The 57,671-nt window shown below is 42.0% G+C and carries 40 protein-coding genes and 1 tRNA gene (1 of these 41 running past the window's edge); 18 read left to right on the top strand and 23 right to left on the bottom strand.

All coding sequences use genetic code 11. The features are described from left to right. The 3 genes in view from N475_RS23145 to N475_RS23135 are tightly spaced (each overlapping or abutting the next) and all read right to left on the bottom strand, a layout consistent with a single transcriptional unit that may run on beyond the window. Positions 1-485: the beginning of an ABC transporter permease gene (locus N475_RS23145; RefSeq protein WP_063359222.1), read on the bottom strand. It extends 724 nt beyond the left edge of the window; 485 of the gene's 1,209 nt are visible here — the first part of the coding sequence; the start codon lies at positions 483-485; its stop codon lies beyond the left edge, outside the window. Further along, positions 478-1,266 (bottom strand): ABC transporter ATP-binding protein, encoded by a 789-nt coding sequence (locus N475_RS23140; protein WP_063359221.1) that lies wholly within the window; start codon positions 1,264-1,266, stop codon positions 478-480. Before N475_RS23140 ends, N475_RS23145 begins: the two co-directional genes overlap by 8 nt. Continuing rightward, the gene (locus N475_RS23135; protein WP_063359220.1) at positions 1,232-2,074 is read right to left on the bottom strand and encodes a DUF3025 domain-containing protein; all 843 of its coding nucleotides are present in this window, start codon (positions 2,072-2,074) and stop codon (positions 1,232-1,234) included. Before N475_RS23135 ends, N475_RS23140 begins: the two co-directional genes overlap by 35 nt. 186 nt (positions 2,075-2,260) lie before the next feature. On the opposite strand from N475_RS23135, the gene N475_RS23130 reads away from it, so the two are divergent. Next, complete coding sequence (locus tag N475_RS23130; RefSeq protein WP_063366033.1) at positions 2,261-3,889, top strand: M28 family metallopeptidase; 1,629 nt, start codon at positions 2,261-2,263, stop codon at positions 3,887-3,889. Between the two features lie 72 nt (positions 3,890-3,961). Beyond that, positions 3,962-5,128, top strand: coding sequence for a putative manganese transporter (locus N475_RS23125; protein ID WP_063359218.1), 1,167 nt, complete (start codon positions 3,962-3,964; stop codon positions 5,126-5,128). An 83-nt stretch (positions 5,129-5,211) separates the two neighbouring features. Here the strand turns inward: N475_RS23125 and N475_RS23120 are convergent, their stop codons facing one another. Both N475_RS23120 and N475_RS23115 read right to left on the bottom strand, forming a co-directional pair. Further along, positions 5,212-5,856 carry a DUF2987 domain-containing protein gene (locus N475_RS23120; protein ID WP_063359217.1) on the bottom strand — a complete coding sequence of 215 codons (645 nt, stop codon included), beginning with the start codon at positions 5,854-5,856 and terminating at the stop codon, positions 5,212-5,214. Further along, positions 5,846-6,670 carry a glucosaminidase domain-containing protein gene (locus N475_RS23115; RefSeq protein ID WP_063359216.1) on the bottom strand — a complete coding sequence of 275 codons (825 nt, stop codon included), beginning with the start codon at positions 6,668-6,670 and terminating at the stop codon, positions 5,846-5,848. The genes N475_RS23120 and N475_RS23115 overlap by 11 nt, the downstream gene beginning before the upstream one ends. A 261-nt stretch (positions 6,671-6,931) precedes the next feature. Between N475_RS23115 and N475_RS23110 the strand changes: the two genes are divergently transcribed. After that, on the top strand, positions 6,932-8,227 hold the full coding sequence (locus tag N475_RS23110) for an anti-phage deoxyguanosine triphosphatase (RefSeq protein ID WP_063359215.1): 1,296 nt from the start codon (positions 6,932-6,934) through the stop codon (positions 8,225-8,227). A gap of 44 nt (positions 8,228-8,271) precedes the next feature. Here the strand turns inward: N475_RS23110 and N475_RS23105 are convergent, their stop codons facing one another. The 6 genes from N475_RS23105 to N475_RS23080 all read right to left on the bottom strand — a co-directional run bounded on the left by N475_RS23105 (position 8,272) and on the right by N475_RS23080 (position 19,513). After that, entirely contained in the window at positions 8,272-8,865 is a 594-nt protein-coding gene (locus N475_RS23105; protein ID WP_063366032.1) for a glycosyltransferase family 29 protein, read from the bottom strand. A 227-nt stretch (positions 8,866-9,092) separates the two neighbouring features. Continuing rightward, the gene (locus tag N475_RS23100; RefSeq protein WP_063366031.1) at positions 9,093-11,483 is read right to left on the bottom strand and encodes a glycoside hydrolase family 15 protein; all 2,391 of its coding nucleotides are present in this window, start codon (positions 11,481-11,483) and stop codon (positions 9,093-9,095) included. A 21-nt stretch (positions 11,484-11,504) separates the two neighbouring features. Further along, positions 11,505-12,995: an MFS transporter gene (locus N475_RS23095; RefSeq protein WP_063366030.1), complete on the bottom strand. Its 1,491-nt coding sequence runs from the start codon at positions 12,993-12,995 to the stop codon at positions 11,505-11,507. 2 nt (positions 12,996-12,997) lie between these two features. Next, complete coding sequence (locus N475_RS23090; RefSeq protein WP_063359211.1) at positions 12,998-14,839, bottom strand: alpha-amylase family glycosyl hydrolase; 1,842 nt, start codon at positions 14,837-14,839, stop codon at positions 12,998-13,000. A 212-nt stretch (positions 14,840-15,051) separates the two neighbouring features. Further along, complete coding sequence (locus N475_RS23085) at positions 15,052-16,554, bottom strand: tryptophan halogenase family protein (protein ID WP_063366029.1); 1,503 nt, start codon at positions 16,552-16,554, stop codon at positions 15,052-15,054. 100 nt (positions 16,555-16,654) lie between these two features. Next, entirely contained in the window at positions 16,655-19,513 is a 2,859-nt protein-coding gene (locus N475_RS23080; protein ID WP_063366028.1) for a TonB-dependent receptor, read from the bottom strand. 652 nt (positions 19,514-20,165) lie between these two features. On the opposite strand from N475_RS23080, the gene N475_RS23075 reads away from it, so the two are divergent. Beyond that, complete coding sequence (locus N475_RS23075; protein ID WP_063359208.1) at positions 20,166-21,788, top strand: alpha-glucosidase family protein; 1,623 nt, start codon at positions 20,166-20,168, stop codon at positions 21,786-21,788. Positions 21,789-21,849: 61 nt separating this feature from the next. Here N475_RS23075 and N475_RS23070 read toward each other — a convergent pair whose 3' ends face one another. The 7 genes from N475_RS23070 to N475_RS23040 form a co-directional block, all read right to left on the bottom strand. Further along, positions 21,850-23,433 (bottom strand): EAL domain-containing protein, encoded by a 1,584-nt coding sequence (locus N475_RS23070; protein ID WP_063359207.1) that lies wholly within the window; start codon positions 23,431-23,433, stop codon positions 21,850-21,852. A 141-nt stretch (positions 23,434-23,574) separates the two neighbouring features. Further along, positions 23,575-23,874, bottom strand: a complete 300-nt coding sequence (ihfA, locus tag N475_RS23065; protein ID WP_010377997.1) for an integration host factor subunit alpha — start codon at positions 23,872-23,874, stop codon at positions 23,575-23,577. A 2-nt stretch (positions 23,875-23,876) separates the two neighbouring features. After that, a complete protein-coding gene (gene pheT / locus N475_RS23060) occupies positions 23,877-26,264 on the bottom strand; it encodes a phenylalanine--tRNA ligase subunit beta (protein WP_063359206.1) in 2,388 nt (795 codons plus the stop codon). A 13-nt stretch (positions 26,265-26,277) separates the two neighbouring features. Then, positions 26,278-27,258 carry a phenylalanine--tRNA ligase subunit alpha gene (gene pheS, locus N475_RS23055; protein ID WP_063359205.1) on the bottom strand — a complete coding sequence of 327 codons (981 nt, stop codon included), beginning with the start codon at positions 27,256-27,258 and terminating at the stop codon, positions 26,278-26,280. Positions 27,259-27,342: 84 nt separating this feature from the next. Further along, a complete protein-coding gene (gene hda / locus N475_RS23050; protein ID WP_063359204.1) occupies positions 27,343-28,047 on the bottom strand; it encodes a DnaA regulatory inactivator Hda in 705 nt (234 codons plus the stop codon). Continuing rightward, positions 28,047-29,105, bottom strand: coding sequence for a DUF2066 domain-containing protein (locus N475_RS23045; RefSeq protein WP_063359203.1), 1,059 nt, complete (start codon positions 29,103-29,105; stop codon positions 28,047-28,049). Before N475_RS23045 ends, hda begins: the two co-directional genes overlap by 1 nt. A gap of 74 nt (positions 29,106-29,179) precedes the next feature. Further along, positions 29,180-30,367 carry a sensor domain-containing diguanylate cyclase gene (locus N475_RS23040; RefSeq protein ID WP_063359202.1) on the bottom strand — a complete coding sequence of 396 codons (1,188 nt, stop codon included), beginning with the start codon at positions 30,365-30,367 and terminating at the stop codon, positions 29,180-29,182. Between the two features lie 160 nt (positions 30,368-30,527). On the opposite strand from N475_RS23040, the gene N475_RS23035 reads away from it, so the two are divergent. From N475_RS23035 to gloA, 4 genes are all read left to right on the top strand, one after another. After that, positions 30,528-32,039 (top strand): ethylbenzene dehydrogenase-related protein, encoded by a 1,512-nt coding sequence (locus tag N475_RS23035; RefSeq protein WP_063359201.1) that lies wholly within the window; start codon positions 30,528-30,530, stop codon positions 32,037-32,039. Continuing rightward, positions 32,036-32,704 carry an Lcl C-terminal domain-containing protein gene (locus tag N475_RS23030; RefSeq protein WP_063359200.1) on the top strand — a complete coding sequence of 223 codons (669 nt, stop codon included), beginning with the start codon at positions 32,036-32,038 and terminating at the stop codon, positions 32,702-32,704. Before N475_RS23035 ends, N475_RS23030 begins: the two co-directional genes overlap by 4 nt. A 14-nt stretch (positions 32,705-32,718) precedes the next feature. Further along, on the top strand, positions 32,719-34,668 hold the full coding sequence (locus tag N475_RS23025) for a pre-peptidase C-terminal domain-containing protein (RefSeq protein WP_063359199.1): 1,950 nt from the start codon (positions 32,719-32,721) through the stop codon (positions 34,666-34,668). A gap of 69 nt (positions 34,669-34,737) precedes the next feature. Further along, positions 34,738-35,178 carry a lactoylglutathione lyase gene (gene gloA, locus N475_RS23020; protein ID WP_063359198.1) on the top strand — a complete coding sequence of 147 codons (441 nt, stop codon included), beginning with the start codon at positions 34,738-34,740 and terminating at the stop codon, positions 35,176-35,178. Between the two features lie 42 nt (positions 35,179-35,220). Here gloA and N475_RS23015 read toward each other — a convergent pair whose 3' ends face one another. The 4 genes from N475_RS23015 to N475_RS23000 form a co-directional block, all read right to left on the bottom strand. Beyond that, on the bottom strand, positions 35,221-35,973 hold the full coding sequence (locus N475_RS23015; protein WP_063359197.1) for a type 2 periplasmic-binding domain-containing protein: 753 nt from the start codon (positions 35,971-35,973) through the stop codon (positions 35,221-35,223). 82 nt (positions 35,974-36,055) lie between these two features. Next, positions 36,056-38,842, bottom strand: a complete 2,787-nt coding sequence (locus N475_RS23010; RefSeq protein WP_063359196.1) for a collagenase — start codon at positions 38,840-38,842, stop codon at positions 36,056-36,058. 325 nt (positions 38,843-39,167) lie between these two features. Then, complete coding sequence (locus N475_RS23005) at positions 39,168-39,473, bottom strand: hypothetical protein (RefSeq protein WP_155732619.1); 306 nt, start codon at positions 39,471-39,473, stop codon at positions 39,168-39,170. Positions 39,474-39,642: 169 nt separating this feature from the next. Further along, positions 39,643-41,118: an amidohydrolase family protein gene (locus N475_RS23000; RefSeq protein WP_063366026.1), complete on the bottom strand. Its 1,476-nt coding sequence runs from the start codon at positions 41,116-41,118 to the stop codon at positions 39,643-39,645. Positions 41,119-41,421: 303 nt separating this feature from the next. Here N475_RS23000 and N475_RS22995 point away from each other — a divergent pair, with 303 nt between their 5' ends. The 5 genes from N475_RS22995 to N475_RS22975 all read left to right on the top strand — a co-directional run bounded on the left by N475_RS22995 (position 41,422) and on the right by N475_RS22975 (position 48,053). Further along, positions 41,422-42,144, top strand: coding sequence for a metal-dependent hydrolase (locus tag N475_RS22995; protein ID WP_063359193.1), 723 nt, complete (start codon positions 41,422-41,424; stop codon positions 42,142-42,144). 178 nt (positions 42,145-42,322) lie between these two features. Further along, entirely contained in the window at positions 42,323-43,744 is a 1,422-nt protein-coding gene (locus N475_RS22990; RefSeq protein ID WP_063359192.1) for an alanine/glycine:cation symporter family protein, read from the top strand. Between the two features lie 227 nt (positions 43,745-43,971). Then, a complete protein-coding gene (locus tag N475_RS22985; protein ID WP_063359191.1) occupies positions 43,972-44,970 on the top strand; it encodes a CobW family GTP-binding protein in 999 nt (332 codons plus the stop codon). 129 nt (positions 44,971-45,099) lie between these two features. After that, entirely contained in the window at positions 45,100-47,556 is a 2,457-nt protein-coding gene (locus N475_RS22980) for a M1 family metallopeptidase (protein ID WP_063359190.1), read from the top strand. Beyond that, a complete protein-coding gene (locus tag N475_RS22975; protein WP_063359189.1) occupies positions 47,556-48,053 on the top strand; it encodes a DUF6702 family protein in 498 nt (165 codons plus the stop codon). Before N475_RS22980 ends, N475_RS22975 begins: the two co-directional genes overlap by 1 nt. A 50-nt stretch (positions 48,054-48,103) precedes the next feature. Here the strand turns inward: N475_RS22975 and N475_RS22970 are convergent, their stop codons facing one another. Next, a complete protein-coding gene (locus N475_RS22970; RefSeq protein WP_063366025.1) occupies positions 48,104-49,489 on the bottom strand; it encodes a fibrinogen-like YCDxxxxGGGW domain-containing protein in 1,386 nt (461 codons plus the stop codon). 349 nt (positions 49,490-49,838) lie between these two features. Here N475_RS22970 and N475_RS22965 point away from each other — a divergent pair. The 5 genes from N475_RS22965 (at position 49,839) to N475_RS22945 (ending at position 57,424) form a co-directional block, all read left to right on the top strand. Continuing rightward, positions 49,839-49,915, top strand: a tRNA-Pro gene (locus N475_RS22965). A 745-nt stretch (positions 49,916-50,660) separates the two neighbouring features. Then, positions 50,661-52,739 carry a hypothetical protein gene (locus N475_RS22960; protein ID WP_063359187.1) on the top strand — a complete coding sequence of 693 codons (2,079 nt, stop codon included), beginning with the start codon at positions 50,661-50,663 and terminating at the stop codon, positions 52,737-52,739. A gap of 586 nt (positions 52,740-53,325) precedes the next feature. After that, complete coding sequence (locus N475_RS22955; protein WP_063359186.1) at positions 53,326-54,765, top strand: hypothetical protein; 1,440 nt, start codon at positions 53,326-53,328, stop codon at positions 54,763-54,765. Positions 54,766-54,792: 27 nt separating this feature from the next. Then, the gene (locus N475_RS22950; protein WP_063359185.1) at positions 54,793-55,866 is read left to right on the top strand and encodes a caspase family protein; all 1,074 of its coding nucleotides are present in this window, start codon (positions 54,793-54,795) and stop codon (positions 55,864-55,866) included. Then, positions 55,856-57,424, top strand: a complete 1,569-nt coding sequence (locus tag N475_RS22945) for a hypothetical protein (protein WP_063359184.1) — start codon at positions 55,856-55,858, stop codon at positions 57,422-57,424. Before N475_RS22950 ends, N475_RS22945 begins: the two co-directional genes overlap by 11 nt. Positions 57,425-57,671: the final 247 nt, after the last annotated feature.

Genomic DNA, 57,671 nt, shown 5'->3' with positions numbered 1-57,671 from the left:
TGAGGCACGCCGAGCGCCTTTAGAGAAGTAGCGCGTATTTGCGCTGCAAATTTGTAGATAAGCGTTTCAAGGCGTTTGTAAACAAAATTTATCGACTGAGCATCGTTAAATACAATCTGCCACCTTGATTGCTCCGTAAGTGGCTGGCCAAGCTCAAATTGATTGGGGATCACAACACCCACATCTATTTTTCCTGCACGTACAGCGTCAACAAGTGCCTGTTCAGACTCAAAACGCTCTTCACCTTCATAGGGTTTAAAACTCTTATGATAAAAGAGCCTCTCCTCAAACTCAGGGGCTAAGTGAGCATTAGCAATATAATAAGTATGCACTTTTTGTTCTGCTTCTAGCGTCGTTTTAGAAGCAAGAAGGGCCAATAAAGCAAACAAAACCGGAAAAATAACAATGGGTAATGCAATCACGAAAAAAAGCGTTTTTCTATCTCTTAGTAACTCTTTAACTTCTTTTAAAAACACCTCAAACATGTGCACGCCCTTGGTTTATTATATTTAAAAACGCGTCATTCAACTCTTCGCTCTGACCTGCTGATTTAAACTGTTCTATGCTGCCGTCAAAACAACTTACGCCTTGGTCGATTAGGCAGATGCGGTCACATAGCAGCGCAATTTCGTCTAGATGATGAGTAGAAAACACTACGGGTGTTTTGTTTGATTTAAGCTCCCTGATAAATTGAATAATGGTTTGTTTTGTCATGATATCTAAGCCCGTGGTTGGTTCATCTAAAATCACCACATCTGGCTCATGAACTACCGCCCGTGCGATATTCGTTTTTTGTTTCATGCCTGTGGACAAGTGCTCGGCACGCTTGCCCAAAAAACTTTCCATATCTAATCTGGCATAGAGTGATTCACACCGCGATTTTAGAGCCCTCCCTTTTAAGCCATGTAACTTGGCAAAGTACTCAACATTTTCTTTTGCTGTTAAACGTCCATACAAGCCAGTTGTTCCAGACAAAAAACCAATGGCTTTTCTGCCCGCCAATGGAGACTTGATGATATCGTGACCAGCGATATGAATACTTCCAGCATCGGGAGTGAGTGCAGTTGACAACATTCGTAGAGTCGTTGTTTTCCCCGCACCATTTGGGCCTAATAAACCAAGCACTTCATTACCTTCACACGTAAAAGAGACCTCTTCAACGGAGTTGAAATAGCCATCTCTTTGGCGTGGATCTCGACTTGAGTTGCTCGAAGCTGCTTCTTTTGTCAGTTTAAAGCGTTTTTTCAGCCCGTTGACTGCTATCATTTGAGTTCCTTCTTTTTGGCCTGAAATAATCCTGATTGGCGTAAAATGCCTCATTTTGACTGTCAGAATGCCACTGTGGAATACCTAACAAAGGAAGAGGTGACATTTTTGTATTGTCATCAAGCACGTTTTGTTCTTGTATCAATTGAACGAGCTTGTTGTCTAAATACGCGTACTGTTTAGTCAAAGGTAAATCATAAAACGGCTCTTCAACGACGATACACAGTAACTTGCCCGTCAATCCAATAAATGGATTGGTCAGCATTTCATAATTAGCATGGCCAAATACAAACGGTATTAGGCTGTTATGCCATAGATTACGGTGTTCATAAAATACCTCTGTCCATTTATGTTCGCGTAGCTTGTCTCGCCACTGTAATTGAGGAATGGCTAGCACCAAGCCGCACTCATCAAATAACGTTAAAGCATTGCGTTTACGACTGCGCTGCTTGAGACCATGCAATTTAATTTCTTCGGTATGCAATTGGTTTAGTAAACTCTTAGTTTTCGGGAACAAGCACCAAATCATCGCACCAAAAAAGTCATGCCAATTATCTTCTCGAGTAGGCACCTGCCCTGTCTGCGCGATAATTTCTTCATAGTAACGCGTTTCATTTTCTAATAATGCATTTGGCGTGAACACAATTTTTTTACCTGCGCTGTTACTGTGTGACAGCTGAGAGTTTAGCCAATCAAAACTTGGCCAGGTTGCAAATCTCTGTAGATTAAATAGTGCTTGTAAATGGCCAAACGGAGCATCATTAAATAAATGACTATGCCAATTTTCCGGGGCAGTAAACTTTTTCATGCTTGTATAAATTATTACTCTAACCTTATTGCGCACTATTTTACTCTATCACCCCCACTGAGCAAAAGTTAAATAACGTCAGTGGTTTTTTACAGCAATCCCTGCACTGTATCGGCTTAAGTCGAATTAATCTTGCTTTTGTGGTATTACTTAGGTGAGAAGTAAAAGCAAAATAAAAGAAAGGTCATGAAACTAAAATTAACTCTAAGTGCTTTGTCGCTTGCTATTTTAGCTGGTTGTGCGACAACTAAAAGCAACACGCCTGAAGATATTTCCAACGCTTACAACAGTATCAATGCCCAACAGCTTGGCGAGCACATCAAAACCCTTGCCTCTGATGAGTTTGAAGGTCGTGCACCATCTAGTAAAGGTGAGGAGCTCACTCTTGCTTATCTAACGAAGCATTTTAAAGCGTTAGGTTATGAACCAGGTAATGGCAACAGCTTTTTACAAGAAGTACCTCTTGTCTCAATCGAAGCCGACCCAAATATGACACTTAAAATTGGTGAGCGTAACTACCCGTATAAAAAGGGCATGGTTATGGGCACTAGCCGCATCAGCCCTCAACAATCTCTCAAAGATTCAGAGCTAGTGTTTGTTGGCTATGGTGTCAATGCACCTGAATACGGTTGGAATGACTACGAAGGGTTAGACGTAAAAGGCAAAACAGTAGTTATGCTTGTAAACGATCCAGGTTATGCGACTAAAGATCCAGCCGTATTTAACGGTAATACAATGACTTACTACGGTCGTTGGACTTACAAGTATGAAGAAGCAAGCCGCCAAGGTGCTGCAAGTGCGATCATTATCCACGAAACGGCTCCAGCCTCATACCCATGGGAAGTCGTAGAAAACTCTTGGAGTGGTGAACAGTTTGGCTTTCAAAAAGAAAACAACAATATGGACCGCGTTGCTGTTGAAGGCTGGATAAGTGTTGATGTAGCGAAAGAACTGTTTGCAGATGCTGGCCTAAACTTTGAAGAAGCGAAAAAGAAAGCAGCTGAAGGCGCATACAATGTTGATATGGGTGACTTAACAGCGTCTGTTGACGTTAAAAGTACTATTAAGAAGTCAGTATCTTACAACTTCATCGCAACTTTACCAGGCGCAACAAAGTCAGATGAGCACATCATCTACTCAGCCCACTGGGACCATTTAGGTATGGACCCGAACCGTAAAGGCGACAAAATTTATAATGGTGCACACGATAACGCGACCGGCACTGGCGGCATCATCGAAGTTGCCGAAGCATTTGCAAAATTACCACAGCGTCCAGACCGCTCTATCACATTCTTAGCAGTGACGGCAGAAGAACAAGGCCTACTTGGTTCAAAATTCTATGCTGAAACGCCTGTGATTCCAGCGAATCAAACTGTTGCCAATATCAACCTAGATGCACTTAACCTGTTAGGTAAAGTAAAAGATATCAGTGTTGTTGGCCTTGGTAAATCTTCGCTAGACGGCGTATTAAAAGAAGTGGCTGACGAACAAAATCGTGCCATCTCCAACGAGTCAAATCCATCAGCAGGTATTTACTACCGCTCGGATCACTTTGCGTTTGCTAATATGGGTATTCCTGCAATGTACGCCGGTGGAGGACATGAACCGTTTGATGATGCCACTGCAAAATATAGAAAACGCATGAGCTTGGTACTACGTGGCTGTTACCACCAGCCTTGTGATCGCTATAGAAAAGAATGGGACTTGAGTGGCGCAGTGCAAGATCTTCAGCTATTTTTCAAAGCTGGTTATCTAATTTCACAAGAAGAAGCTTGGCCAACTTGGAGTAAAACCTCTGAGTTCCAGAGAAAATAAATATAAATGATATTGATTTTCATTTAATTTAAATCTAAAGTGCAACTGTTATTAGGTTACCGGTTGCACTTTATGCTCTCTTACTCTCGCTCGTATCCGCTTAAAGCGGCCTCTCAATTTGCAATGTTACTCGCTAATAAGCGATTGATATTGCCAGTGCTTCTGATAGCAGCGCTGTTTTATGACCCCTTACGTGAAATAGCACTTGGCACATTGGCTGATGCATTTTTTCAGGTCAGTGTATTTGTTGCAGGTACTTTGGCTATTTATTATTTCCTTGTCGAAAAAATGCCGCAACTTGAGCTCGGTTACCTAAACAAAAAATCGCCTTCTCTTGAAGTGACCATGGCTGCAATATTGGGCGCATTACCAGGGTGTGGTGGCGCAATTATTGTCGTAACTCAGTTTACTAAAGGACAAGCTAGCTTTGCTTCTGTTGTCGCAGTACTTACTGCTACGATGGGTGATGCCGCCTTTTTACTCTTAGCCAAAAAGCCACTCGAGGGAATGGTCATTATTTTACTTGGAGTCGGTGTGGGCGTTGCCAGTGGTCTGCTCGTAAATTTGTTCCATAAAGCAGATTATTGCCGACCTGACGTTAATAACAAAGAAGTACAAGATTGCGAGCCGCCAACTTTCGCCGTTAGAATGAGTGAGCCAGTTTGGAAGGTGTTATTATTTCCTTGTATTGCGATATCACTGTTAATGGCTTTCAACCTTGATCTGGGCCAATTCGAAAAGCCCGTTGAACTACTCGGTGCAGCCATGGCTATTTTTGCTGTCGTTATCTGGGCGCTGTCTTCAAAAGGGCAAACTTATAAACAGATCACAGCTGAAGAAGAAGAGGTTAAGCCCCCTTCTCGACTCGCCAAAATCTTACAAGATACCCACTTTGTTACCGCTTGGGTTGTTGCAAGCTTTATGATTTATGAACTCTCTGTTGCCCTTTTTGGCCTCGATTTAGCAGCTTGGTTCACAGAGTACGCGATATATGCGCCACTTATCGCAATTATGATAGGCTTACTCCCTGGCTGCGGCCCACAAATAGTTGTCACCAGTTTGTATATTCAAGGCGTATTACCTTTTAGCGCACTGGCGGCTAACGCAGTGTCTAATGATGGTGATGCTCTGTTTCCAGCAATAGCACTGGCTCCCAAAGCTGCATTACTTGCCACTGCTTACTCCGCGATCCCAGCCTTGTTTGTAGGATATGGCATTTATTACTGGAACCTGCCCTAGCACCACGATAAAGTGTACCCCATAAAAAAAGCGACCTTCGGTCGCTTTTTTTATCTTTAGTCACCTCTCATTGGGATCGTAATTTATTTTACTATCCAAGGCTTGGCGCTGACCACTTCAGACATTACATTAAATTTACCATTATCGTCTTGCCAACTTGTTGGTACTTCAAAACGACAGCGGTTATTGTCACAGTGAACATGAGGCTCTGACATGCTCACTTTACCAGTAAATTCCAAAGTGACGCCTTTTTGCTCTGGCAACATAAAGGACAGTAGCTTACCGATAAAAACTCCAGACAAGTCGCTTAATAGCGACTCAAACTCATTATGGAGCTGATAAAGCTTCTTCTTGGTTAATTCAGCATTCGTGAAATGGGCAGACTCAATTTGAATTTTAATCTCACAATAACTTGCTGAGGCTGGTGTAACCACAACAACGGCTTTGTCTTTGTCTAACTTTTCATTGACTGGCAGCATTAGCTGGGCATCGGCCGTATATTGAAGCGGTAGCGTCGTTTGTTCAGTAACTATTTTACCGCTGGCGATTTCACAAGGGCGCTTACTTTCACCTTCGACTAAATAGAAGTTAACCCGAGCATATTCATAATCTCCTTTTTGAACCACTTTTAAACGATCATAAAAGCCTTCATAAGAAGCAACAAATTCCTCAGCTGAACTGCTAAAACTCGTCGCTATAAACAATAGCGACAATACTTTATTCTTCATCAAAATAAGCCTTGTTGTGTCTTATCATATCATTGAGTTCTTCAATGTAATCTTCGCCGCGCTCAGAGTAAGACATCAAACCTGGAGTCAGTTCAGTGGCCGTGATTTCCTTTTTCTCAGCTCTTAAATTAGCTCTCACCGCCCTTAGATCACGGTAGGCATCATGGGTATTAATATTTCTAAAATAAGACGTTACTGATGCACGAACTGATTTAAACGCGGCTACCTCATGGGCAGCTTCGTCAGCACGACGCTTTGGGATCATGCCGCAACCTGCTCGATAACACCATTGCCCGAAAAAGTTTAAACCAATACGTGCAAAACGCGATGTGCCCCATGCAGACTCATTAGCAGCCTGCATTAACGCAAGCTCTTTAGGTATAATGTCGACTCTATCGAGGGCTAATTTTAGACTTTCTTTGCTGATCTCTTTTTGATCTATCTTATATAGATCAAAGATTTTTAAAACTCTTTCACTTTGTACATCGGTCAAGCTCTCGTCAAATTGCAACATCATTAAGGCAATTTCTATACTCGCGCGCTGTTGCAGAATCACTTTATTTTCCGCCTCTACGTGCGGTTTAATAAAGTCGAAGAAGCGCTTTTTCTTGGTAGCAATATCTCTAATGGCAGCAAAGTCAGGCAAAACGACATCATGTAACGGCTTTTCTGGTTGAATGACTTCTGGCTGTTCAACGATCACTTCTGGAATGACTTCGGGTTCTGGTTGTTCTGGTGGCTCGGTAATAAATGGGTAAACAATTGCGTATAAGGAAACGGCAATCAATAAAAACTTAATCAAGTTAGAACGCATGATTCTCCTCTCACTAGTACCTACAAAACGAGAATCTGAATTTTCCTTTGTCAGATAATGACTCGTTGTACTTAGTTCATCTCATAAAATGGCCGGTGATTATAGCAATAATAGTCGTTAAACGCGAATTTCACCCATTTTGTCGCTAAAATAGGCGATTTTTTCAATGGAGCCAAGTAATTACAATTTTATTTTAAGCTCGCTATACTAGAGAAAATAAGCACTGACGCTTACTGTTCAACAATAACTATAGAGATAGGTATGACGCAAACAGCTTGGCAAGATCGCCTGCTAAACCAAATAAAAAACAGACCTAATGATAACCGCTCTCCTTGGCAAATTGATCGTTCTAGGATAATCCATGCAGCCGCCTTTAGGCGATTGCAGTCAAAAACACAGATAATGAGTATTGGTGTAAACGACTTTTATAGAACTCGGTTGACCCATTCTTTGGAAGTGTCTCAGATTGGTACCGGTCTATTACGTCACCTAAAATTGCAAAACCCTGAATTTAACTACTTTCCGTCTGCTAGCTTGATAGAAACTATTTGTCTAGCCCATGACATTGGCCACCCACCTTTTGGCCACGGAGGCGAAATAGCACTGAACTACCTAATGCGTGATCATGGTGGCTTTGAAGGAAATGCGCAAACACTGCGGATTGTAACCAAGTTGGAGCCATACTCTAATGGTTATGGTATGAACCTGACCCGAAGAACGTTGTTGGGATTTATAAAGTATCCCGCCTACATAGAGCAACTTTGGCACCATAAGCCACCAGAACAACAGAATCAACGCTTTATCTACACTAAAAAATGGCTGCCAGCTAAAGGCGTCTATAATTGTGATAAAGGCGTTTTTGAATGGATTCTCGACCCTTTGTGTGACAACGATAAAGATTTGTTTACCTCTTATAAAAATCATGATGAGTACAAATCTAAAACTCGATTTAAATCGCTAGACAGTGCCATTATGGAATACGCAGATGATATTGCTTACGCGGTGCATGACTTAGAAGATGCCATTGCTACAGGTACCTTGTCAGAGAGAGACTGGTATAACTATGCCATGCCAGCTTTCAAAAAAATTGACTCACCATGGCTGGATGAAAACCTATCGAGTATTACTCATCGCTTATTTTCAGATGATGAACCACTTAGAAAAGATGCCATTGGAGAGCTGGTTAATATCTTTATCATCAATTGCTCACTTGTCGAACGAGAAGAGACATTCTCAGAACCGTTACTTAAGAATACAGTAAAGCTAGAACAAGAATTTGAAGAAATTTTAAAGGTACTAAAGCAGTTTGTATTCCAGCGCTTGATAAGAGAGCCCAAAATGCAGCAAATAGAATTTAGTGGTCAAAACATGTTGATTGACTTATTTGAAGCGTTTTCAAGCGACCCGATGAGGCTCCTTCCCTACACCGCTCAGTCTAACTATCAAGCGGCCGAAGATGAGCAAGCCAGAATGCGAGTCTTAGCAGATTATTTGTCAGGTATGACTGATGAGTATGCAAGGCGTTGCCATGCTCGACTGTTTGGAAATAACACCTGAGACTAATACAAAGAAGCTCCTAGTATTTTATCAAAACTAGGAGCCTAACTTGCATCGAGCCATGATAACTTGCCTTGCCTTACCAGCTCATTTACTTTTTTCTTTTCTAAGCCCCATGGATGCCTTTTCCACCCTTGAAACCCAAAACCAGCGATGGTTACTTTTTGATAGTTTTTAATAAAATAGATAATCGCGAGCATTCCAGAACTTGGGCAAACAGGCTTATATTCTGGCCTTCCTAATTGAAGCAAATCAGCTAATACTGATCGTCGATATGGTTCCTCTAATCGAGTCACAATGTTTTTATTCTCAATATGGCTGATAATTTCAACTGAATAGTCGATTTTCCCCTTTCTTTTAATTAGTTTAAATAGGTTTTGTTTAACGCGATTTGGAGCTGGCTCCGTCAATATAACTTGTTGCAAGCTGTTCGTATCGATACTAGGAAAATCAGATGCTATTTTTTTAGCCTGTTTACCGCGGCTAGAAAGCCATAAATCAGTACATTTTGCACCCAAGTGTGTTGGTAAACCTGCGCAAAAATTAAAGCGTACAACTCTATCGAAATCATCAATTTGATGACGGACATCCTTATTTATTGGTCCATTGCCTAAAATAAGCACCTTTTCATTTTGCATTTAAAGCGGCCCTTTGTTAATTACAAAACCAAATATTTTGTAAAAGCTGTTAAAAAATAATTTTTATAACTATTTCTTGTGGTGGAAATAAGAGCCGAGGATTATATTTTCATAAACTGAATAAAAAATTAATATAGAGATAAATATTTAAATTGGATAATATGGACTTGATAAGTAATGGTAGGTAAAGGCAGTGCTTATTTATTGCACTGCCTATATATAAAAGGTTAGTTTAAACTTTTATTGATAATTGGATAGTGGTCCCATACATGTTTATCAGCTAACGAACGAACTAGCTTCACATACTCTGCATGCGTCCATGCAAGTGGCGTTGCCGAGTTTGTTCCTTTACCTAACTCATAGCCAAACGGGTTTACACCAACACCATCCCAAACCTGCTCAGGTAGCATAAGCCCTTCATTGGCAAAGTACTCCATACCACGGACGTAGGTGTGCTTAATATGATTTATCGTTTGCTCATCTAGCCCTTTGGTAGCTGCCGCTGCTGCAATCTCGTAATGCCCTTTTTCGCCCGTAAAGAATGGCCATACTCGCCCGCGTTGACCTGCCGTGTTTTGGCCACCCTCAGCGTAGTTAGTGCCTTTCACTTCATCTTCACCATATCCGTCATTGCCATAACGACGAAAGCCTGGGTAGGTATTTGGGTCACCTGCAAAGGTAAAGCTATATTTCACTCTTAAATTTTCAGGTAAAGACTCATCTTCGTACTCAGGTAACGTATTGATAATACTCGGAGCGTCGGCATCGCGCACACCATAACGTACTAGCTCCAAAAATCCACCGTCGATGATTTGGCGCTTATCCAAACCGGCACGACCGTTGTTGTCGCCAAGCTTAGTTGCCGAATTTGGATTTTCGTCACGAGCGATTCGGAAGAAGTATTGACCGTCAGCATCTTTGCCTTGCAAGTTACCTTCTGTGGTATACATCAGCGCTTCAACTTTAGCATTATATTGCTTTGCCGTGTTTAGATAACGAGTCACACCTTCGTTATCTCCCGCAAGCTTCGCGATGTCACTTGCCGTTACTAGGCCCGCGATGATGGCAGCGGTGGTTGAAGGTGAAAAGCCATCTTGTTCTTCCCAGCGTTCTTGCTGGGTTGCCGGAGGCGTTATTTGCGTGTCATTCCAAAGGATTTTTGCGCGTCCACCTTCGACTAAAAACTCTGCCGCTGGTTTGAGCATACGCTTGTACCAATACACCAGTTTTTCATCGTTTAGTACTCCAGCTTTCCACAACTTCCACGCCAACATGATTGGCATAGCTGTTTGGTCAAGCTGCACACCAACCCACTCAAGCTCGCCGTCGACATGAGTTTTTTGTAAGAACCAACCTGTATCCCCATTGTTACCAGGTGTTTTCTCAGTTACTTGAACTTTTTCTAGATATTCAAATGAGGTTAGTGCGGTATCAGGGTCACCCATGGCCAAAAATGCCATTGCAACTTGATAAAAGTCGCGAACCCACACCGCTTTGTAACCAGTATGACCCTTTTCAGCTGCAACTGTGTCTCCCCAAGGATTCGATAGCGACGCTATCAGTGCTCCTGCATGCGTCTTGTCTTCTTGTGCTTTTAAAACCAGCGCGCTGACATTTAGCAACTTACCTTGATCTGTTGTGTAATTGGCTAGGCGCTTCATAGGCTTTAAGCTTGCAAGGTAATCTTCCCAGCCAACGACATCGCCTTGACCATTGTAGTTAGCGAGCACTTGTTGATAACCTTTGCGCAAAGCTGCACTGCCCTGCTCAAAACTCTTTGCTTGGCTGTCGCCAAAGCTGAGCGCTAAATCAAAAGTTGCAGACCCTTTAACGTCACCCAGTTCAGCTAACCAATTTACATTACCTGTTTGTTCACCCGTGCTTTGGTATGTCTGTGCCAAGTGGTGCGATGTTTTGAGCTGAGCAAGGTTATCACTGCTTCCCGTAAAGCCTACCGAGGCATTCGCAAAACCAGACTGGCTCTGAAGAGTTAAATAATTATCTCCTTCCCAAGCTACTAGGCCCTTCTCGGTCACTTTGGCAGAGTCATTCAATCCATTGTTGTTCACGTAAGGATTGACGTTTACAAACGCTTTTACGCCATCCAGCGCTGTATCAACTTTGGCTCTAACAAATAGCGTTTGACCATCAGGATCTGTAAAAACGTGCTTCTCAAGAGTAAAACGCCCCTGTTTATCTTTGCTAATAATCTTATAAGCCAGAGACAATGGGCGACCAGCTTCATCTTTGTATAAATAGTCAATTGATACATCTAAGTCATCTTGCTCCGTCACTGTAAAACCTTTACCAGTCACGACGAATTGCATGTCACGGATCTGTGCTTGATGGATCAAACCAAACATAGTCTCAGTGACCATACCTTTAGCTATCGAAAACCAAACTTTAGATACTTCACCTGTTTGTGCATTTTTAGCATATTGGCCATTTTGATATGCTTCGTATGAGGTACCGATGCCTGTTTTATCAGAGTAAGTCCAATAAGGTTTGTCACCAGGTGCACCCGGTGCTGTCTCAAGCTGCTGTGTATTGCTTGCACTTTCGCAGCCGATTAAACCTGCGGCAATTAAGGCAAGTGACAAACTTGATAATTTTTTCATTTTTTCTCCTTAGTGGTGATTCTACTGCACGTTCGTTTTTACACGGGCAACAGACAGCGCCGCCAAAACAAACGACACTCCACCAATCACTAATGCATAAATAGGTTGGTTCTCGAAAACATTTCTTAAAATAAGGCCAAGTACACTGGCTGCGAGCAGTTGAGGAATAACAATAAAGAAGTTAAATATTCCCATAAATACGCCCATTTTATTTGCAGGCAGCGCATCACTTAACATGGCATATGGCAGTGAAAGAATAGAAGCCCAAGCAAATCCAATTCCAATCATTGGGATCCATAATAGGCTAGGATCAGCGATAAATTTAAAGCTCAACAATGCCCCAGCACCAAGCAATAAGTTGATGCTGTGCGCACCTTTCAAACCTACACGTTTAACTAGAAAAGGAATGAATACAGCAGCTATTGCAGCAAAGCCGTTGTACGCAGCAAACAGTATTCCTACCCAATCGGCACCATCGTTGTAAGCTTTGGAGGTTACGTCAGTTGTTCCATAATGGAAGCTAGTCACGGCTGAAGTGGTATAGATCCACATCGCAAACAATGCAAACCAGCTAAAGAATTGAACCACAGCCAATTGCTTCATAGTTTGTGGCATTGTGAATACGTCGTATATCACTTCATAAAAGCCACCCTCTGTTCGCGAGTTATTCTGTAAATAGCCAGCGACTAAAATAATGGCCGAAAACGAAAGCAAGAGCCCACTGAGTAAATACAGCTCTTTTTCAAGTTTAAAAAGCGTTACGCCAGCAAGGATAAGCCCACCCAACACACCGCTTATCAATGAAAACTTTGCAAAGTTAATCGTCTGCTTTTGTTCGGATGACTCACCTTTTAAATGCTCAGGTTCAAATTCAGCTAATTGCTCTGGAGTATATTCTCGCGTTTTGAGAATGGTCCAACCGACTGCCAAAAATAAGATAGCGCCGCCAAAATAAAATGCATATTTAACCGACTCCGGGATCTCACCAGCAGGCGCTGTATTGCTGATCCCAAACCAGTTGGTCATCATCCACGGCAATGCTGAAGCGACAATCGCACCGATACCAATGAAAAAGCTCTGCATCGCATAACCCGTTGCACGCTGCTTTTGATTGAGGTTGTCACCAACAAGCGCACGAAATGGTTCCATGGTGACATTGATCGATGCATCCATAATCCATAGCATGCCCGCTGCAATCCAAAGAGTTGGAGAATTTGGCATGATAAAGAGTGATAGAGTCGTTAAGATTGCACCATACAAGAAAAATGGTCGACGACGGCCTAGGCCAGTCCAAGTTCTATCACTCCAATAACCAATAATTGGTTGCACTATCAAGCCTGTTAAAGGCGCAGCAACCCAAAGAATGGGGATGTCGTCTACTGAAGCGCCCAGCGTTTGGAATATGCGGCTCACGTTACCATTTTGTAGGGCAAAGCCAAATTGGACGCCCATAAAGCCGAAGCACATGTTCCAGATTTGCCAGAAACTCAATTGTGGTTTTTGTTTTTGCATAATCAGCTCTCTAGCTCATAAACAACACTAGCAAGTGGTGCCAATGTGATCACAAGTTGATTGTTTTTAATTTGCATTGTCGGATGGGATTCGAGTAAATCTGTGACTTTACCTTGCCAGTGTTCGGGTAATGTCAATGTCACTGTTTGCGTATGTTTCGCATTAAAATTGCTTGCAATAACCAAACGCTGCTTGCTAGTTGCCCTTGCAAATGCCATGACCGTAGGTGCTTGAGTTCCCTCTAGATCCATGGGGTTGAGCTCCAGTAAATCACCATCGATTATCGCTGGCAGCGCATTTAAGTTCATGAGCTTTTTATAGTATGCACGTAGCTCTTTTTGTTTCTGTGTTAATTGGCCACCATCAAACTTACCGTTGTTCATCCATGCTTGATGTGCAGGGACACCGATATAGTCAAAAATACTGGTGCGACTCGGTTTACCAAAACCCGCCATTTCTGAGCCATCCTCTCCAACCGATTGGCCGAAGTACAACATAGTCGGGGCACTGCTAATTAAGTGACTAACTACCATTGCAGGCTTGCCCTTTTCAGCACTACCAGCAAACTCAGGGCTGGCAATACGTTGCTCATCATGGTTTTCCAAAAAGTGCAGCATGTGAGGTGCTATGTCTGACACACTTTTATGCGCATCTATGACACTTTGCGCATTCCCTTTCCCCTGCATCAACAGCTTTAAACTGTCATAAAAGCCTACTTTATCGTACAAAAAGTCCATTTTTCCTTGATGGATATAAGCGCGATACAAGGTTGGGTTGTAAACTTCGGCGAGTATAAATGCGTCTGGGTTTTTCATCTTTATTGATGAATTTAAAAAGCTCCAAAACTCCACGGGGACCATTTCAGCCATATCATAACGGAACCCATCAACGCCCTTATCTAGCCAATACAGTGTGATATCTCTAAATTTATACCAGCTATCAGGTAAGTCCTTTTCTTGCCAAAATACGTAATGTGCTTTGTGATCCTGCTTAGCCATATGGGCAGGCAGTGTTGGGAAATCATAGCTTCCATCTGGGCGCACGCCATAATTGACTTTAACGGTTTCATACCAATCATGAATATGCGGCTGCGCTGCACGTGCGCCATTACCAGTCCACTTCGCAGGGGACTCAATGAATTTACCATCAACTAAATCATGTGGCATGCCACCGAGCACTTGATAGTCTGCAGAGGTTGGGACTTTGAAGTCCTGTCCAGCCACATAGTAAAAGTTGTTGTTGCGAGCATACACCTGACTGGTGTCATCTTGCGCACCAAAATCTGTAACCCCACTAGGCGCACTCAGTGATTGATAATTTCGAGCCACGTGATTTGGTACAATATCAATGACCACTTTCATGCCTGCTTCATGGGTACGTTTGATAAGTTCTTCAAATTCACCAAGACGATTAACTGGATCGATTGCAAGATCAGGGTTGACGTTATAATAGTCTTTAATTGCATACGGTGAACCCGCTCGGCCTTTCACCACATCAGGGTCGTCAATACCAATGCCATACTGGCTGTAATCAGCAACCAATGCATGATGTAAAACACCGGTATACCACATGTGACTTACACCCATTGCTTTTATTTCACTTAGCGCTTTTGGCGTAAAATCCGCAAACTTACCGACACCATTTTCTTCTTTCGTGCCCCAGGGCACATTGTTGGTATGTGTGTTACCAAATAGTCGGGTGAACACTTGGTATACTACCGGTTTTTGATCTTGTTGTTGCTTGGCCTGAACTGCCTCATTAGGGGATTGAGTCGTCTGACATGCAGTCAAAATCGCGCCGCCTGAAATAAGACTAAGTGCAAGCACTATAGGTTTTATTGTCATTATATTGTTGTCATCTTTGTATTTTAATTGAGTCTACTGACTTGTCGCGTGCTGTTGAACCACTTGCATACGTATTCAAGGTGATGATTAATTTGTTATTCATAAACAAAAACGCGAAGTATGATAGATACTTCGCGTTTTTGAACATAGCAGCAACAGTATATGTGATAAGTATCCACCTTATCGGTGAAAACTAGCCTTTATTTCACAGGTTATACCGAAGAACGCGCAAGTTGAACGCTATGATCTGGAAAGTTTAATCCACATCTCCTAATGTACTCACGAATTTTATTGATGTCATGAACGTTGGCACTTTCATTACCAGCCACCAATTGGTGTTGCTCTGGGTAGATGCCATATCCCGCTAGCAAACAGTGCCAGCTCACTGATGGGTAATACTTGTCAATGTCCTGCCTATCTAGTTCGTCCGATAAGTTTTTACCTTGCACCCAAACATTCAAAACGTTGAACAAAGACCGGGAAATTGAATTATTGTTCGCATTATCACGCCAATAATTGGTATCTGTGCGACTGTTGACGCGGTAATGAGCCACAATATAGTCTCGAATAGCCTGATATCTTTGTGACATCATTTGATTATGTTTACCTTGTTTTTGGCAGGTAAACTCACCCTCTTGATAACACTCAATGAATGATTGAACAGTTTCTTGAACTATATGTAGTGCCGTCGCTTCAAGGGGTTCAATAAAACCTTGAGACAAACCTATTGCCACACAATTTTTGTGCCAGTGCTCCTTTACTTGCCCCACTTTCATGCTGAGGTGTCTCGCTTCGACCTCACTATCTAATAACCCAAGAGCAGCCCTTAGCTCTGTTTCAGCTTGATCTTTATTACAGTATTTTGAACTGTACACATAGCCATTTCCAATGCGATTGGTTAATGGAATATGCCAGCTCCAACCATATTTTCTGGCTACCGAAACGGTTTCAGAAGCAATCGATTCACCCTGCTCTGTAGGGAGCACAACCGCACTGTCGTTAAACAAGTTATTTTCAAAAGACTCAAATCCAACTTGCAAATGCTGTTGCATAAGTAAACTGGAAAAACCTGAACAATCAATGAAAATATCTCCGCAGACTTCTCGACTTTTGTCACAAATAAGCGCGGCAATTGTACCGTCAGTATTTTTACGCACATCCTGAACACAAGCCTGAATATGCTCTACGCCAAACTCTCTGGCTTTTTCAGCAAGTAACATACCCAACTTGCCAGAGTCAAAGTGATACCCATAATTTATTTCAAATGGAAAACTCTCTGCTGCAATGGGGGCTTTTGCATGCTCTGCTAAATAAGTTGCCAAGAAAAATGGATCGGGGTGTCCTTCGAGATCAATTCCTTTTCGACGAACAAAACTGTTATGGAAAAACGCTGGCGCTGAGTAATCGTCAGGCTGCGCTGGAAACGGGTGAGAATACTGCTCAAACCCAGCTCTTGTTGACCAGTTCACAAAACGAATTCCGTTTTTGTAAGTGGCGTTACACTTAGGCATCCACTGAGATTCTGGCACCTCAATAAAGTCCATAAAAGCTTTAAATTGAGGGGTTGACCCTTCCCCTACCCCTATAATTCCGATATCAGGTGACTCTACCACACCAACATGGATATCCTTATCGCACCAACTTTTTGCAATAAGGTTTGCCGCCATCCAACCAGCAGTTCCTCCACCTAGTATGACAATTTTTCTGCTACTCATTGCCTTCCCCCTGATACACCAATTAGTTAACGATTTATAAAACAAAGCCACCAAAACATACGTTCTGGTGGCTTATATTTCAAGTGACTAACTTTGCTAATTAAAAGCTGTAGTTAAAGCCTAAGAAGTATTGACGACCAAATACTTTATCTTCACCTGTTCTTAGTGGACTACCTAGGTTTGAAGTATTAGGTTCATCTGTCAAGTTGTTGATCTGGAATACAGTTTGTATTCCGTTGTCAAAGTCATACGTCGCTTGCCAGTCAACAACTGTGTACTCATCAGCCGTGGTAGGCGTTGTGCCACCCGGTGTCGCACCTAAGTACGTGTACTCGTCACGGTAACGAATATTTAAATGCGTTGTGAACTTATCAATATTCCAGAATATTGTCGTACTCCACACATGCTTAGACAGACCAGGCAAATCTAATTGCAGATCTGGGAAGTTGCTACCACCATCAATGGTTGTTTCACTTTCTGTGTAAGAATAGTTAGCGTTTAGACCTAAACCAGAGAAAACACCCGGCAAGTTATCAAACAGCGTTGTGTACGCTAGCTCAAGACCGCGAATATAACCGCCTTTGTCGTTATTACGCGTCGTCTGATATTGACCAGGTACGAACCCTTCTGGTACTTCTAGACCAATCGAAGACCAATCTATTTCACCTTCAAAATACGTTACATCTTCAATCAATGACTCGATATTCTTCCAAAATAGCGCCGCGACAAATGCACCGCCATCTTCGAAGTAATGCTCGTAAGATAAATCCATTTGATTTGCTCTAAATGGATCCAGATTTGGATTACCTTTAGACCAAACATTGTATCTTCGGCTTACACCATCGTTAGCAGTATCTGCCCATGAACCCGCACCACCACGTAATTGATTCACAGGAGGTCGTCCCATTACTTTTGCAGCAGCAAAACGAATTTGATCTTGCTCGGTAATGCGGAAATTAAGGTTTAGTGATGGCAAGATATCTGTATATTCAGGACCATAGTTTACATGGCGATAATCTGTGCGAGTTACACCATTGTCATCGGTAATTGAGTCGCCAACTTCATCGCCTTGGATTTGCTGAATACCAATAGACTTAGTATCGGTACGTACCGCTCGTACACCAAAGTTACCTGATACTGGAATATTACCAATTTCGGTATCGATGTTCGCCATAACGTAAGCCGCTGTAACTTCTTCTTTAACTGCACCACTTTCTACTAGTGTCCAGTTATGCTCCCAAGTTTGTTGCCCTTCATAGTTTCCAGCACCAAATACAGAGTTAGCAATACCTATCATGTCTAGGTCGAAGTAATCAAAGCCCCCACCGTTTTTAACAGTGACAAAGCCAGTTAAATCATGTGGAACGCAGGCGTGACTTTGGTGGTTAAACTCACAGTTTTTGTTTGTAACAATCTCACCATTTGGTAAACGATAGCCATTTTGTCCTTCACGAGCCCCCCAGCGGAACGTTGAACGCTGATCTGTAAACTCACGTTTAGACCAACGTACACCCACTTCAACCGACGAAATAATGTCGTGTTCAATGTGGTATTTAAAGTCTAATTTCGCGCTATCGATTTTATCAGTGTACTTATGAGGGAATTGTTCCCAGTCACCCAAGCGCATATGAGCAAGGTCAGTATAGTCATGACCTAATACCAATTTTGCAGCATCGGTCGACTGATGTTCAAAACCAAAGTATTGGTTGCTTAGCTCCTGCCAAGTTTCTACTACAGTCCCGTCTTCTAACGTTGCCGTACCAAATTCATAGGCATGCATAGACGCAATCATATCGCGGCGCGTTTTTTCCCCTTCACTGTGAGCAAGGTCGAAGCTGATTTCCCACTTATCAGTAGAGTAATCTAAGTTCAAACCAAAGCTATCCGTTGTAGACTCAGTCGATTGGTCTTCAGAACGCATCTCTACCCAAGGGCCATTTGTGTCTGTTATGTAAACATCACCCGCAACCAAAAAGCCATTCTCAAGCTTGGCATTTCTCAGGTCATATAAATCGCTAGAACGCGATAAGCCTTCTAAGTTCAAACCGTTTTTGCGGTCTTCTGAATCAAATGTAGAGTGGAAGTAGTCAAACTGAACCTTAAGATTATCAGTTGGCTGATAGACTAAAGTACTCATCAAACCTAAACGCTCATCAGTACCCACTGAGTTTCTGTACTGATAACCGTTAAATGAACGCTCATTCGCTTCACCATCACCATCGATATCACGTGTACCTTCAGGAGAGTGGCCTGAGAATTCTACCGAACTATTTGGCTGATTTAGGAATGCTGCACCAATACCAAAACCTAATGTTTCATCTAGAAACTTGCCTTGGTAAGAAAAGCTTAAACGTTCTCCGTTTGCGTCTGCGTCGATGTCTGATGCCGCGTCATTATGCGAAAATCTTGCGCTCGCATTAAAGTTATGTGTCTTATCTGCATCTAGTGGGTTCGCTGTTTTGAGTTCAACGCTACCCGCAACGCCGCCTTCTACTAAAGAGGCTTTAGGCGATTTATAAACAGCTGCCTGCGTGATCAGTTCAGATGGGTATTGATCAAAGGAGATCCAACGGCTACCGGCAGAGTATCCACTGGTACTAGCTTGCTCACGGCCGTTTAATGTTGTTTGAATGAAATCTCCGTTCATACCACGAATATTTAGCTGAGATGATTGACCGCTGTCTCTCACTGCTGTGACACCCGGTAAACGGCTCAGTGCGTCTGCAATTGATATATCTGGTAAAGAAGCTAAGTCACCCGCATCAACCACTTCTGATACGGTATCGCCAAATCGTTTTTTATCGATTGAAGCAATGATACTGCGGCTTATGCCACGCACTTCGATTACTTCAACTTCTTCATTCTTCTTTGCTGTTTCTTGCTCTTGCGCACTTACAGAGTGACTTACACCAGCAGCAATTAATGCAGCTGTTAATAAGCTTGGTTTGAACGTAGACATATTGTTTTATCCCAATTAGCTTTTTATACGTCGCTTACGCGTTATTTTTAGCAATCATTGATTTTAATAATGCAAAAATAAGTTCATGTGACGTTAATTTTGTTGTCACCGGCAATAGTAGCGCTGTGACTTGGCTGCTCACAACTTTATGCATACGTATTCAAAAATGATTGGTCGCCTTTTACAATCGACAAATAGTCTAAAACAAGATTCTAGCCTCCTGTTTTATATAGCCTTATTTCTCAATTAAGTGCTTTTAACAAAATCCCGTAGATATTTAATATTACTTTACATTCATGTAACCAAACAGCCTCTACAGGAAATAGTATGACAGGATTCTTACAGATATATTAATTTTAGAACTCCAATTGAAAATTGGTAATACCAATTATTTTTCTTATACCCCTTAAAATACCTACACTCTCCATATTCTAACTATAAATTGGTAAAGTCTTGTGTGTAAACCTCCTCTAGCCTCTGAATTAAAGAAAAATTGAAGTAATTTTGATGCATACGTATGCAGTTTTTTTACTCATATGCGAGCATGCCGTATGCTTTTCGACAATGTTAATGACCCGATTCACGTCATGCTCAGAAACGTAGGACACCTACCTGAGAAAGTGAAATCACTGCACAAGCTGGAGAATAGTGCATGGCTCAAAATGAATGGTGGAAAGGTGCGGTAATCTATCAAATTTACCCACGTAGTTTTCAAGACACCAAAGGTGATGGTATTGGTGACCTTCAAGGTATCATCAAGCGATTAGACTACATCAAGTCTCTAGGTGTAGATGCTGTATGGATCTCGCCCTTTTTTAAATCACCAATGAAAGACTTCGGTTACGATATCAGTGACTACAGAGATATCGACCCGATGTTTGGCAATATTGAAGATTTTGACAAGCTCATAGAGCAAGCACACCAGCGTGATATTAAGATCATCATTGATCAGGTTTTGAGTCACACCTCTAACGAGCACCCATGGTTCATTGAAAGCCGTACCGACAAACTGAATGACAAAGCTGATTGGTACGTGTGGGCAGATGCGAAACCTGATGGCAGCCCACCAAACAATTGGCTATCAATATTTGGTGGTGTAGCTTGGCAATGGGAACCAAGACGATGCCAATACTACCTGCATAACTTTTTAACCGAACAGCCTGATTTGAACTTCCATAATCCAGAGGTACGCCAAGCAGTTCTTGATAACGTTAAGTTTTGGCTGGACAAAGGAGTCGATGGTTTCCGTTTGGATGCAATCAACTTTTGTTTCCATGACAAGCAATTGCGAGACAACCCGGCAAAACCAAAAGAGCTGCGTCAAGGCCGAGGGTTTAGTGAAGACAACCCTTACGCTTTCCAGTATCACTACTTTAATAACACACAGCCAGAAAATTTAGATTTTATGGCTGAAATTAGATCGTTATTGAATCAATATCCTGGGACAGTAAGTTTAGGCGAAATTTCGTCTGAAGATTCACTCCAGACCATGGCTGAGTACACGTCGGGTGGCGACAAGCTTCATATGGGATATAGCTTTGAATTGCTAACCGATGACTACAGCGCTCAATACATTAGGGAGACCGTGTCTCGCTTAGAAGAAGTCATGACCGAAGGCTGGCCATGTTGGGCCTTTAGCAATCATGATGTGCAACGAGTAGCTAGTCGATGGTCAAAAGACGGCAAAAGCGTAAACCCACAGCAAGTAAAAATGTTAACAGCGCTTCTAGGCTCGCTGCGTGGCAGTGTCTGTATGTATCAAGGTGAAGAGCTGGGTTTAGGAGAAGCCGAAGTTGCTTTCGAGGACCTGCAAGATCCATACGGCATTACTTTTTGGCCAAACTTTAAAGGTCGAGACGGCTGTCGTACGCCAATGCCTTGGCAAAATGGTGAGCAACATGCTGGCTTTACAGAAGGTACTCCATGGCTACCAATATATGGCGAACATGCCAAAAAGTCAGTTTATAACCAAGAATCAGATCCACACTCAACGCTTGCACAATACCGAGCATTTTTAAACTGGCGCGTGACTCGTCCAGAGTTACTCACTGGCGATATTGAATTTGTTGAAACAAATGAACCTGTTCTTGCATTCTACCGAATACTTGACGATAAAAAGTTACTTTGTCTGTTTAATTTATCTGAACAAAATGCTGAGTTTGAGGTCGAAGAAGGTAGTTACACCCCAATTAAGGAACTTGCTCATCACTCGGGTGAGCAATCAGCAGGAAAAGTAACCCTGCCCGGTTACGGCTGCTTTTTCGCATCTAGCTAACACAGATGACTCCAAGCCTCCTATAATAGGAGGCTTTTTTATTGATAGGTGTTAATACAATTTAAAGTGCACGTTTAAGCTCGCTTATATTTAAAGCTTTATAATAATGCCAACCTTGATGCACAACGACGCCTCGATCAAATAAGTAATCAGCTTGTTGGGCCGTTTCAACACCTTCTGCAATTAGCTTTTTATCGAGCTTTTCTGCCATTTCAATTACCGCATTCAATACTGGAGATTGCAAATTGTCTAGACCTATCGAGGCTACAAAGCTTTGGTCGATTTTTAGTAAGTCGATTGGAAAACTCTGCAAATATTGTAAACCACTATAACCAGTACCAAAGTCATCGATGGCAATTTCAATGCCTAAATCTACCAACTCTTTAAGTATCAGTTTTATCTTTGCCTCAGAGAGTACATCTCGCTCAGTCAGTTCGATAGTCAGGTTGTTAAAAACTGCTTTTGCTTCACAGAGCTTTCTTATATAGCTAGGGCACATAAGCAAAAACCCATTAACGTTAAAAGACACTTTAAAGTTGTTGTTGTTTGCAAGAATTGGTTTTAGATCTCTCAAGGCTAAATCAATCTGATATAAAGACAGTTCGAGTATTGTGCCATCTCGCTCAGCCTCAGGTACAAAATAAGCAGGCCCTAACTCTCCTTCCAAGGGGTGCATCCAACGGATCAGCACTTCAACCCCTTTTATCTTTTGATTCTGAGCATTGACCAAGGGTTGGTAAACATTAAATAGTTCACTACGATAAATGGCATCAAGTAGTAATGTTCGGCTACTTAACAAGCGTTTATCATAATGGTTAAGTACTAAAACTAAGCCTACCCAAGAAGCCAAATATAAAAGACACAACACCAGCAACCAAAGAGGGTTTGGCATACCTAAATACTTCGCACTCTTGCCCACCACTACGGCAAGTCTAGGGACATTTTTAAATGGCTTGATGTATAAGTACTTTTGGGTTTGGTCGTCAAAACGCCCTTCGATCTCTGTACTGCGGCTAAGTGGAAATACAGTATGATTAAGTGGCAAACTATATTGCCCTTGCAAAAATACTGGGACCCCTGTTTCTGTATCAACAACGGCTACAAAATCTAACTCTTTGTACTTTCGCAAGTGTAGCGTGTCGTTGATCCAGTCTGTTGGCAACAAAGCATTCACTTCAAAACCGTCATGGCGAGTTCTAGCTAGAACAAATGCAGGCACCTGTAAAAATTCAGAAATGATTGGGCCATGATAACGTAAGCCACGCTTTTTAAGCGGCTCTGATAAATACATGGGTTTTGAAAGTACCCCAAATGAATTACAAATAAGATCGCCGCGTGGAGTCACAACCCCGATTTCACTCACTGCAGGGTTCTTAAAGACGAACTGCCGCATGTGCCGAACAGTGTCATCTGTGCATCTTGTATCAATACTTTCGGACTGACGAAGGAAATCATCTACAGTATCTAGCTGTGATTCTAGATCCACAAGAACACGCTCTGCCATGCCTTGAACAGAGGCTTTTTCAGACTCTTTGTGTTGAATATAAATGAATGTGAATAAAAGCCCAAAAATAAATGAGCAGATCAACCAAGAAACAAAAAAATTTTTGATGCTGTTTGTCCAAGAATGTTTTCTCTGACGCAAGCTAAGTTCCTAGATTCAATAATATGGCAAAAGTTTAGATTTAAAAAATTACAGATTTATGACAAAGGGTCTATCTTTACAGATAGACCCTTTTGGTGACAGCTGCCAAAGCTGCTTTCACAGCTTTGCACCAATCTGCTATTAAAGGTTTTTGCTAGTGCCTACTTCAACACGTGTTTTTAACTTTTGACCAGGTCTAAAAGTAACCACACGCCTTGCAGAAATAGGTATATCTTCCCCAGTTTTAGGGTTTCGACCTGGACGCTCTTTTTTATCACGTAGGTCAAAGTTGCCAAAACCGGAAAGCTTTACCTGCTCTCCATTTTCAAGCGCTGAGCGGATTTCTTCAAAAAACGCTTCAACTAAGTCTTTGGCATCCTTTTTATTTATCCCCAATTTTTCAAATAGGTGTTCAGCTATGTCGGCTTTAGTAAGCGCCATATCTAGTCCCTCAACGATGCATTAAATTGTTTGGCCAATTCGGCCACGACTCTGTCTACAACCTCATTGATATCTTTCTCTTCGAGCGTTTTATCAACGGCTTGTAGTGTTAGGGCGATGGCTAAACTCTTATAATCGGGTTCAATGCCTTTGCCCTTGTACACATCGAATAAGTTTAGGTCAACTAATTGATTTCCGCCAACTTTCTCAATGCTTTCTAAAATATCGCCTATTTTTACATCATCTGCAACTAAAATAGCAATATCTCTGCGATTTGATGGGAATTTTGAGATACTAACGGCTTCTGGCAGCTTTCTTTGCGTAATTGCAGCCACTTCTACCTCAAATACATACGCTGTATCATTTAATTCCAACGACTTTTGTAGTTGAGGATGAATCGCACCAATAAAACCAACTTTAACGCCATCTGCATAAATTGCAGCTGACTGACCTGGATGTAACCCATCGCACGCTTCGGCTTTAAAACTAAATCTAGCAGGGTCATTGCAAACTGCAAGCAATGCTTCAACATCACCTTTAATATCAAAGAAATCTGCCTTTCTACTCGCAATTCCCCAGTGCTCATTGTGCGTGTTTCCATAAACAATACCACCAAGCACAGCGCTTTGACGAACACCGTTTTCAGCACTTTCATCTTTGATAAACTTCAAGCCATGTTCAAAGAAGCGGATACGAGATTGCTGACGGTTCTGATTATAAACTAATGCATTCACCAAACCAGGCATTAAGCTCACACGCATCGCCGACATTTCAACAGAAATAGGATGTGGTAACACGAGTGCGTCACTTTCTGGGTGAAGTAGCGCCTGTTTTTTAGGGTCTACGAAGCTATATGTAATCGCTTCTTGATACCCACGAGATACAAGTTCATTTCTAAAGCGAGAAATTGGTAGTGCAGCTTCTTGGTGATCTGTCATCTTAAGTGCTGCACTTGGCGCTACATTTGGAATGTTGTTGTAACCGAATACACGTGCAACTTCTTCAATCAAATCTTCTTCAATGCTGATGTCAAAACGGTAACTTGGTACCTGAGCTTGCCACTGTGCGTTTTCAAATGTTACTTCTAAACCAAGACGTGCAAGAATGTCTGTTACTTTTTCGTCTTCAATATGGTAACCGATCACGCGATCTAAACGCTCACGACGTAAAGTCACTGACTTAGCGGCTGGTAAATCAGCTTCTGATACAGCTTCAACCACAGGACCAGCTTCACCACCTACGATTTCAAGTAGTAATGCGGTGGCGCGCTCCATTGCATCACGCTGCAGTTGATGATCAACGCCGCGCTCATAACGGTGAGATGCGTCCGTATGCAAGCCATAGCTACGAGCTTGACCAGCAATTGCTAGCGGGCTGAAAAAAGCACTTTCTAACAGAATGTCTTGTGTGCCTTCTTTTACACCTGACGCTTCGCCACCAAAGATACCAGCCATTGCTAGTCCCTTTTCGTGATCTGCAATAAGTAACGTCGACGTATTTAGTTTTGCAGTATTGCCATCTAATAATACCAGCTCTTCATTTTGCTGAGCTTTACGCACTTTAATGCCACCAGAAATCGCTGAAAGATCAAAAGCATGCATTGGGTGGCCAAGCTCTAACAATACATAGTTCGTCACGTCAACAACAGGGTCGATAGAGCGAATGCCTGAACGACGCAGCTTTTCAACCATCCAAAGTGGTGATTCAGCGTCTAGGTTGATGCCTTTGATAACTCGACCCAAATAGCGAGGACATGCATCACTATCTACAAGTTCAATCTCTACTTTGTCATCAATTGTTGGTTCAACTGTACCGATTTCAATCTCTGTTACGTCTAAGCCGTTTAGTACACCTACTTCACGCGCAAGGCCTTTGATGCCTAAACAGTCACTGCGGTTAGCCGTTAGATCAACGTCAATGGTTACATCGTCAAGAGAAAAATATTCGCGAATATTTTGGCCGATGGTCGCATCTGCTGGTAATTCTAGAATGCCATCAGAGCTTTCCGCCATACCTAACTCTTCAAACGCACACAACATACCGTGTGACGGTTGGCCACGAAGCTTCGCTTTTTTAATTTTGAAGCCACCTGGTAAAACAGCGCCTACTTTCGCAACTGCTACTTTTAAACCTGCACGACAATTTGCAGCACCACATACGATGTCTAACAGTTCTTCTTCACCAACATTTACCTTGGTTACACGTAACTTGTCAGCATCAGGGTGTTGGCCGCACTCTACAACTTCGCCAATAACAACGCCGTCAAAGTCACCTGCAACTGGATCAACACCGTCTACTTCTAAACCTGCCATAGAAAGCTGTTCAGATAGAGCATCCGTATCGATCGCAGGATTAACCCATTCTCTTAGCCACTTTTCACTAAATTTCATTTTTGGTTCGCTCTTATCTGAATTGGTTTAGGAATTTTAAATCGTTTTCGAAGAATGCACGTAGGTCGTTTACACCATAACGCAGCATAGTTAGACGTTCTACACCCATACCAAAGGCAAAACCAGTGTACTTTTCAGGATCAATGCCTACAGAGCGCAGCACATTTGGATGCACCATACCGCAACCAAGTACTTCTAACCATTTACCGTTTTTACCTTTAACATCAACTTCAGCTGAAGGTTCTGTAAATGGGAAATATGAAGGACGGAAGCGAATTTCCATGTCTTCTTCAAAGAAATTACGAAGGAAGTCATGCAAAATACCTTTTAGCTCAGTAAAGCTGACATTCTCATCAACCATTAGGCCTTCAACCTGATGGAACATTGGCGTGTGAGTTTGGTCGTAATCATTACGGTAAACTCTGCCTGGCGAAATAATACGCAGCGGCGGCTGCTCAGCTTCCATAGTACGGATCTGAACGCCACTTGTTTGTGTGCGCAATACAAGCTTCGGGTTGAAATAGAAAGTATCGTGATCAGCACGTGCTGGATGGTGTTCAGGTATATTCAACGCATCAAAGTTGTGGAAATCATCTTCAACTTCAGGTCCAGACTTCACGGCAAAGCCAAGTTCGCCAAAGAATGTTTCAATACGCTCGATTGTACGTGTTACTGGGTGAAGTCCACCTGCAGGTACTGTGCGCCCTGGCAACGTAACATCAATAGTCTCAGCTGCTAACTTTTGCTCTAGTGCGGCGTTAGCTAGCGCTTCACGTTTTTCGTTAATCGCAGTTTGTACTTGGTTTTTAGCTTGGTTAATTACTTGACCCGCTTCTTTACGCTCTTCAGGCGCTAGTTTGCCTAGGGTTTTTAGTAGTCCAGTAATTTCACCTTTTTTACCAAGGTAGTTAACTCTGACTTCCTCAAGTTGCGCAATCTCACTGGCACTTGAAACGGCTTCAAGCGCTTGCGCTAAAATATTCTCTAAGTTCATTCTATACCTGATCTGGTTGAGGTAATTTGCCTTTTCTGAATCAGTTATGATAACTGAAAGATGGGGCTAGATTCTAGCCCAAATTCACAGCTTTAGGGTGGCTTTTATAAAAGGAATGGTAAGTTTTCGCTGTGCAGCCATGGATGCGTGGTCTAACTTGTCTAAAACATCGAGTAAAGCACGCATGTCACGACTCAATCGCGTTAGCAAAAATCGCGCGCATTCATCACTCAATTCAAGCCCTCTCATGTTTGCTCTTTTGACCAAAGCTTCAGCTTTGTCATCATCACTCATAGAACGGATCTGGAAAGTAGTGCCCCATGCCAATCTAGATTCAAGATCTGGAAGTGCGATATTTAACATACTTGGGAGTAAATCAGCTGTCATCACAAGACATTTTCCAGCCTCATTAAACCGGTTAAAAAAATTAAATAAGGCTTTTTCCATCGCATCATTGCCTGCGACTAAATGCACGTCATCAATACACACGACATCAAGTCCATCAAGCCCTTCCAATACATCGGGGCCAAATTTAATTACTTCTCGTAACGAGATCAAAATGGTTGAAAGCCCAAGCTCTTGTGCATGTATGCACGTGGCATAGAGAAGGTGTGACTTTCCTGAATCCGCAAGCCCACATAAATAAGTAAACTGAAAGTCTTGCTGAATTTCGCTCAGTGCTTTTTTTAAGTGTGTAACTTCCAGCGATTTTTCACCACCAAAGTACGAAGTAAACGTTTCATCATCAGGTAAAGTAACGGGTAAAGCTAACTGCATCGGATCTAACATCACTGCTGCCCTACCCAGCTATACCTAAGGTTTGATGAGCTAGCAACCTGGTGGAATGCCCGAGGGTCCACATAAACCTCAAACGATTGTTCTAATTTCAATGACTTTTGCAGATCAGATACTGACGACATATGCTCTACTTCGAATTGCACTTGCGCCTTACTGCGATACACCACATCCACACTATTTACTGTACTAATGGTAAGTAATTGCCTTTTTGCACGCTCAACTTTGTCAAAGGTACGCAGGCCATCTACCGTAATAACAGTACTATTTGTGGCGTAAGACTTATTTGGGTCGATAACATATTCGCCAGCAAGTGCCGAAGACATTTCATTAACCATGGAGATTAGGAGTTGCTGCTTGTCACCAACCAATTGAACAGACTCAAACATATCGGCATCCGTATAACGCCAATCTAGTTGCCAGCTACTTGAATTAGGTTGTTTAAACAAACGACCAGTAATAACACGTTCTGCACTGTACCGCGCTGACGCGGCCTCAACAGGCTCAGAGAAATTACCCCATACCTCTGCGATACCAACTTGGGCGCGGTCGGTTAAATCCATAAGCGGAACTACAACCGGTACACCCCACTCTGCTGCTGTGTCATATATAAGGCGCTCTAGCTGCGGGTAGCTCTCTTGCGTTACAAAGTCTCGCCTGAGGTTGTCTTCTATAACTAACCAGATAGCGATTAAAGGACGACGGTTCCCCCACAGTCCAAAGCCACTGTCTCTGACCAGCTTTTCGACTTTTTCAGCCTCAAAGCGTACCTTAATTTTTAGCTCACCTTCTACATGCTCAATATATTCATACTTGAGCATGTAATCAGAAATACGTCTTTTACTTTTTTTAATGAGGGGATGGTTGCCATTACCAGCCTTGCCAGTCAGCTTTTTAATCACTTGATCCAACGCATCTTGACTGGCCTTTGCTCTGGTTGCACGAGTTTTGTCATCAACAACCAGGGTCGCTTCATAGAGATCTGTCACCTCTATCGCATAAGCTGAGCTGCACATCCAAAGAAAACAGATTAAAAAGAGTTTCTGTGCCATTACCAACCATTTAAACAAATATAAAGTTTGATCCTAATGCAATCATACGCGCTGGTAAAGCAATGCCTAAACATTTACTGTGCAAAATAAATTTGGTTCTTTCCTTTTCCTTTGGCTTCGTACAATGCTAAATCCGCATCATGTAGCACCCCCTCCGCATTGAATGGCTGATTAACAACAGACGCAACCCCTATACTGCAGCCGCATTTAACCTCAATACCAGACTCTAGTTTGATTGGAGATGCGATAGACTGAAGAATGCGATTTGCCAATAATTCCAAAGAAGCCACATCGATCTTTTCTGTGATCATAACGACAAATTCATCACCACCTAAGCGGCAAATAAAGTCATAACTTCTTAAAACCTGATTTAGTCGGTTGCTGACTGTTTGCAAAACAAGATCACCACTTTGGTGACCATGATTGTCATTAATCGGTTTAAAGTCATCTAAATCAAGGTACAAAATATAAACCAGTACATCACTTCTTTGCGACCTTGCAGCCAACCTCTCAAGCTCTCTAAATAAAAACTTACGGTTAGCCAATCCTGTTAAACTGTCATGTAAGGAGTCATGCTCTAGTTGTTGTTGTAGAGCTTCTCTTTTTTCGATTTCCTGCTCTAGATTGCTTAAACTTTTTTCTAATTCACAGGTCCGCTCAGATACTTTAGCTTCCAATTCAGATTGGTAATTCTGCAAAGCTCGGTTGGCTTCTAATAAAGCTTGCTGATTATTGAAAGCATCTAATGCCGAAGATATAACATGACTGATGGTATAAAGCACATCGACAATCATGCCAGAGTATTCATCTTCTTTTCGATAGGACTGAATAATAAACGCACCTAAATGCTGGCTCCGATTGACTAACGGAAAGCAAAGCCACTGCATAGGAATAGACCCCAAAATATTTACTTCGTTGTTTTTCATTAGGGTTTCAATATCAGTTTGATTGAAATTGCAGACCTTATTCGCCTTTAAAGCGTACGCAGTAAGCGAATGAGAAATGTCATCCAAAGACAGATTTTCCAAATCTTCCGCCTGCATATCGTCTTTAACATCGTGAAAATATGGAAAAGAAAGATTACCGTTTTCTTTGTAGAGCACGACAAAGAAATTGTCTGCATAGGTTACTTTTTGCAAAATACAGTGAATATCTAACAAAAATCGTTGAATTGAATCTGACGTGTTTAAGCATGCAACTATATCTGTCATGCTATCGATCACATAGCCGCTGTCTACTGCATCTACAGCTATTTCTTTCATCTCGTATCCCTCATAAATATAAGTTTTTAACCTTTAATCAGCCAAACAGCTCAAAGTTTAGCCATAACTTTAACCTTTTGCAGTATTTGAAAAATGACATAATTGTGTAAACATAATACTTTACAGTTAGTTTACAAAAAATAATAATATGCGCGCTTTTATGGATCGGCAAACATTCATCATCTTTCATATCTTGGCCATTGTTGTTGTTATCGGCAGCATGCTTACAGGCTTGAGAATAGCAATGGTTAGTCAAGACTGGCTGTCTCCAGTCTCGGTGCTATTACCTCAAGGTCAAATGCATGTTTGGCACTTGGGGTTTGGTGTTGCCATCACTTTAATTATAGCCTGCTATTTATTGCATTCGTTTACAAGCCCTTTTCGTAGTATCCAGTCAAAATACCACAAAATTATTAACTACTTAGGGTATACATCGTTGCCACTTATCAGTATCTCTGGTTGGCTAATTTGGAGCGATATGCTCACTGACACTGCGCGTACTGTTCATCAAATTGCAATTTGGATGATGGGCTGCTACCTCGTTTTACATTCTTGGATTTATATCATCCAAAATGGTCGCAGAGTACTGAGTGTACTTTTGCCTAAGCGCGTCTCATTCCGTCATTACGGGATTGCCACTGGTATTTTAGTTGCGTCATTATCGAGCGTGTTTTTAATCAAAAATACCACTCATCAACTTAAAGTATTAACAATTGATAACACCACTTTTATCGAAATCGATGGTAAAGGCGACGAAAAAGCGTGGAATGAGGCTACACCAATCTCGATTATGACTATTGGTGGAGCCAACTTTCATCAAGGTTCAACTGAAGTCACCGTCAAAGCACTCGCAAATAAATATGAGAGCTATTTTCTGATTTCATGGCAAGACGCCACAAAAAGCACTAACCATTTACCGTTGCTAAAAACCAATACTGGCTGGAAAGTAAAGGAAAATGGATTCTATAACTTTGATGAGCGCACCTTTTATGAAGATAAGTTTGCAGTCATGCTGTCTGAGGGCTGTGACATTGCAGGTGATAAAACCTTACATTTGGGTGATAAGCCAATAAAAAACAAACCTAAAAATTGGCATGGTAAAGGCTATCACGCCAGCTTAGATGGAAAAACTCGAGACCTTTGGCATTGGAAGGCAGTGCGCACCAATGATATGTATCTTGCCGATGACAACTTTATTGGACCACCAGCAGCGCATTTGAGTGGTAAACGGCGTTACACAGCAGGGTATCAACCAGACGGGAAAGAAAGCGGTGCTTATGTCATGAACTGGCAATGGTATACACCGAATGGCGTTATACCTAAACGTCTACCAGCGCAATTAAGTCAAATACAATCAGCACACAATTCGGTGCTACCTTGGTTTGGTTCGGCCCCATATGATGCATCTCAAGATCACTACCCTAACGGCACTCTTTTGTCCTCAGTTTTGTATCGTTCTAACCGCTTTGAGGGAGATAGAGCCGATGTGAGAGCACGAGGCGAGTGGAAAAACGGCAGATGGACCTTGGAATTAGTTCGAAAACATAACACACAATCCCAATATGATGTAGCGCTTAAGACTGGCACTTGTATGTGGGTGTCAGCATTTGATCATTCTCAAATTGCACATACTCGTCACATCCAAGCAATTAAGTTGAGGTACTCACTATGATTAAACGCCTTACTTGGTCAGTGATTATATTGGTGCTACTGATTGCTATCTGCTTAATACCGAGAGACAAACCACAAATCAAACATCACCAGCGCTACACAAAAATTGCCCAATCAGGGGAAGTACTTTTACCTTGGCAAGGCCCTTGGGCCTGTGTGTTGGACAACCAAAACGAAGTACTGTGGGAAGTAAAAACTGACAACGAAAGTATCCATGATGGATACTGGACCTATTCATGGTTTGATGGTCAGCATGGCAAAAGCAATTTTGGGGACTGTTATTTTGAGCCCAACCGCTGTGATACTCAAGACCTCATCCGCCGCACCAATAAACAGGGCCTTTGCGGCCTGAGTAATTGGCGCTTACCTAGTGCAACTGAGCTCAATAGTTTAGTACAAGCACCCAACTCGCCGTCGCAGCCCTTTATCGCCAACGATTACTTTATACACATAAAACGGGGAGACTATTGGAGCTCAGAACATGGCATTAAGCTGCCATCACAATACCGCAGCCATGGAATGGGTGCCACCGCCGTTAATTTTCATTTTGGCAAGCGTTACATCCTACCTTACCGAAATGCCGCATTTGTTATGTTGGTGGCAGATATACCAACAACAAATAAACACCCGCAGCTAAGTCGTCGCGCAACAATTAAACAACATTAACAGGAATAACAACTATGAGAGCGCTCCACATTGGTATCGCTAGTTCGTTACTTTTGGCCAATACATGCTATGGCGCAAGTGACTATCATCGTATTATTTGGGATGGAAACCCAAGTAGCCAAGCTACCATTGGCTTCACGCCAACAAGCGGTTCAAACCATGTGATCAAGTATGGTACTAGTACCAATGAATCAAGTTGGACGACTAAGTCCGTCACAGCAAGTCATACTTTTGCTGGTAGCTTGAGCAGTCAATTTGTAAAGCTTACTGGTCTGCCCGCAGATTCAGCAATTTACTATCGTGTTTGTGACAGTGGTGGCTGTGGTCAACACTTATGGTTCAAAACGGCCCCAGCAACCACATCAACCGGGTTTGTTGCCATTGCTGGAGGCGATACGCGAACAGGCTGGACAACACGTCGCTCGGGTAACCAAATGGTTGCGAAGATCAGACCTTTGTTTATCATGCATGGCGGTGACTACACCAATGCAAACTCAGCCTCAGAAATGAAGGAATATTTAAAAGATTGGCAGCTGACGTTCTCATCAGACGTTATTGGTGGTCAAAGCTATAAACGCGTATACCCTTTCATCGCAACCCACGGCAATCATGAAGATGACAATTATAAAACACTGTGCCAAGTGTTTGGAGTCGACTACAACAATGATGGCCAGTGTACCAATGCTGATACCTATGGCGCTTTTAACGTCGCCAACTTATTACGTGTTTACACCCTAAACAGCCAGTACAAAAATAGTGGTTGGTCAAGCTATGCAACCGCCATGAATAACTGGCTAAAGCAAGATTTGCAGAGCCAAGGTAACAGCGCGAAATGGCGAGTTGCTCAGTATCATAAGCCGATGTACCCCCATTACTCTGGCAAATCTGACAACACAATATTACACACTTGGTGGGCTAACGACTTTTATAACAACGCTATGAACCTTGTGGTTGAGTCGGATACGCACATCAACAAAATCACAGAAGCGCTTAAACCTTCAGGTAATAACTTTGTAAAAACCACCTCTGGCGGTACCGTGTACGTTGGTGAAGGTAGCTGGGGCGCGCCAGCTCGGTCTGCCAATGATCCTAAGTCTTGGACTATTGATCTGGCCAGTATTCAGCAGTTTAAAGTTCTTTCGGTCACACCCAATAAGCTAGAAGTCAGAACCGCACAGTTTACTTCTGGCGCAAATACACTTACTCGCGAACAGCGCGCTGCCGATCCGCTTGCCTTACCTGGTAACGTAAGCTGGTGGTATGCAAGTGGACTGGGAGAAATTCTTCCATTAGTACGAAACACATCAGGCCTTTCAGTTATCGAGACACCAATTGGTCCAGAGCCAAATGTACTCGAAAATGACGTTCCAGTTAATGGGATCAGTGGTGCTAAAGGCGCGAAGTCTGTATACACCATGGACGTACCAGCCAATACTACACGTTTAACATTCTCAACAAGTGGTGGAACGGGCGATGTAGATATGTATGTGAAATTTGGTGCTGAGCCAAGCACATCTAACTACGACTGTCGCCCTTATAAGGATGGTAATAATGAATCATGTACGATTTCCTCCATTCAAACTGGCACTTATTATGTCATGCTAAACGGCTATGCAGCATACAGTGGCGTATCTCTAGTAGGCTCATACAGCGCAACATCAAACCCAGGCAACAGACAAGAATGGACTGGACTTAGCGCCAGTAAATCTAACTGGAACCACAAAACATTCGATGTTCCTGCAGGCACAGCCAAGTTAACCGTAACCATTAGTGGTGGCACAGGTGATGCCGATTTGTATGTTCGCTTTGGCAGCCAACCAACAACATCAAGCTACGAATGTCGCCCCTATGAAAACGGTAATTCTGAAACCTGTACTATCACCAACCCAAGCGCGGGAACGTGGCATTTAGGTGTCAGAGCATACGAAACATACAGTGGTTTAAAACTGGTCGCTGAATACTAATTCTCGGCCCGCCCCTTGTGATGTAATAGTTAGCCCATATCTATTAGGCACTATCATAAGGGGCAAATTATGAATTTTTTACATACTATGGTGCGTGTCAAAGACTTAGACGCATCACTTAAATTTTATTGTGACCTACTTGGGCTAGTTGAAGTAAAACGCAAAGAAAGTGAAAAAGGCCGATTTACTTTGGTATTTTTAGCAGCACCAGGCCAACTTGAACAGGCGCAGGAAACCTTCTCTCCTACCATTGAACTGACTTATAACTGGGATCCTGAAGAGTACACTGGTGGTAGAAACTTTGGCCATTTAGCGTTTGCAGTAGACGATATTTATGCATTATGCGATAAGCTACAGCAAGCGGGAGTGACCATAAACAGGCCTCCTCGATGCGGCCACATGGCATTTGTTAAATCACCTGATGGTATTTCAATTGAACTACTACAAAAAGATCAAGCAAGGCTACCTCAAGAACCATGGGCCTCTATGCCAAATACAGGTAGTTGGTAAGCTGAACACCTGACTTAAACGAGTGGAGTATATCTTCACTCGTCACTCTGAAATATGATACGAACTCACCAATTGTTTCATATGTTTTTTAAAGCCAATTGAGTTCGTGGTTTTCATTAAATTACCCAACTTGTCTTTATGCTTTTTGGGAACAAGGATTGCGCGATAATATTTTTGGTGGGCTTGATGAGACAAGTAGAGACTGGTCCACCAACCGTGCTTTCTTGCATAGTAAAAAAAAGTTGGTCGACTCACTACAGCAAAGTCAATTTGTTGTTTTAGCACAAGCTCTAATAGTGCCTTTTCATTACTCGCGTCGATACGCTCTAACTTTTCGAGTTTTTCTGCATCATGCAACTTTGGGTAAAAATAGCCTTGAACGCCACCATAGCGTTTACCATGCAGCGATGTAGGGTTTAAATAGTCAAATGGACGCTTAACACTCGAAACAAATTCATCCGTATCGTAGAAAAGCGGATCACTCCACAGATATTTTATCTGGTCGTTGTCACCAAACCACACGGGATTAACACCCAACACGGCCCCCTCGAGCTGGCCTTTTTCTAACTCTTCCCGAATACGTGTTTTTGACCTGAACACGAGCTGATACTGTACATCGTCATGAAATTCATTAAGCAGCCGAACAATATCAAAGTAAAGCCCTGAACTATCTTTTAACTCCATGATATAAGGTGGCTTATCGTGATACGTATACAGTTTGACCCGCTCTATTTGCTCGCCCCACGCGTACCATGGCGCCAACATAAATATGCCAATGATAATTAGCTGCTGCAACGTAACTCCTAAAAAGTGACTGAATGGCAATATATTAAATCTATATCTTACCCATTCAGTCATCAAGTTTTATGACATTAGGTTACTGGCAACTTCCGTCATTGTACTTTACAAGTATCGTTGCTCCTTGCGGAGCTCCTGAGACTTTTAAGTAACCCCAGTATTGACTTTGACCAGATAAATTAACGCATTCACTATTACCGTTTCGAGCAGAACGAGCTTCTACGTTAGAGTCGGTTGGCCAACCTTGATTGCTATACTCAAGCGTTAGGTCACCGCTACCATGCGCTGTTTGGATACTGATATTACCCTGGTCTTGAACATTTTCTAAACTGAACCACATTGGCTCTTGGCTCGCCAAACAAACGGCTGTCCCAGCCACCAAACGACCACTCGACACACCCCCTTGCGTTTTACACAAATCAGGTAAAGTTGTAGGTGGTGCATCAAAGTCAGCCACAAGCGAAACATTCTCGTAAGCGTTATATCCGCGCAACATAATATAGTAGGTACCAGCCGTTGGCGTCGCGATAGTACAGCGCTCAGCATTGCCGCCCACATAAGGTCTACAATCATAAGTATCTAGTGTGGGTTGCTGACCATGTCTCACATAGAGGTCAACATCTCCACTGCCACCTGAAGTTGCTATGTTTAGGTTAGTCGCGCCTACTGGCACTTCAATCTTAAAGTGTGTCATATCGTCTTGTTGAGCAGCAACGATTAATGACTGGCCTTTTTGCAGCTCTGTCACACCATCGCCAGATTGAGAGACCGTTACCGTCGTTGATGCGGTTGCTCTCGCGCCTTGTGGATCGCTCACTGTCAATGAAACGCTATACTCACCTTTTGTATTGTAACGGTGTCTCGGGTTCGCCTGTGTACTTTGGTTACCATCGCCAAATTGCCACAAGTAAGTCAATGCTTGTCCCTCTGGATCTGAGCTACCTTGACTGCTGAATAAAATATCGCTATCGACCGAACCTGAGTATGGGCCATTAATTGCAGCGATTGGCGCTTTGTTGTCACCACCACCTGCCAGCTCTTGAGTCCACTGGGTAAACTCTTGAGCGTAACGCTGAGACCAACCATTAATTGTGGTTTTATAACCACTCCAGTTACCTTGTCTGGTTTGCGACAACATAACTTTCAGCTCTTCAAAATGACGTTCAAACATAAACCTGACTGCGAGGTAACCCCAGCGATAAATTCGGTCTTGATCAAATCCAGCGTAGGTCGTTTCGAAGATTTCGCCCAACTGATATGTGCTTCCATCTTTAATGGTATCAATCGCAGCTTGATTGTCATTTAAGTTAGCCACATATTCTGCGACCCCTTCACTCCACCAAACAATGGCTTCGGTAGGCGCATTAAAGTCCCCGTACAAATCAAATCTACCATCTAGATAGTGCACGTATTCATGCTCTAAATTCCAAACAAAATGATCCAGCTTGGCATATGTCGCTTCATAAGCGATAAAGTTAGCTTGGTTGCCTACTTTACTCGGATCGCCTTCAAGGTACATACCGCCATTATTGGTATCAATTTTAAAGATTGCTTTAGCATATTTGCCGTAGTCACTACTACTATCAAAAATATTAACCTGCAGCATGGTGTTATTGTCATCGGCGACAGGCGTATTGTTAGTTTCTAACATATTATGGAAGCGCGTTTCTTCTAACGCCATTGTTTGACACGCCGAAAGGTGCTGCGCATTAGTCATATTTTGAGAACGAATACGTATTGTAGAGCTACACTGGTGAGTTTGAGACAGCGCCTTATCGGTGAGCTCTTGTTCAAAATTACAGATTCCAAAGTCATTACAATCTGCGTAATAAGTAGCAACATCCGCTGCTGCTAACCAAATCCCATCTCCATAACCAAAACTTTCGTAACGGCTAAATAGCGCTTTTAATGCAGTATCTACAGCGGGTTGAATCGCCGCATTTTTATAATTCTTTAATCGCGCTAGTTCACTTGCTGAGTTAATGATCATATATTCGGCATCAGAACCAATCATCCAACTTTGTTTGCTAAAGTTATCAAGCAAGCTCACAAGCGTCGTATCAGACTGTACCAAAGTGACAAAATTATCGTTCCACTGACCTCGGTATAAAATGGTAAATACCCCGTTGACAGCACTACGCATATTCCATTTGTCAGCATAATTTTGGTTCCAACGCTGCAACCAAGACTTAACCACAGGCAGATATACATCTTGCATCTCAGATGAGTCCATCGTTGTAATGACTTCTTTTAACACGCGTCCATGTGTATCACTGTTGTCGTAAAAGTGAGAGTTATTCACAAACCCGTCGATTGCGCCTTTAACGATAGGTTTTAGATCTGCGCCAAATGTGACCGAGTCATTATAAAATTCTACATAATAACCTGCGCGAATGAAAAGGAATAGAGATTCCAAGGCCGCACTGCCATTGCCATCGTAATTTGTTGTCAGTGATCTTGCGTACTCAGCTGCTGCGCGCATTTTAGCAGTAGTGAAAACGGCAGTTTGCGTTGCACTAGGCGCGCTAAATAGCTGATTCACACAGGTTGTACCTTGATTAACAACCAAGCTGGCAATATTGCTTGCACTGGCTTGCGCCAATTGATTTAGATCGCAATCTGCCGCGACCTCATTGGACGCAGACAGCATTTGATTTGCAGTCATCATATTCGCTGTAATAATCGGAGATTCACTTTCAGCGAATGGTGCTTTTTCGTCGTGTTTTGTGCTGTGTTCATCACCATGTGAAAAGTGAACTGGCGATGATGTTGTCAATGGTTTAAAAGCGCGCTCAGCTTGATGCTCATGGGCATGTAAACTGAATGCTAATACCGGCAAAGACAGTACAATTGCTTTAAGTTTCATATTTTTAACCTTTTAAAATGTGTATCCAAACCCGCTAACCGGGAACATATTTTTAACACAACAGCAATATTGCATACAATATATTTTATATAACTTTACGTAATAAACAGAGCAATAATTAAACGCTTTAATTGTTTTTTGTTAACTAATTTATTCTATGACGATTGAAAGCACTCAATATTCATCTGAAAAAATAGAGTACAAACTTATATTTAACAAAAGGTTAGAAAGTAAAAGTGAGGTGATTTTATACTATTTAAGGAATGTAATATGATGCTAATGTTTCAGCTTCCCTTGAATTTTTTATAACAGTTACTATTAGTTTTTACATTGCTTTATTCAAATATTGAATATGAACTACGCCTTGATTGCGCATTGTGACTAATAGAGTTTGCTTTTCCAGCCGCAGTGGATAGTCACCGTCTGGTAAATTTCTCTTCGTAAGGTTATTTAGCCCTTCAACAAGACCCAAGGTTTCTACTTGATCAGGTTTCGCCCCACGCTGGTGATTTTGCTTCACATAGTCCATCCCTTGATCGACACACTTATCGACCACTGCTTTTGCAACTCGTTTACCAGCCTCACTTTTAAGAGTTTTAAAAAATAAAGACTTAAAAATAGTAGAAATCATGATCTTACCCTGCTCCAATAATCTACGACTATTTTGCCACGCGAAATTATTACACTCCATTACACGCTTAAGTTAAGCAGGATAACCTGTACCTGTCAGCCTGTTTAATTAGATAAATGGTTTCTAAATGTGTATCGAACAAATATGGTGTGGCAATGCAAAGCGATGGTTAGATTCTTTGTAGTTTTGCATCTATTAAGCGAGTACTACTACACAGCGGATCGCAGTTGATGATCGAAAAATTAGCCCTGCTATCAATCTCGTTAAAACCTGTTAATTCAATATGTCGTGCAGCGCCATGGGTCACGGCATTGAGCGCTTGCACAAGCGTCACTCTCTCAGAGGGATCCAAGGTACGCTGCTCGCTAGAATAGTGTGCTGGCATAACTTCAATATCGCGCTCACTCGCGATTTCAGCTAACCTCAAGGGCGATAAAGGCTCACTAGGAAAGTTACTTTGCAAACATAAGTTACACCCGCTTTGCAATATACTTCTGGCTGGTACAAGTAATTCGTCGTAGTGGTAGTCATTTACCCATTTAAACCCACTTGTTGCCAATCGCCCTACAGTTAGACCTACCGATGTTTTGCCACTTAGCCGATTTAGCTGCGCAGATTTCAGCACTTCGCAGTGATCTAATCGTGCTAGCTCATCAATATGGCACTGGTAGGTAGGGTAAGTTGAAAATGTGCAAGATTCATTTTTAAAGCTTGCTAAGCTCTCAAACAATAGCGCCACAAACTGACTTTGAACCGCGGCTTCAAAATGGCATATCCCCTGCTTTGCTCCTTGCTCTACAATTATTCCCAACGAAGCATCTAATTCACTCAATTGCCAAATAAGCTCTGTATCGCTGAATGCCCAAGGCAAAATAGACATGCCTTCAGCAGTCACAAATCCATGTTGAGTGATTCCATCAATAAAGCTTTTGATTGACGGAGATTTACCCAGCGCACTCTCCTGTATTCGCTCTATCAGTTTGCTATTCACATAGGCAGAAGCAAAATCACTACTGATAATACACAGGGGCCTATTCAACCCGAGCTCATCTAATGCACAGACGTATAACTGCTCTATAGGTTTGCCCCAATTCAAAAGGTATGGGTCCAACCCAAAACAAAACAAACAATCTCCTTTAGCCAAACTGCTATCAAGATATGCCAATGCATTAACAACATAATCGTCACCATAATCTTGACTTGCACGCGTTGCCACGCCACTCAACCCATATAACCCTAAGTCTGCGTAATGACGACAAAGTGCCGATTCAATAAGATAACAGTGAGCATGCACGCAGCTAGGTATCATGCTTTGTGCTGGCTGTAGTTGCTGGATCCTGACCAGGCAATCTGTGTGCTTTGCGGTTTGATATACCTGTTGGAAATGACCAAAACTCAATATGCGACCATTCTTCACAGCGATTGCTTCCGCTGTTTTTACTGTGTCAGCAAACTCAGTGTAAATAACACTACCGTGGCGTGCATCATAGATATCAACATGCATATCACTCTTGTGCATGGGGTCTAATCGAGCCTGTTGGGTAAACAGGTCTGGGGTATATTTATCCGCCAATCGATTTAACCATGTTTGAATAAATGAGCTTTCCATAGGGTGGTTTTGCAGCATTGGGTTTAGAAAGTGCATCCCTTATCACTCCCGAATAACATTAGTAGCGTGTTTAGACACATGTAAACATCGTCCTTACTAGGCTAGTAAACTGCCCATACAAAGAACATTACATACCATTACACTAGTTCATAAATAGCGGGACAACAGCTCACCGGCGTTCTTTTTTACAAAAATATGACAAATGGAGAAGCTGATGAAAAGTTCGGACAATTCTCCTAAGTTTTACAATAGGCCTTTTTGCTTCAGAGTTTTAATGTAAACTAAGCGCTTTATGTACAATAGCGACTAAGTTACACAAACCAAACACTCGGAAGTGATATGGCAAACTTTTCTACACACCTAAAAGCCTCAACGATAGTCAGTGCCACACTCAGTTCAGTGATTGTAAGCATGTCTGAAGTCAGCGGATTTCAAGCATTGGGGCTATTTATTGTCGGTGCGCTTGCAGGGTTGTTACCTGATTTAGATTCAGATAAATCAAAGTCATTAAATAGCTTGTTTAGTATTTTTGCTATTCTGGTCGCTGGAGTTTTGCTACTAAACTATCAGTTCGACTCCATTTTGGAAACATGGATGCTCGGGCTATGTATTTATTTGCTCTTTATGTATGCCATAAAACCCATTTTTGAGCATTTTACTGTGCACCGGGCCACGCTCCATTCAATATCCGCGGTATGTATGTTTTGTGCTTTAACTTTTCATAGCTGCCTACTTTTAGGAGTGACACTGCATATGTCAGTGCTTTCAAGTATGTTTGTTATGGTGGGCGCGTTAACACATCTCATTTTGGACGAATGTTACAGTGTTGATATTGATAACAAAGAGTTGAAAGCTTCATTTGGTACGGCCTTAAAGCCCATTGATTTACGCTATCCTGTCACCTCATTAACACAGGTTTGTGTGACTATCGCATGTATTTATTTTGCAATGCCGCACTTTTCTAACATTGGAGATTTATTCGATACTTGGGCGACTAAGCTACATGCATTGACCTTTTTACCTGACTTTTCTGACTATCAATGGCCAATTGAACTATCGTGAGCATATTAAATTGCCTGTGCTCCATAGTTGCCTAAATAAGGGAAGATTATAATTACCATAAAGCCCCTAACCACACATGTCTCGGTAGTTGTTTACATCGCAGTAATTTCGTGAACTCGCCTATTTGTGGTAAGTTACGCTCTCAAAATTTTTCGTTACCTTAATCAAAGGATATCCGATGGCTGAGTTTTTTAACCAAATCAGTGGCCTGTTGTGGGGACATATTCTTATATACCTATTAATAGCAGCCGGTGTTTTCTTTACAATCCGACTGGGGTTCATCCAATTTGCCCAGTTCCCTCACATGATCAAAGTCATGGCAAATAGTCGCAACGGTGCAGGCGAAGGCATCTCGTCATTTCAAGCATTTTGTACTTCCCTCGCAGCCCGAGTAGGTACCGGTAACATGGCCGGTGTAGCTGTTGCCTTGTATTTAGGTGGTGCTGGCGCAATCTTTTGGATGTGGCTTATTGCTCTAATTGGGATGGCAACAAGTTTTGCAGAAAGCGCGCTTGCACAGCTTTACAAAGTAAAAGATGAAGAGGGTAATTACCGAGGTGGGCCTGCCTATTACATGCAGTATGGGCTAAACAAACGCTGGATGGGTGTGTTGTTTTCGCTATGTTTGATCCTCGCGTTTGGCTTAGTGTTCAATGCCGTACAGTCAAATTCCATTGCAGCAGCATTCGAAGTGGCATTTGATGTACCTAAGTATATTATGGGTATCATTTTAGTGGTTGGCTCTGCGATCATTATCTTTGGTGGCTTAAAGACAATTGCTCGTTTTGCTGAACTCGTTGTTCCATTTATGGCACTAGCTTACTTGCTCGTTGCACTTTACGTGTGCTTTAGCAATTTTGAGCAACTTCCGGCAGTATTCAAACAAATCATTGATAGCGCCTTTGGCTTAGAGCAAGCTGCAGGTGGTGCTGTTGGCTACGCAGTTATGCAGGCTATGATCCAAGGGATTAAGCGTGGTTTATTTTCTAACGAAGCAGGTATGGGTAGTGCGGCAAACGCAGCAGCAAGTGCTACACCGAATCCAAACCACCCTGCATCGCAAGGCTATGTACAAATGCTAGGCGTTTTTGTAGACACAATCGTCATTTGTAGTGCAACTGCGGCATTGGTTTTACTTTCAAACCAACTCGTTCCAGATTCTGGCGTAACCGGTATTGCACTGACTCAAAAAGCACTTGTTGAACATGTGGGTGACTGGGGAGCAGTGTTTATTGCTGTGGCAATTTTCTTTTTTGCTTTTACATCTATTGTTGCTAACTACAGCTACGCAGAAACAAACCTGATCTTTTTGCAAGAAAACAAAATGGCAATGATGATATTCCGCATCTGTGTTCTAGGCATGGTTATGTTTGGTGCAGTTGGTGAATTAGGCCTAATTTGGACGCTTGCTGACATTTCAATGGGTCTGATGGCGATTGTTAACGTTGCAGCTCTATTTATGCTTTCTGGCATCGTAATTTGGCTCGCGAAAGATTACCGCGCTCAATTAAAACAAGGTAAAACACCTAAATTTGACCCAAGTAGTCGGCCAGAAATTGCCAAAACTCTTCCTGAGGGCATCTGGCACAAAAAGCAGTAATCTGCTTTTAAAAAGCGGCAGTTAACCTGCCGCTTTTTACTATTCATTAATTATTTCCTCTCTAACCCATTGCTTTAAAGCGCTAATTCTCTGTACAAAAGTACCTCGAACTTGGTAACTGAACTAAGTTGATACAGCTCTATAGAACACAACAATTGTTATAGTATAACATTTCAAATATAATCCCCTTAAATCGTCACATCGCTTTGAATAATCTGGAGCAAGCAATGCAAAGTACACGTGCCCCTATCTCGGCCATTCCAACTAATATCGTCACTGGCTTTTTAGGTGTGGGCAAAACCTCTGCTATCAAACATTTACTATCGCAAAAACCTGAGGGTGAACGTTGGGCAATACTGGTCAATGAATTTGGGGAGATTGGCATAGATGGCAACTTGTTAAATGGGCAAAAGCAAGACTCAGTGTACATTCGTGAAGTACCTGGCGGTTGCATGTGTTGCGCATCTGGTTTGCCAATGCAAATAGCGCTGAACCAGCTCCTCAGCGAGGCTAAGCCACATCGACTACTGATAGAACCCACTGGCCTTGGCCACCCACTAGAAGTTTTACAGCTGCTTTCCAATGATTACTATCAAAAGCTTTTGAACTTAGAGCAAGTTGTCACTTTAGTTGATGCACGCAATCTAGAAGATCATCGGTATACAGAACATGCGACTTTTGTACAACAAATTGCAATTTCAGACGTTGTGATTGGCAATAAACAAGATCTTTATGATGCGCACCACAAAGACTCACTTACCCATTATCTAAACAAACTAGGGTTTGATAACAAAAAGCTGTATTTTTGCGAGCATGGTCAACTCGACCCCCAATGGCTCGTTGGCCAAACACACGCACATACCAAACCGCCGTGCCATCATCACCACCATGAAGCAAATCCTGCAAGAGATATTAACGCGGCGCCAATTCCTCAAAGTGGCTTTTTGTCAGCTGAAAATGAAGGAGAGGGCTTTGTTAGTGCAGGCTGGCGCTTTTCCCCAGATAAAGTATTCGACAGACAGAAGCTACGCCAATTGTTCTTACATATCGAAGCTGAACGTATCAAAGCAGTTTTCATAACAACTCAAGGCATTTTTGGCTACAACAAAACGAGCGATGGTGTCACAGAAGTTGAGCTCGATGAATGCATGGAAAGCCGCATCGAAATCATTGCCCAAAAGCAAGACTCCCAATGGCAAAGCCGTTTACTTAGCTGTTTGAGTTGAAAGCAAGATTTTTAAAAACACGGTTGCGATACTTCGCAACCAAACTTAATAGGAGGAAAGCCAAGGAGAAACCAAAATCGACTGCTGTAGTTCAGCGTAACAATAAGTGAAAACAAGAAAGAATATAAAATGAAAACAAACACATCATTGCTCATTGCACTGCTAGCGCCACTCGCTTTTCTAGCATCTGCTCACGCATCCGCAATAAAACAAACCAAAGGCGACTTTGAAGATAAATTCCGCCAACTGGATGAAGTACTTCCAACACCAAATGTCTATAGAAATGCAGCTGGAGAACCGGGACAACAATATTGGCAGCAAAAGGTTGATTACAAAATCAAGGTGTCGCTTGATGAAGAAAAGCGCCGTTTAACAGGTCATGAAAAAATAACCTATCACAATAACTCACCTTATAAATTAAAATACCTTTGGGTTCAGCTAGACCAAAACATATTCAAGGAAGACTCTATTGCAAACATGGCTAATAACTTTGGCGGCGTTGGGCGCAGAGGACCACTTACGCAAGCTGGTACTAGCACGACCCCTGCAAAAATAAGCCTTGGAGAGCTTAGACGCCAACAGTTTATGGCCGATAATGAACTAGGCTATGAGATCAGTGCAGTTACCAACAGCCGAGGTAAAAAGCTGAGCTTTACCATTGTTGGCACACAAATGCGCATTGATTTGCCTACACCATTAAAGTCTGGTGACTCGGTTAAGTTTGCGATTGATTTTGCATTCAACATTGTTGAAGAAGACGCTGTATCTGCTCGTTCAGGATATGAACACTTTCCAGATGATGCGCGCCCTGGTGGGAATGACATATTTTTATTAGCCCAATGGTTTCCGCGCCTTCACGCTTATACAGATTACGAAGCATGGACAAACAAAGAGTTTTTAGGTCGCGGCGAATTTACACTTGAATTTGGCGACTATGAAGTTGAAATTGAAGTACCTGCCGATCACATTGTCAGCGCAACTGGGGTACTTACTAACCCTAAAGATGTGCTTACTCGCACCCAACGCGCGCGATTGAAAGAAGCCAAAAACGCAAAGCGTCCTGTTTTCATCGTAACTGAAGAAGAAGCGTTAGAAAACGAAAAAGCAGGCTCAACCAAACGTAAAACATGGAAGTTTAAAGCTGATAATGTACGTGATTTTGCTTGGGCTTCTTCTCGTAAGTTTATGTGGGATGCCCGTGGTTATCAGCAAGGGGGCGAAGAGATGCCACATGTAATGGCGATGTCCTTTTACCCTAAAGAAGGTGGTGACCTTTGGAAGAAATATTCCACAGAGTCGGTAATTCATACCATGGAAGTTTATTCACGTTTTTCATTTGACTACCCCTACCCTACGGCTCAGTCGGTAAATGGCCCAGTTGGTGGCATGGAATACCCAATGATCACGTTCAACGGCCCACGTACTGAGTTGCAAGATGACGGCACTCGCACCTACTCGCAAGCTGAAAAGCGCTTTTTAATTGGCGTGGTGATCCACGAAATTGGCCACATTTACTTCCCAATGATTGTTAACTCTGATGAGCGCCAATGGACTTGGATGGACGAAGGCCTAAACAGCTTTTTAGACGGCGTGGCAGGGCGTGAATGGGATCCAAATATTCCTTGGGGCGTAGAACCAAGAGACATTATTGGTTACATGAAATCAGAAAACCAAGTACCAATTATGACCCAGTCAGACAGTGTTTTGCGCTTAGGTCCAAATGCCTATACGAAACCTGCTGCGGCTTTAAATATATTGCGCGAAGTTATTTTAGGCCGAGAGCTATTCGACTTTGCATTTAAAGAGTTCTCTGAACGCTGGCGATTCAAGCGCCCTACACCTTCTGATTTTTTCCGCACCATGGAAGAAGCCTCCGGAGTCGACCTTGATTGGTTCTGGCGTGGCTGGTTTTATTCCACCGATCATGTAGATATCTCTCTCGATAAAGTTTACCAAATGCGATTAGATACGCACGACCCTGATATCGACTTTGCCCGCGAACGCAAGTTTGAACAAGACAAGCCTTCTTCCCTTTTTGTTGAACGGAATAAAGCCGAGGGCAAACAGCTATGGATTGATCTAAACCCAGATATTCGCGACTTTTACGACGACAACGACCGCTTTACAGTAACAAACGAAGAGCGCAACAAGTACAAAGAGTTTCTTGATTCGTTGGAACCTTGGGAGCGCAAAACACTCGCTCGCGCCCTTGAAGAAGATAAGAACTACTACGTGCTTGAGTTCTCAAATATCGGTGGCTTGGTCATGCCTATTTTACTTGAACTCACTTTTGAAGACGGCAGTAAAGAAAATCAGTACATTCCTGCTGAAATTTGGCGAAGAAGTCCAAAGCACGTACGTAAATTAATTGTCACAAACAAAAATAAAGTACTCACACAGGTTGTTGTTGACCCAGGTTGGGAGACTGCCGATGTGAATATTGAAAACAATCACTATCCTCGTCGTATCATTCCGTCTCGTGTTGAAGCGTACAAAAAGGCTAAGAGCAAAGACAAAGTGAAGCGCGATATTATGCAAGATATTAAAACTAAACTAAAAGTTGATGACGCAAAAGAGGGTAAATAATGATTCGATATTTTCATCTTTTGATAGTAGCTTTTACCCTAGTAACGAGCTTACCGGTATTCGCACACCAGCAAAAGGCATCTGAAACAACAGCTTTGTTTAATAAAAACACGGGGCAGTTGGAGTTGATGCACCGCTTCTACCTTCATGATACTGAGCATGCTGTGCAATCATTATTTGACAAAAAAGCGGACATTCTCAACGCCAAAAAAACACAGCAGCAATTTGCAGACTATGTGGCGACACATTTTCAGTTGAGAACATTGGACGATAAGCCCATTGTACTGACAAATGTTGGCTTTGAAGTAGAGGGCAAGTTTTTTTGGGTATATCAAGAAACAACGCTCGCTGATACAGCAAAGGGCATTAAAATGTTTAACGGTGCACTGAGAGACCTTTGGCCAACACAGATTAATATGGTGAATGTTGAGGGTAAAGGCAAAGTGCGTACCTTATATTTTAGCCACAACAAAACGTGGCTTGAAACGCGTTTTTAAACACCCCAGCTTATTTCAAGGAGCAACCTTAGCAGGTTGCTCCTTTTTCATTATCTCACAAAGATGTACGTGGTTTGCTCAACCGCAATACCGGCAACATTCCCAGCCTTATATACACCACCTGCATACGCATAGATATTATGGTAGTTTAGCATTGAGTAATCAGTGCCGGTGCCGCTGCAACCAGATGTTTCATGCCAGTAGAGTCTGAATTGATGCTCACCCGCCATACCATGATTCCGGCCCAATGTATCTTGCAGCGGAATGCAACTCGCATTGTTTAAGACTGCAATATCAGCAACCGCAAATACGCCCACATCACGCATTGTAACCATCAATTCTTGGCTGTTGTTTTTATAATGAACCCACTGAGAGTCTGTTAAGTGGTAATTATCACCAAATGAGGTGATGTTTTGTGTCGCGGTAAACAATACCTCAAAGTCATGAATATGATTGTATGCTTTACCTGGTACGTAACGGATCCCCATAAGGGTCCAACCACCCCCTTCCGTTTCCATATCACAGTAGGTGGTAAATTCAGACAAGCCACCAATGCCATCTGGATCTAAAGTGTAGTAGCCTGATTGTGAAGCTGGATCTTTATCCAAAATAGCTTTACAGCTAGTATTTCCAATAGCTGGTTGGACGTTTTTGTTTGCACGGATAGTCGCTGTATCGCCACCAATTGACGTTATATCTTGCGCAAATAAGTGACCATTGATATCCAGTACGTTAATTACTTCATGGACGTGTGTAAGCTCAGCATCACGAGACTGCTCTTCTTGCAAGAACAGCTCATGGCTTTCGAACTGAACTGGGAGCTCGTCTACCTTAACTTGATTTAGCTTATATACTTCGCCCGTATCCAAGTTGCCTGACTTGCTCGGCGCGTACACTGCCAAATATGAAACCGTTTGACCTACACGCGTATTTGCTGTTGTCTGTAGTTCTTGATATTGAATTTTGGCACTAAACCCAATTTGGTTCACGCTGTTGGCACGCGCTACATAAGCAAACCCGCCATTGTCAGACTGTGGACTCAAAAATAGATAGGGAACTTGATCATATTGCTGTGCAAAATTAAATGTTTGGCTAGCGGTGCTCAAATCAATCGTACCCACTTCCCAAATTGAGCCATCTTGCATTGCATGCGTACCAGCACTGAGCGTGAGTGTCGAGATAGTCTCGTTTGAGTGTGAGCCATCTAGGTACTCCCACTCTTTAAAGCTTACCGTAAAAGTCCCATCTTGGTTGTTTTGCAATGCAACCGCACCTCGCTCTTGGTCAAGGTTACTCGCAACACCCGAGATCACAACTTCATTCGCTGTGGCGTTGACTAAAGTTCCATTGCTGCCCGCGGTGTTTTCAACCAGTACAACTGCACTTGCAGAGCAAGCTGCAAATACTGATGCTGTCAGTAAAGCTTGTTTAAACATATGTGTTTCCTTTTTATCATTGGATATTCGGTGGCTTCATTGCCACCTTTTGAAGTAAATGCTAACAAACCAAATGGAGCTGATACAGAGAGGTATACTAAACAATTAAGTTTTTCATAAAGTTAGGAATAATTCACTACCTCTTTAGGACTAAAATAATGCAAATCGTTAACTTTTATGACGTTACAAATATTGGTTCTCATACAAATTTAACAGGTAAGTTCAACCCGATGTGCTCAGCGAAAAACTAAACCCTCGTTGCAATTTGGGCTATATGACGAATTAATGTCCAAACAAACCAATTAGTTATTGCCTTTTAAAATAAAATCATTATAGTGACAAACCAAGTCGGCATATAGCGCAGCTTGGTAGCGCACTGTCATGGGGTGTCAGGGGTCGCAGGTTCAAATCCTGCTATGCCGACCAGCTTTCCTCTCCCTATTCAATAACTTATTTCAATTTTCCAATCCCATTTAAAAACTACCCATGGTAATTCTGTGGTAATAAAATGGTAAATCAACTTTCTTGTACCTATATTCTCGCATTAATTTTTATTATCTATTTTCAGCAAGCAATGACTCTTTTTGCTTCAACGCCAACGCCAAAACCATTGCATTCACTAAACACTTGAGCTAGCGACATCATTAAAACACTACTTCACTTCCAAAGAATACCTTGTACAAAAACCAATCTTAACCCATGGGGTTTATTGGCTGAAAAACCGAACTCCCTTGAATCTTCACAACTCAATAAATATAAAAAGAGCAGCAAAACTAGATAGATAAACCTAATATTTCGCAAGCGCAGGAGCTAGAGTCCACACATTCCCCCCTTGCCATGCAAACCATTTTTCCTTCTCAGCTCAACACTCAACTTAATTTAACTCAGTTGCAATAGTTGACTTAATACCTTTCTTAATTTGCTCTTCGCTTTGAGAGGTATGTAAAAAACAGCCAATCGTGACGTTAATGATTAAGACCTAAAAATTATTTAGACATAGGTGTGTAACACTACAAAAATGATATTGACTGGTTTGGATTTAAAATCAATTACTCTGACCCCATTGATTTTTATTATTTTTTATAGGAATTAATTCATATTAATAGTATTAGAATGTGTATATTACCGAGCTTACTTCGGGTTTTTAACTAGGAATATATAGGAGTTGATAATGGATTTAGCGAGTAAGAACCGTCGTAATTTTATCAAAAAAGTCAGTGTTACTGGCATTTCAGGGGTTGGTGTGGTGGCTGCATCTAGCTCTTTTGCAAACGAAAGCAATGTACAAAGCACAGCATTGTTTCATAGTGTTGAAGCGATGAGAAATGCGCTACATAGGGTAGGTGACGTAATAACCACGCTGGGCTATCACGACGCCCATGATGGTGGTGGAAACCAATATCTGGTAACGATGGACCCTTCTATTACTCCAGATAATGGAGAGTATATTGCCCTCAACAACTCGGGGTTATTAGCAAAAGGGTTATTTCCATCAGGTGGGCATAATATTAAACAATGGGGTGCCAAGAATGATGGTTCGGATTGCTCTGAACAAATCAAAAATGCACTTATATGGCAACAATCTGCACCAAACAGAGTATTGTATGGGGCATCTGGTACCTTTGTAATCAATGAAACAATCTCTATTTCAACAGGACTGAAAAGCGTATTTTCAACTTACCTCACGCGCACATATCCGCTCATTTTAATTGGCCATAGAGATTGCGTATTAAAAGCTAATGGACAAAATCGGGTGTATCATTTTAGATTTCCTCAAGCCCGTCATGACCACCTAATTGAAGGGATATGCTTTGATGGTTCGGGCATTGTTGAACGCGTCGTTACTTTTGAATCTACAGGTATGCCGAGCAATGGCGAAATCAATATCGCGCAAGGCACTACAATCAAGAATGGCCTCGCTATTGGCGTTTATTGTTATGGTGAATTTGCGAGAGTATATTTTGATGGCACGATAAGGGATATAGTATCGTCACAGCCCAATTCAACTACAGGGTTAAGTATCGCACCTGGACCAAGTAACAACGAGTACACAAAACATTTAGTTGTTGGCTCTTGTGCTTTTATTTCGTCAATTTCTAATGGGTACACTCCTACTCGAGATGCTGATGGCGTAATTTTTGTTGCTATGCGCGAGATTTCGCAAAGGCATGATGCAACGTTTACTGTTGAGCCAGGGGCTACTTTCGAAAACTGTCAAGGCAGAGCGATTAAATCTCAAGTTGTTAACAATATTATTGTCGGTCCTGTTATAAAAAGGGATTCGTGCAATGGCTTAGTAGATATTGACTTACAGTACGGAGGTGGCAGTGTTTCTAATGCTGTGATTATTCACAAGAACAGTACCGTGACTTACGCAATAGGCGTGACCAAGCGCGCACTTCCAAACATAAGTAGTGCATCTATTACCCACAATACCCTATCGGTAATACAAGATAACGCAACATCAGACCTTACCACCGCCATGGTCGGTGTAGCTGTAGCACAGAGCGTTCCACTTAATGGCATTCTAATTCAAGGGAATAAAGTAGAAGGTAAAGTAGAATACTTCAGTACCCTACGTATTTCTGAACTTACCTCAGGCGTCAATGAGGTAACAATAAACGACAATTATCTTAAAGAGGCACAATCCGCATTCCTTCAAGTGTGGGCATACAACGGAGGATACCCCACCCTATTTGTACGCAGCTCTGGAAACTTCGCGGAGCACACTACACTGCACACTAAACAAATCCAAAATACGCGTGCTTTCCCCTTAGTGTGGAACAATAGCGGTATTATGCCACTCAATATGATGAGTGAAGTGAGGCTAGGTCACACTCTTAGTAATATTTCAGGCAATGCTCAAGAGCATGTTCTTGCATTTGACAATATAACATCAGATCACTCAGGGCTATACGATAGCTCAACAGGAGAGTTTAAAGCTCCATTTGATGGCGCACTGAAGTTTCAGTGCAATTTAGAGCTCCACAAAATCGACGATGCACATAGTGACCTAGAGTTAATAATCTTAACGAACAGTGCGCTAAGTGATAGCTACGTAGCAAACTCCGTTAACCTACAAACAATGAAGAGTAGCAATAATACATACAACTTAAAGGAGTCGGGCGAATTACAAGTTCAAAAGGGAGATACAATTACATTTCAGGTCAAGGTAACTGGCGGCAATAATGCTCTGGACATCGCAGCGTCTCAAAATACGTTTATAAAAGTAACAGCCTCGCCACTTTAATTAGAAATACAATTGCGCGTTGTGTTGTTTAAGCTTTTATTATAAGTGATTAAATCAAAAGGCAATCACAAACACGCTATGGGCAATTCGCCACAATACAGCAGGTGACATATGTGGCATTCCGCATATGTCTTTTTAACCCGACTTCGTCGCTCTTTAGACTCTGGTCAGCCTAATTCATGCTCTGTTTTTATTCATTGTACTCATAAATCAACAACCTTCCTTTCTCAAATAAGGGCTCTAACAATTTTAGATTGCACACTGGTGGTCATGAGTTTTATCCACGCCTATTTTTTGTTGCAGCAATTGGCTTCAAGTAAAGTCTTGACTGCAAGTAATTGGAGCATGCACGGTTCCAAAAAGAATTTAAAACGTTGTTTATATTGATATAAATTGTAATTTCAATTCATCAAATGAGTGCATATATAGACTGAATGTATAAACCTCACAAACCGACATACATGTTTATGTAATCACAAATCCTTCGTGAACTTTTCGATTTTTTAGCAGTCTTTATCTAGACTGAAAGATAAATGTATAAAAAATCCAATAACAATAGCGTAAATATTTTTTACAAGGATTAGTCATGAGCACATCATATTTTTCTCAAATTCATGTGGGCCCTGATGGCACTTTTACTCCGTCAGGTGATCATTCAACTTCTCGTGCAGAACTCAAAAAAATCGTTACCGAAATTGCAGCCTCAAACAAAAAACGGCTAGTTATTTATTGTCATGGAGGATTAGTCCCTGAATCGTCAGGTATGGCCTCAGCTCTCACCGTGAATAAAAACATTCGACATGAAGATCACTATGTGGTGTCTTTTATTTGGGAAACTGGTTTTTTAGAAGTACTTCGTGACAACCTCAAAGATATATTTTCGTCAAAACAGGGAGCAAGGCTCCTAAAGTGGGCTATTCGTGCAATTACCAAACGACTTGCTTTTGGAACGCTAAAAGGCGGTGCCGGAAGTGGAATAGCCATCCAAGACATCGAAGAAGAACTTAAAAAAGCTCATCCTTTTAAAGAGTTTGATTCAATCGCCACTTCGTTTACTAAAACAAAAAGCACAGCATTAGATCTAGAAGAAGACTTGAGCAATTTTGAGCTAGATATTCAACATGAGATTGAACAGTACGAGTTTGAGAACAATGAGACCGAAGACGAATGGTACGAGGGTGCGCCAAGCAAAGTACGCACAAACTTGAGCAAAGAAGATCTGCACGGCAACCAAAAAGGGCTTGGTTACCTACGAGTAGCCTCCGCAGTCGTAAAGCTCGCATGGGCAGTAATTAAACGCTACCGCAATGGTACAGATCACGGTCTTCATGCCACTGTTGTAGAGGAAATATGTAGACAGTATTACATTTCAGACGCTGGCCAATGGGTTTGGGGCCAAATGAAAAATAAAGCGCAAGAAATGTGGGAGACAGACAAAGTTGGTGGTGAATTTATTCACCTGCTAAACGAGTTAGCACCTGATCAAGAAGTGCATCTCATTGGCCATAGTGCTGGTAGTATTTGTATTAGCCATTTACTAAACAAAAATGAGCAACTCAGTAAAAAGCTCAATATCGTTAATCTTTTTTTATTGGCCCCAGCCGCTCGGATGGATTTATTCGATGAGGCGATAGTCAACCCAAGTACTTCCCAACACAGTCGTTTCAAAGGCTTTCGCATGTTCACCATGACTGATGAATTTGAGCAAGACGACACCTTAGTAAAGGCAATTCCAATGCTGTATCCGAGCTCTTTGCTCTACTTCATTTCTGGGGTTTTAGAGGCCGAAACAGCAAGCCCTGTATCTGGACTAGTTCGACATCAAGCACACAGCGATGCTTACAATGATCCAGTGTTCAGACGTGTTGAGGAGTTCTTGTCGGTTAATCAGCGTTTGGTTACTTCTCCCACTGATGATGACGCCCCCGAAGGGTGTAGGAGCACAGCTGTCAGCCATGGAGCTTTTGACGATAATCCTTGTACGCTCAGCAGCATTAAGTATTGTTTGCTTAACGGTTTACCTTAACTTACTCAGCACGAAAGTTGTATTTCTATGAATCCAAACCATTATGCGCTTGTAATTGGGATAAATGATTATCCAGAAGCACCATCTAGATACAGACTAGATGGTGCCGTTAATGATGCCAAAGCCGTTACTCAGTGGTTATGTGATCCGTCAGGTGGAGGCTTGGATGAGAAAAATTGCTATACACTTTTTGTAGATAGCTCTAGCAGACAACAAGACGATATGGATACTGATAATGACGAAATAGAAGACGATGTTGAGCCCTACCCTGTAAGATACCATGTCGATAAAGAACTAAAGAAGATTCGAACTCTTTTACGTAAACAGTTGAAAGAATCGAATCAACCAGCTGAGCGTTTTTATTTTTACTTTTCCGGGCATGGTGAGGCCTTGAGAATGCAAAATGATAACGTACTGATGTGTATGGCGAATTGGAGCCCAGATTCGCCAAATGCCAATTTGTCTTCAAGACTCATACTAAAAGAGTTCTTAGAGCGATGCCTGCCATGCAATGAAATCGTCGTTTGGACAGATTGCTGTCGTTCAAGAACTGTCGATGTTAGAGGGGGCGGTTTAGATATTGGATGCCGTAATAGCTGGAAAGAAGGTCACGTGCCTGATTTATTTTGGGCCAATGCAACCTTACATGAAACCGCAGCGCATGAGAGCTTAAATTCTACAGGTAAAAGCTTTGGCTACTTCACAAAGGCCCTAATCAATGGCCTGCAATCCGGAGTACAAAATACCGGCATAACTTGGGATGGTTTGAGAGACTACCTAAGGTTACACGTTGAAACGCTAGCACAAAAAGATGGGTTTCCTCAACGAGCACAGTCCAACCATACAGCAGGGTCAAACAAGAAATATTTTGGAAAACACGCTGGTACAGCAAAACTAGTCATTAACCTAAATGGAGAAGGACGAAACCTCCGTCTATTACTCAATGCAAGTATAGAAAAAAAATCTTGGTCTAATGCCTCAGGCAAACTCACAGTGGAAGGCCTAGAGCTCGGCCTCTATAAGCTAATTGACACCGATACAAACGCATCTATGTTGATCGATTGCAGTTCACCAATAGAGGAAGAAGTTCATGAGTTCTGATTTAATCTCTATTCATGTTGAACCAAAACAGCACTCTGCCGTTCATGGCATGCTAACAGATGTTGAGCTGATTTTATTTGATCAACACAGTGCTATTAAAGAAAGCAATATGAATAAGTTAAATGCAAAAGTGGCTGCAGGGCTTTATAGACTGAGAGCAAGAGCATTTGGCCAGTCAGTTGACAAACTTATAGAAGTCAATGAAGAGCAAACGCGATTTGATATAGATACCCCAAAAAGAGCATCGGCTTTACCTGACGATGAAAGTGAAGATCATGAAGATTATATGCGCAAGTTTCTTCAATACCGCTCTCAACTCTCGATAGGCAACGAACATCAACAACATGGTAAGCAAGCCTTATATATCTTCGTACGCTTAGCCACTAAAACAGGCAACAACAACCCATCAAAGAACTTGCTGGACAATTGTTGGCTAGAAGACAATAGCGGCAAAACAGTTGTGCAATTTAATGCTGATGTTGTACAAAGTGATGACTCTGGCTTAACTTGGTATCGTGACTATTTGTCCCCTGACCTTTATAAATTCTGTAGTAAGGACAATAACGGAAACGTACAGTGGGTACCAATTCACCTTTATTCATCTCAAAAAAGCCACCAGTTATTCCATACTGACGTTGTTTTTTTATGGCAAGAAGGTCTGCAACTTGACTCCGCAGTAATGGCTACACCGTCAATCGAACTTTTAGATTACGACTATCGAATTCAGCTTGCGCAAACAGATGCCACTTTACAATCTCTGGCCGCGGGTGAAAGAAGCGATGAAATAACAAGTAATATGGTCAGCGAAATGCTCACCTCTAAATTTGTTAACCCGTTACAGGGTATTATCGCTTGCCATTTAATGTTAATGCGAGACAAACCTGACTATAAGTCCTTGAATAATGCGCTTGCCAATATTGAACGACTTATTGATTATAGTCCTGATATAGAAGTTCTTAAATATGTGGTCAGTCTGTCTTATACGCATGAAGAGCAAAAACCATCGCTACCAAAACTGCTCGGATTGCCGCTAATTGGCAATCACTTTCAAGAAATTGCTCTGTCGATCCTAAAGGAAAAAGGCAATAACTTTGCGTACATATCAGATACTGTTCCCTACTTCTCCATCGTGAGCAATCTCGGCAGCCAAGTTTTAGACTACGCGTTATATCGAGACTTAAGAAGCCCTTGGCTCAAAACACGCCCACACTCTGGTACTGTTGTAAATCAAAGTATCACGAACCCATTTGCATCTAATACAGTGGATTTGAACAACTCGTTTCCATTGGTTGATTATATGTTGTACGAAGCGCCATCTGGCAGCGCCAGCTCTAACAACACTCATTATAACCCTGCACACGACCCTAAACTGGATGCGATAAATATCCCCAGTTGGATAATCGATATTGTAAAACCAAGCAGAGTACATTTAAAAAAAGCGGTAAAATCAGCTAAAGAGTATAAACCGGACTTCTCTAAGCTTGCACAGCAATATGATTTACCAGAAACCTTGTTAGATCTCGCTTGGCAAAAATATAAAGCGATGGCCAAACAGTAACAGGGCTCAACACCTAAGTGTATTTCGCAAGAGCTTTCAAATTCTATCTAAGCTTAGACATAACACCCGCGTCTGCTATTAAACGCGCTGTATAAACAAGCACGCCTCATAAGCTGTATATATACCTATATATGACCGTATCACGCTATGTAAGACTGCCGTTTCAAATAGTCATCTCTCCGACTTATATAGTCATTGGTTGTTAGCTTCTTACTTGATATCATTCTGTAACTGCCCCAGTTTTAGT

This window comes from Pseudoalteromonas luteoviolacea DSM 6061 (genome assembly GCF_001625655.1).
Lineage (GTDB): Bacteria > Pseudomonadota > Gammaproteobacteria > Enterobacterales > Alteromonadaceae > Pseudoalteromonas > Pseudoalteromonas luteoviolacea.
The sequence above is the reverse complement of the archived record's forward strand: the minus strand, read 5'-3'. Positions and strand labels throughout refer to the sequence as shown.

Bases quoted from the DNA above. Each gene is read 5' to 3' on its own strand.
- N475_RS23040 (WP_063359202.1), bottom strand. From the start codon at position 30,367: ATGAAAGAAATAGCTGTAGATGCAGTAGACAGCGGCTATGTGATCGAT.
- N475_RS23095 (WP_063366030.1), bottom strand. From the start codon at position 12,995: ATGCAAAAACAAAAACCACAATTGAGTTTCTGGCAAATCTGGAACATG.
- N475_RS23005 (WP_155732619.1), bottom strand. From the start codon at position 39,473: ATGATTTCTACTATTTTTAAGTCTTTATTTTTTAAAACTCTTAAAAGT.
- N475_RS23105 (WP_063366032.1), bottom strand. From the start codon at position 8,865: ATGCAAAATGAAAAGGTGCTTATTTTAGGCAATGGACCAATAAATAAG.
- N475_RS23115 (WP_063359216.1), bottom strand. From the start codon at position 6,670: ATGCGTTCTAACTTGATTAAGTTTTTATTGATTGCCGTTTCCTTATAC.
- N475_RS22955 (WP_063359186.1), top strand. From the start codon at position 53,326: ATGAGCACATCATATTTTTCTCAAATTCATGTGGGCCCTGATGGCACT.
- N475_RS22995 (WP_063359193.1), top strand. From the start codon at position 41,422: ATGGCAAACTTTTCTACACACCTAAAAGCCTCAACGATAGTCAGTGCC.
- N475_RS22990 (WP_063359192.1), top strand. From the start codon at position 42,323: ATGGCTGAGTTTTTTAACCAAATCAGTGGCCTGTTGTGGGGACATATT.
- pheT (WP_063359206.1), bottom strand. From the start codon at position 26,264: ATGAAATTTAGTGAAAAGTGGCTAAGAGAATGGGTTAATCCTGCGATC.
- N475_RS23120 (WP_063359217.1), bottom strand. From the start codon at position 5,856: ATGAAGAATAAAGTATTGTCGCTATTGTTTATAGCGACGAGTTTTAGC.
- N475_RS23010 (WP_063359196.1), bottom strand. From the start codon at position 38,842: ATGAAACTTAAAGCAATTGTACTGTCTTTGCCGGTATTAGCATTCAGT.
- N475_RS23035 (WP_063359201.1), top strand. From the start codon at position 30,528: ATGGATCGGCAAACATTCATCATCTTTCATATCTTGGCCATTGTTGTT.
- N475_RS22945 (WP_063359184.1), top strand. From the start codon at position 55,856: ATGAGTTCTGATTTAATCTCTATTCATGTTGAACCAAAACAGCACTCT.
- N475_RS23080 (WP_063366028.1), bottom strand. From the start codon at position 19,513: ATGTCTACGTTCAAACCAAGCTTATTAACAGCTGCATTAATTGCTGCT.
- N475_RS23140 (WP_063359221.1), bottom strand. From the start codon at position 1,266: ATGATAGCAGTCAACGGGCTGAAAAAACGCTTTAAACTGACAAAAGAA.
- N475_RS22975 (WP_063359189.1), top strand. From the start codon at position 47,556: ATGATTCGATATTTTCATCTTTTGATAGTAGCTTTTACCCTAGTAACG.
- N475_RS23000 (WP_063366026.1), bottom strand. From the start codon at position 41,118: ATGCACTTTCTAAACCCAATGCTGCAAAACCACCCTATGGAAAGCTCA.
- pheS (WP_063359205.1), bottom strand. From the start codon at position 27,258: ATGAACTTAGAGAATATTTTAGCGCAAGCGCTTGAAGCCGTTTCAAGT.
- N475_RS23130 (WP_063366033.1), top strand. From the start codon at position 2,261: ATGAAACTAAAATTAACTCTAAGTGCTTTGTCGCTTGCTATTTTAGCT.
- N475_RS23085 (WP_063366029.1), bottom strand. From the start codon at position 16,554: ATGAGTAGCAGAAAAATTGTCATACTAGGTGGAGGAACTGCTGGTTGG.
- N475_RS22950 (WP_063359185.1), top strand. From the start codon at position 54,793: ATGAATCCAAACCATTATGCGCTTGTAATTGGGATAAATGATTATCCA.
- N475_RS22960 (WP_063359187.1), top strand. From the start codon at position 50,661: ATGGATTTAGCGAGTAAGAACCGTCGTAATTTTATCAAAAAAGTCAGT.
- N475_RS23125 (WP_063359218.1), top strand. From the start codon at position 3,962: ATGCTCTCTTACTCTCGCTCGTATCCGCTTAAAGCGGCCTCTCAATTT.
- N475_RS23100 (WP_063366031.1), bottom strand. From the start codon at position 11,483: ATGAAAAAATTATCAAGTTTGTCACTTGCCTTAATTGCCGCAGGTTTA.
- N475_RS23075 (WP_063359208.1), top strand. From the start codon at position 20,166: ATGGCTCAAAATGAATGGTGGAAAGGTGCGGTAATCTATCAAATTTAC.
- hda (WP_063359204.1), bottom strand. From the start codon at position 28,047: ATGTTAGATCCGATGCAGTTAGCTTTACCCGTTACTTTACCTGATGAT.
- N475_RS22985 (WP_063359191.1), top strand. From the start codon at position 43,972: ATGCAAAGTACACGTGCCCCTATCTCGGCCATTCCAACTAATATCGTC.
- N475_RS22970 (WP_063366025.1), bottom strand. From the start codon at position 49,489: ATGTTTAAACAAGCTTTACTGACAGCATCAGTATTTGCAGCTTGCTCT.
- N475_RS23110 (WP_063359215.1), top strand. From the start codon at position 6,932: ATGACGCAAACAGCTTGGCAAGATCGCCTGCTAAACCAAATAAAAAAC.
- gloA (WP_063359198.1), top strand. From the start codon at position 34,738: ATGAATTTTTTACATACTATGGTGCGTGTCAAAGACTTAGACGCATCA.
- N475_RS22980 (WP_063359190.1), top strand. From the start codon at position 45,100: ATGAAAACAAACACATCATTGCTCATTGCACTGCTAGCGCCACTCGCT.
- N475_RS23090 (WP_063359211.1), bottom strand. From the start codon at position 14,839: ATGACAATAAAACCTATAGTGCTTGCACTTAGTCTTATTTCAGGCGGC.
- ihfA (WP_010377997.1), bottom strand. From the start codon at position 23,874: ATGGCGCTTACTAAAGCCGACATAGCTGAACACCTATTTGAAAAATTG.
- N475_RS23135 (WP_063359220.1), bottom strand. From the start codon at position 2,074: ATGAAAAAGTTTACTGCCCCGGAAAATTGGCATAGTCATTTATTTAAT.
- N475_RS23025 (WP_063359199.1), top strand. From the start codon at position 32,719: ATGAGAGCGCTCCACATTGGTATCGCTAGTTCGTTACTTTTGGCCAAT.
- N475_RS23045 (WP_063359203.1), bottom strand. From the start codon at position 29,105: ATGGCACAGAAACTCTTTTTAATCTGTTTTCTTTGGATGTGCAGCTCA.
- N475_RS23030 (WP_063359200.1), top strand. From the start codon at position 32,036: ATGATTAAACGCCTTACTTGGTCAGTGATTATATTGGTGCTACTGATT.